This window comes from Malaciobacter marinus (assembly GCF_003544855.1).
Lineage (GTDB): Bacteria > Campylobacterota > Campylobacteria > Campylobacterales > Arcobacteraceae > Malaciobacter > Malaciobacter marinus.
In genome coordinates this window covers 1,326,444-1,384,114 of the sequence record NZ_CP032101.1, presented here as the reverse complement: position 1 = coordinate 1,384,114, position 57,671 = coordinate 1,326,444, and the positions used below count along the sequence as shown (strand labels likewise).

The following is a 57,671-nucleotide window of genomic DNA, read 5'->3' as shown; positions in this document are numbered from 1 at the left end:
GATTTTTTCTATTTTGTTTAAAAACATCACTCCACATTCTAGGACTTGACTTTGCAACCCTACTCATATCTTTAAATCCACCAGCAGCTAAGGCAATAATAGATTTTGGATCTTCATGTCCCATAACTGTATTTGCTAAAGAAAAAGAGATAGCATGTGGCAAATGAGACATAAAACAAGCATGAACATCATGTTCATCTGCATCCATTACTACTATTCTCATTCCAATTCCTTGGAATATTCTAAATGCTTTATTTACATGCATATTTCCATTTTTTTCTAAGTTACACAATACTACAGTTTTACCCTCATATAAATCATCAATTGAGGCTTTTGGTCCAGACTTTTCAGTACCTGTCATAGGGTGTGCTGGCACAAAGTTTTCTCTAATTTTTTCAGGAATATTTTCTACTATATACTCTTTTGTTGAACCCATATCAATAATAGTAGTCTTATCATCAATATCTAAAAAAGATGGAAACATCTTAATAATTCCATCAACTGGAATTGCTAGTATAATAACATCAGATTCTTTTTTTAAAGTTTCTAAATCTACAATTTCATCAACTAGTTTTAATTCTAGTACATCTTTTTTGTTTTTTTCACTATTTATGTATCCTAGAACCTTCTTTGCAATCCCATATCTTTTAACTGCTTTTGCTAAAGAACCTCCCATTAGTCCTAATCCTACTATACCTATATTCAAAATTTTCACCTTCTAAAATAATTATTTAAACAATTATATCTTAAACATGCTATAAAGTTTATTTAGATATATTAACCACTTTAATTATAAATGTAATAAGGATTAATGTGAAAAAGAGACTTACCTTACTATCTATGACGTTAGCTACACTACTTCATGCAGAACAGATAAATTCAATTGAATATGTAAATTTAACAAAAATTTCATCTAAAATAGCAAGTGAAACACTCAATTTAAAAGCTGGTGATGAGATAGATGTAAATAAGATAAATAAAGCAATTAAAGAGTTTTATAAATTTGGATATTTTGATGATATTTCTGTAAAAGAAGAGAATGGAAAGCTTCAGTTTCTTTTTAAAGAGAAACCATCAATTGCAAACTTAGATATATATGGATACAAAACTAGAGAAGAAGATATTGATAGTTTGAAAGTTTTAATGGGACTTAGAAAAGGTAGTATGTATTCTGCCCAAAGAGCAAAAAATGCAAAAGAGATACTATTAAAAGAGCTTGAAAAAGAAGGTTATATCAACTCAATTGTAGAAATCGAAGTTGAACCTATTACTGAGGGTTCTGTTTCACTTACATTTAATGTAAATAAAGGTGATGAAATCGTAATTAAAAATGTTAATTACGTAGGAGCTAAAAATCTTGATAATTCTAATTTTGAGAATGTAACGGCAAATAAAGAAAAAGATTATATTTCTTGGTGGTTTGGACAAAATGATGGAGAGTTAAAACTTGACCAGTTATCTTATGAAAGTCCAAGAATCAATGAATTATATTTTCAAAATGGATACTTAGATGCAAAAGTAAAAGATCCTTTCTTAAAAGTTGATTTTGCTTCAAATCAAGCAAGACTTGACTTTTTCATTGAAGAAGGACAACAATACACAACAAACTCTATTACTATTTATATAGATGAATCTATATTAAAATCAAAAGAGTTATATCCAGAATTAAAACTTAAAAAAGATAGAACATTTAATATTTCTAAATTAAGAGATGATGTAGAATATATAAAAACACAAGTTGCAAACTTAGGATATGCCTTTGCACAAGTTAAGTATGATATAAAAAAAGATGAAAAAAATGCAACAGCAGATATTATACTTAATGTTATTCCTGGTAAAAAAGTTTACATAAATGATGTTAAAATTTCAGGAAATTCAAGAACATTAGATAGAGTTATTAGAAGAAATGTATATTTAGCACCAGGGGATCAGTTTAATCTTACTGATTATAATGACTCTGTTTCTAAGTTAAAAAGAACTGGTTATTTTGATGATGTACAAGTTCAACAAAGAAGAGTTTCAGAAGATAAAATGGATTTAGTGGTTAAAGTTATTGAAGCAAGAACAGGTAATTTGATTCTTGGTGGTGGATATGGTTCATATGATAAGATGATGGTAAATGCTGCTATTAATGATAATAATATATTTGGGTCAGGTCTTAGCCTTGGTTTATCAACTGAACTTTCAGCAAAAAAATCAAAATTCCAATTTAGTTTAAGAAACCCTGCAATTGCAGATACTAAATACAATGGTGATGTTGAAATTCATAATACTGTTACAGAAATTGGAAGAGATGTTTATGACTTAGATAAAAAATCTACTGGATTTTCTATTGGTGCAGGAAAAGAGTTCTTTAGAAACTTTTATGCAGGTGCAAGATATAGACTTGATTTTATTAAAGAAGAGTATGATTATGAAGATGATTTCAAGAAAATCGAAGGAAAAAATTATTACAAAGATACTGATTATTTAACAAGTTCAATTACTCCTTATTTAAACTTTAATAATACAGATGATTTTTATTTACCAAAAAATGGTATAAAAACAGGTACATCATTAGAAATTGCAGGTTTAGGAGGAGATTCAAAATATGTTGAATCAAGTTCATATTTTAAATATTTTTATTCACTAGAAGATAAATTTGATTTAGATTGGATTTTTAGATATAAAACTAGCTTAAAATTTTTAATAGACAATGGTCAAATAAATCAAGGTGATTCACTATACCTTGGTGGTCCTAAAACATTAAGAGGGTTTAAATCTTATGCATTTGGTCCAGATAATGAAGATGGAGAAATACAAGATCCATATAAAAGAATGTTTGCAAACTCTATTGAATTAAGTTTCCCGCTTGTTGATAGTGCAAAAATGAGATGGGCAGTATTTTATGATTACGGGATGATTGGTGAAGAAAACTTTGATGATATCACAAGATCTTCAACAGGTGCAGTATTTGAGTGGGTATCACCAGTTGGTCCACTTCAATTAATATTTGCACGACCACTTGATGATGAATCTGGTGATGATACATCATCATTTGAATTTTCTTTAGGAAGTAGTTTTTAATGGTTAAACCAATAAATTTAGACAAAAGATTATCAAAAGAAGAGGCATTAGATTTAATACAAAATGCTTCTTTAAACGAATTAGGTAAACTTGCAAGTCAAAAAAAGACACAACTTCATCCAGATAAAATTACTACATTTGTAGTTGATAGAAATATCAATTATACAAATGTTTGCTGGGTTGATTGTAAGTTCTGTGCTTTTTATAGACACAAAAAAGACGATGAGTCATATGTTTTATCATATGAACAAATTGATGAAAAAATCGAAGAGTTACTTGCAATTGGTGGTACACAAATACTTATGCAAGGTGGAGTTCATCCAAATTTAAAAATTGATTATTATGAAGATTTAGTTGAACATATTCATACAAAATTTCCACAAATCACTCTTCATAGTTTTTCTGCGATTGAAATCACATATATAGCAAAAGTATCTAAAATATCAAAACTTGAAGTTTTAAAAAGACTTCAAGCAAAAGGTCTTAGTTCAATTCCAGGTGCAGGTGCTGAAATACTTAGTGATAAAGTAAGAGATGTAATTGCTCCAAAAAAAATTGATGTTAAAGATTGGATTGAAGTACATAAACTTGCACATTCAATTGGAATGAAAACAACTGCTACTATGATGTTTGGTACAATAGAAAGTGATGAAGATATAATTGAACACTGGGATTTAGTTAGAAGATTACAAGATGAAACACAAGGATTTAGAGCATTTATTATGTGGTCTTTCCAAAGTGCAAATACAAAACTAAAAGAAGAGATACCTGATTTGAAACCTCAATCTTCAAATAGATATCTAAGATTATTAGCAGTTTCAAGACTATTTTTAGATAATGTTCCAAATATTCAAAGTTCTTGGGTTACACAAGGATCATATATAGGTCAACTTGCTTTAAAATTTGGAGCAAATGATTTAGGAAGTACTATGATGGAAGAAAATGTTGTAGCAGCAGCAGGAGCTAGTAATTGCATGAATCAAGATGAAATGATTACTCTAATTAAAGACATAGGTGAAAAACCTGCTAAAAGAAATACAGCTTATGAGATCGTAGAGAGGTATTAAACCAAATTATGAAAGCAATAAAACTATTTAAAAGTGTTATTACACTACTTAGTTTACAAGGAATTTTAATGAGCGCACAAATAAAACATATAGAGATTAATAATACAAAAATTCCTGTAATATTTGAGAAACAAACAAGTCTGCCAATTTTAAATATGCAACTTGTTTTTCAAAATTCAGGTTCAATACAAGATGAGAATTTAAATGGTATTGCTTCATTTTCAGCTAAATTATTAAATGAAGGTACTAAAAAACTAGGTTCAACAAAATTTGCTTCAGAATTAGAAAGTAATGCAATTTCATTAAATGTTGCAAGTGGTTTTGAAACATTTGTTATTGAATTGTCTTCTCTAAAAGAAGTAAATGAAAAAGCATTTAAACTTCTAAAAAAATTATTAAAAGATCCAAACTATGATAAAAATGTAGTAGAAAAAATCAAAACTATTCATATTGGTTCTTTAAAGAGAAAACAAAATGATTATGATTATGTTGCAAAAAATCAATTAAAAGATATCTTATTTAAAGACACGGTATTGCAACACCCTACTTCTGGAACAATTGAATCTATTAATAATATAAAATTAACTGATGTCAAAAAGTTTATCGATAGTACATTCAATCTTTCAAACTTAATTATTGTTGTTGGTGGAGATATTGAGTTTAAAGAGCTTGAAAATAAAATCCAAACTTTATTAAAATCAATGCCTGCAAAAGGTAAAAAAGAGTTAAAGAAAGTTGAAATAACTGCAAAACCAATTATCAAAGAACTTAAAAAACCAACAGAACAAGCATATATATACTTTGGAAGTAAATTTAATGTAAAAGCACAAGATGAAGAAAACTACAAAGCAAAAGTTGCTTCATTTATTTTAGGTGGTTCTGGTTTTGGTTCAAGATTAATGGAAGAAATACGTGTAAAAAGAGGATTGGCATATAGTGCTTATGGATATGTATCAATAAATAAGTCACACTCATATTTTACTGGATACTTACAAACAAAATTAGAAAGTGCAAAAGAAGCACGAGAATTAGTTGCAGAAATTGTAAAAGATTTTGTACAAAAAGGTGTTACTCAAGAAGAACTTGATGCAGCTAAAAACTTTTTAACAGGAAGTGAGCCTTTAAGAACTGAAACATTATCACAAAGATTAAATAGAGCATTTAATCTTTATTATAAGGGATTAAAGCAAGATTATCCTCAAAAAGAGTTAGAAAAAATTCAAAGTTTGGAACTTGAAGATTTAAATAATTATATAAAATCTCATAAAGAAATTATAGATTTATCATTTTCAATTGTAAGGAAGTAAATTGTTAAGAATAGCGTTAAGCCCGACAAAAGATATTGATTTAGAAGATTTAAGAATTGCATTACTTAACTATATTATTTCAAAAAAAACAGATGAAGAACTTGTAATTAGAATAGATGATGCTAATAAAGATAAAAATATTGAAGGAAAAGATAAAGAGATATTAGAACTTTTAAATCTTTTTTCAATAGAGCACTCAAGAGTTATTTATCAAAGTGAAAATATTAAATATCATCAAAAATTAGCAATGCAACTAATGACTCAAAAAAAGGCTTTTTCTTGTTTTTGTAGTGATACAAAACTTAATGAGTTAAAAGAGAGTGCAAAAAAAGAAGGAAAGAATTACAATTATGATGATTTTTGTGCAAATCTTTCAGATGAAATAATATTAGAAGTAAATGCAGCTTTTACAGTAAGAATTAAAAGACCTATTGATAATATAAAACTTATTGATTCTTTTAATGGTGAATTTGATTATACACCAAATGATATTGATTCTTTTATAATTTTAAACCATGATAAAACTCCTACAACAGAGTATGCTTGTGCTGTTGATGATATGATTTATGATATTACTATGGTTATAAATAAAAAAGAGCATATATTAAGTGCATCTAGACAAATTCATATAAGAAACTCTTTAGGCTATAAAAAAGATATAAATTACATTCATCTGCCATCAATATTGAATGAAAAAGAAAATTCAAACTCTATAAAATGGCTAATTGAAGAAGGTTTTTTACCAGTAGCAATTGCTAATTATCTTGTTTTTTTAGGAAATGAAACTCCAAAAGAAATTTTTACATTAGAAGAAGCTATTCAATGGTTTGATATAAAAAATATATCAAATAAAAAAGTAATTTTTGATTTTGAGAAACTCAAAACTATTAATAAAAAACATTTAGAATTAATTGATGATTTAAGACTATCAAAACTTTTAGGTTTTGCAGATACTGATATTGGTAAATTGGGAAAATTATTTTTAAGTGAAACAAGCACTTTAAATGGAATCAAAGAAAAATTAAATCTAATATTTAGTAAAAAAAATCTTTGTAAAGATTTTGAAGATGAATCTAAACAAATTATCAAATGTCTAAAAGAAGCTCCGCATATTGATGACTTTAATAATTTCAAAAACTATATTACTCAAAATACTGGATTAAAAGATGATTCTTTATTAATGCCTTTAAGATATTTATTAACAAAAGAAGAAAATGGAGTTAATTTAAGTGATATTTATCCTTATATTAAAAACTATTTAGGAGAAATTATAAAATGATAGATGCATTATTAAGTTCTGTTTTTACAGTTATTCTAGGAATAATATTTTTATATAAGTGGGTGATTATTATATCTGCCATTTTATCATGGGTTAGACCAGATCCTTATAATCCAATTGTTCAAATGTTACATAGGTTAACTGAGCCTGCATATGCGTTTATAAGAAAATATATTCCAACAGTCTTTGGAGGAATGGATTTAGCACCAGTTATTGTTATTTTTATTCTAATTTTCCTAGAAACATTTTTAGGAAAGTTATTTACAGGAATGATGTAAAATGAAAAAAATTCTTTGTTTAGTTTTTATTACTACATTTATATATGCAAACAATATAGAAACTAACAAAGAATCAATTGGGAAAAAAACTATTGATAAACAACAAGGGTTTAATATAACTCTTGATTGGCTAGAACAAAAACCAAAAACCATAACAAAAGACTTTTATATACTACAATATTTAAAACAAGATATTACACCAGATGAGGCATCAAAAGCATTAAGTATGGTAAAATATGTTTCAAATCAAATTTTTTATGCTTTTGCTAAAAAATTTAATCATGATGAAACAACTGCAGTTGTTCAATGTATGCAAGCAAGTGCTAAAGAGCTTATAAATACTTATGATGATTGTATAAAAGCTGGATTATCTTTATATAAAGCTACAAAATTATCTCAAGTTGAATTAAATGAAGCTATTTTAAAAGTAAAAGATAAATACCCTACTTTTGCAAATAAACTTAAAATTTTAGCTTCATCAATACCTTTTACTAAAACTATCTCAACTTCAATTGACAATTTTTACGATATTTATTTAAAAACTGGTAGTCAATTTAAAATGGATTTTTTTAATTATAAACTTCCTAAAAGTACTTTAAATAAAATAAAAAAAGATAAAAGAGTAGAAACTTTAATAAAATACTCTATTACTAATCCACAATTAGATCTTTTAAGTAAATCTTTTTTAGGTATTGATGATACAAACTTTAAATCTTTAACATCTTTTTTTCTAGCACTTAATGAAATAAATAATGAAAATTTAAAACAAGCATTAATTTACTTATCTAACTCATATAAGAAAGCTTATAATGATTATGGAAAAAATAGAGCTATTTTTTGGAAATACTTAATCACTTATGATAAAAAGTTTTTAGAAGAGTTATCTTCTTCAAATAATCTTGATATATATTCTCTTTATGCAAAAGAACTTTTAAATAAGAAGCTTCATAACATAGTTTATGATATTTCGTTAAAACAAAATGAAGCTATTTCAACTTTCAATACTAATGATCCATTTTCATGGGTTGACTTGATAATTAATTCAAAAAATATCAATAAAGAAAAACTAAAAGAGTATAAAACAATTTTTTCAAAAGAAAAAACAAAACCATACTTAGTTTATATTTTAAATAAATATTATAAATATACTAAACATTATTTTATTACTCCATATAAAAATTATTTAAACGAGTATTCTATTGAAAGAAAAGCTTTGATTTATGCAATTGCAAGACAAGAAAGTGGTTTTGTACCAGCTTCAATTTCAACTGCATTTGCACAAGGTGTTATGCAAATAATGCCATTTTTAAGTAAGCACATTGCAAAAAAACTTGATGAGCCATATGATATTTATAAACTATTTGATGCGAAAACAAACTTAAAATATGCAAACTATCATCTTGATAATTTAGAAAAGAATTTAGATAATCCTTTGTTTATTGCATACTCATATAATGGTGGATATGGTTATTTTAAGTATCAAAAAAAGTTAGGATTGTTCACAAAAAACAACGATTTTGAACCATTTATGAGTATGGAGCTAATCTCTTATGATGAAACAAGAGAATATGGTAAAAAAGTATTGGCAAATTATTATATTTATAAAAATCATTTAGATAATAAAAATGAATTTAAATTATCTTCTATTTTTGAAAACTTAATTGAGTCTGACCAAAATTAGTTTTTTCAAGTTTTAATATCATACTACCCTCTTCTTGTTTTTCAAACTCAACTTTATAATATCTTCCCCAAGGATTTTTTATAGGTAATGACTTTATTAATTCAGATTTTTCATCAACTAGTATTTTATCCAAAGCTTCTTTACCATTTAAAGTAATTTGAAAACCCTCTTGTAAAAAATTTTGTGTTTTACTATTTATTAAATAAACACCAATTAAAAACTCTTCTTTATTATTATTTAAATCCCTATTGATTTTATTTAAATAACTTGCAAAAAATTGTACTTTAGGTTCATTTGATATTTTAATATCACTTTTTTTAGTAAATTGAAGTGCATTAGAATTTCTTATATTCTCTTTTTTAAAATTTAATAATGCATGATTTGTTGTACAAGCATTAAAAAGTAAACTAGAAACAAAAAGACTAGATATTAAAATTTTTTTCATATATTATCTCCATATTTATTTGAGAAAGTTATTTTACACTAAAGATACTTTAACCATCATTTGGATAAAATCCAGCCTATGAGTAATAAGAAATATAAAAAATTAGCTGTTGCTTTTTCTGGTCCGTCAAATAGTGGAAAAACAACTTTAATAGTAAAGGTATCAAACATACTTCAAGATAAAGGCAATAAAGTATGTATTGTAAAACATGACCCAAAAGATAAAGCTAGATTTGATACTCCAGGAAAAGATAGTGATAAGTTTTCTCAAACAGGTGCAAATGTTGCAGTTGTTTCACCAAATAGAACAACTTTATTTAAACAAGAATCTTCTTCAATTGATGAGTTAATTGAGCTTTTTGGTGACTTTGACTATTTATTAGTTGAGGGCTTAAAAACTCTTCCTCTTCCTAGAATATCAATATTTAGAAACTCTTTAGATGAAAAATATTTTGATGTTACAGATGCAATAGCTTTTGATAAGACAATCAATAGTAATGATATTCCTTCAAATATTGATAAACTTGACTTAAATAACCCAGAAGAGATTATACAATGGGTAGAAAAAAATTCAAAGAGAGTATAAAATGACAGAGATTTTTGATGCTATAAAAAAATCAGCAATAGATATAAAGAATTTAATTGAAACTGGTGATACTAGTAAAAGTACAAATGAGAATTCAACTGGTGATACTCAATTAAAATTAGATATTGCAAGTGATGAAATTATAGAGGCAATTTTTAAAAATGTTTCTTGTATTAAAGCTATTGTTAGTGAAGAACAAGAAAAAATTGTACCTTTAAATGAAAATGGAAAATACTTAATAGCTTATGATCCTTTAGATGGTTCATCACTTGTTGATGTAAATCTTTCAGTTGGTTCAATTTTTGGTATTTATGAAAATGATTTCACAGGTAATAATTTAGTTGCTGCTGTATATGTTGTTTATGGGCCAAGGGTTGAACTTGTAATTGCCACAGATGATGTTAAAATGTATAGACTAATAAATAATGAGTTTAAATTTATGCAAGAACTTAAACTTAATGAAAAAGGTAAATTAAATGCACCAGGTTCTACACAAAACTGCTGGGCTCCTTTTCATAAAAAAATGATTGATGAAATTTTTGAAGATGGATATAGACTAAGATATTCAGGAGGAATGGTTCCTGATTTACACCAAATTTTATTAAAAGGTGGTGGTCTTTTTTCATATCCAGGAACAACTGATAGACCAAAAGGAAAATTAAGACAACTTTTTGAGGTTTTCCCTTTTGCTTATATTTATGAAAAAGCAAATGGACAAGCAATTGATGGATTTAAAAGAGCTTTAGAAGTAGAAACTACTCATATTCATGATACTACTCCTTGTTTTTTTGGTTCAAATGAAGAGATAAAAAAAGTTTTAAAAGTATATAAAGAAAATGCAAAATAATAATCCTAACGAAATTATAATTGATGAATGGGACTTAAAGCTAGAAGAAGCTTTAAAAGGATTAAAACAGTGCCAAAATTCAAAAGAGCTTGAATCTTGTAAATCTTGCTCTTTATTTTTTGAGTGCGAATTAAGAAAAAAATATGTATTAGCTGTTTATGAGTCAATGAATAAAGGCTCTGGCGGTGGATTTGAATTTTAATTAAGAGGTAAAAAATGGAAGAAACTTGTAAAAATGTATATATCACAACACCAATTTATTACGTAAATGACGTGGCACACATAGGTCACGCTTATACTACTATTATCGCAGATATGCTAGCAAGATACTCTAGGCTTACTGGTCATAACACTTACTTTCTAACAGGTACAGATGAGCATGGTCAAAAAATTGCTCAAAGTGCTCAAGCTAGGGGTAAAACACCAAAAGAGTATGCAGATGAAGTATCTGGAAAATTTAAAAAATTATGGGATGACTTTGATATTACTTATGATAAGTTTATTAGAACAACAGATGAACAACATAAACTAGGTGCTCAAAAAGCATTTGAAAAGATGTATGAAAAAGGTGATATATATAAAGGTGAATATGAAGGATTTTATTGTGTATCTTGTGAAACATTTTTTACAGAAAAACAATTAATTGATGAACAATTTTGTCCTGACTGTGGTAAGCCAACTTCAATAGTAAAAGAAGAGAGTTTCTTTTTTAAACTATCAGCTTATGAAGATAAACTACTAAAATGGTATGAAGAGAACGAAGATTGTATTTTACCAAGATCTAAAAAGAATGAAATTATTAATTTTGTAAAAGGTGGTTTAAGAGATCTTTCTATTTCAAGAACATCTTTTGAATGGGGAGTAAAACTTCCTGATTCTATAAATGAGCCAAAACATGTAATGTATGTTTGGCTTGATGCACTAATTAATTATATTTCAGCACTTGGCTATGGAGGAGATGAAAAAGAGTTTGATTTTTGGCCAGCAAGTATTCATTTAGTTGGAAAAGATATTTTAAGATTTCACTCAATTTACTGGCCAGCATTTTTAATGAGTTTAGAACTTCCTTTACCAAAACATATTGCAGCACATGGTTGGTGGACAAGAGATGGTGAAAAAATGTCTAAATCAAAAGGAAATGTAGTTGATCCAAAAGAAGTAGCTGATGCTTACGGATTAGATGCTTTTAGATATTTTATATTAAGAGAAGTTCCTTTTGGTCAAGATGGTGATTTTTCACAAAAAGCACTAATTGACAGAATAAACTCTGATTTGGGAAATGATTTAGGAAATCTTTTAAATAGAATTTCTGGTATGAGTGGAAAATATTTTGATTTTAAAATTGATTCTGCAAATGTAGAGAAATATCATAAAAAAGAGTTAGATGAAGTTAACTCTATTTTAGAAAATGTAGAAGAGTTAATCTTCAATATGCAAATCAATAGATATCTTGAAGAAATATGGAAAGTTTTAACAATAGCAAACAAAGCAATTGGTGATTATGAACCATGGACAAAAATGAAAGAAGGTAAAACAGATGAAGCTATGGCACTTGTAGCATTAATTACAAATATTATGGCAAAATGTGCAATTTTACTTCAATCTGTTATGCCTGAAAAAATCTCTAAGATTGCTCAATCTTTAGGAATAAACGTAAATACAGAGCTATATAAAGAACTAATAGTAAATAAAGGTTTATTATCAACTACTACAATTACAAAAGTTGAACAACTTTTCCCTAGAATTGAAGAACCTATATTAAAAGGTGCTCCAGAAGTTAAAAAAGACAAGAATGAAGTTGAACAAAAAGAAGAAAAAGAAGAAATAGATAATCTAATTACTATTGATAAGTTTTTTGAAACTACAATAAAAGTTGGAACAATTATTGATGCAGTTGAAGTACCAAAATCTAAAAAACTTCTAAAACTACAAGTAGATGTAGGAGAAGAGAAAAACAGACAAGTGTTAGCAGGAATTAAAGAGTTTTATAAAGCTGAAGAATTAATTGGAACGCAAGCTTGTGTTGTAGCAAATTTAAAACCAGCAAAACTAATGGGTATGTTAAGTGAAGGTATGCTTTTAGCAGCAAAAGATGAAAATGGTTTATGTTTAATTAGACCTGAGAAAACAAAAATTTCTGGAACTAAAATAAGCTAGTGAAAGTTTCATCAATAATCGATATTATAGATGGAGAGACACTAAACTCTCCTTCTATTTCATTTATTTATAATATTAAACTTGAAGCTTTAAAAGTAAAAGAAGGTGATCTTTTTGTTGCAAAAAATTTAGATGATATCAATATAGCAATAAATAATGGTGCTTTTTTAATATTAGTTGATTCAAATGTAACAGTTACAGATTTTGAGATTGCATGGATTAAAGTTAATAATTTAGATGAAGCCTTAGTTAAACTTATAAGATTTAAACTATCAAATTATGATTTATATGCGTACAATTGCGAAAAAACTGTTTTCAATTTTATTCAATGTCTTAAAAATTCTCAAAATACACAATTAAAACTTATCAAAAATATTAATGATGCATTGAAGATTTTGGATTATATAGAAGATAAAGATAAACTTATTTTTTGTAATAATAAACTCATGAATAATTTATATCCAAAAAACCAACAAATACAATTTGTAAAAAAAGAAGATATTAAAAATATAATTGAACATACTATTTTTGAAACATCATTTACTTATAAAGATATATATTTTCAAAAAATAAAAGTTTCAACACTATATATAAAAGAGTTACTTACAGCATGGGAGTTTTTAAATGATGAAGTAGATTTTTCAAAACTAAAAAACTCAACTTTACTTAGACCACTTTTTGTTGATAAATTTATAAATCAAACTGAATTTGGTAAAAGTAATAAATTTCTAATAATTCAAGAAAATATTGACTTTATTGAAGAAGAAATTAATTATTTAAAGACAAATTACAAATTTGGAACAAAACTTTTTATTACAAATAAGTATATAAATAATTTTTTTGCTAAACAAATAATTCTTGAAGATGCTTATAAAGTAAAAGAATACTTAAAAGAAAATCAATTTAATGCTGCATATTTGATTGGATATAAATATGAAGATATATTGGAATTAATAAACCAAAAGCAAATGCAAACTACACTTGCTTTTTAATTAATACACCATTCCAAAAGATCCTACAACTTTTCCTAAAATATTAATATCATTTGCTTCTAATATTTGTTTTGGATAATCTTTATTATCAGAGATTATATCTAACTGACCATCTACTCTTTGTTGAATTCTTTTGACAAAGAGTCCATGAATTGTTGTAAAAGCATATATTCCTTCTCTTCTTGAATCAATTTTAGTTTTATCTAAAAAAATAATATTTCCAGAGTTTAATGTAGGTTCCATTGAATCACCTATAACATTTATAGCATCAATATTTTTTAAATTTTCTTGTCCACCAAGCATTCGTATAAAATATTCAGGCACTTCTAATAACTCTAAACTTTCATCATCTTCATAGGCACCACCACCAGCACTTACTCTAATGTCTGGATAATATTTTATCCAATATTTATCTGTAGAATCTAATAAAGAGTTGGGATTTTGATTATATAGTAACCAGTTAATAGAAATTCTTTTTTTTGCACAAAAATCAAGAATATTCTGAAAAGGAATTTTTCCTCTATTTTTCATAGTAGCAAAATTTGCTTGACTTAATTCAAGTTCATTTGCAACATCTTTATCAAAAACCTTTCCTATTTTACCATCTGCACTAATTACATCTTTTAATTTCTCAACAATTTCGCTAACAAACAACATAAAATCACTCCATACATAAATTTTAAATAATTATATTACAATTTGAAATATTTTTCAATAGTTTTAATAAAAAATATTATAATTTGGCATAAAATTTCACAAAGGATTAAAAATGGGAGAAAAATTTTTAAATTTTACTGATTTTGTAATAGAAATTGCATATAAAATTGATATAATTATATATAAACTTGGAGAAAAAATTCTTTAAATGTTAACTTATTGAAAAAAATCCAAAACTTTAGTAAAAAAGTGGTCATTTATAAATTTTAATAAAGCTACTTTAATATAAAATTGTACTTACAAATTACAGTGGTAACCACGGAGAGTAATATGGAAGAAAATATAATAATTGAAGCACTCAAGTTTATGGTTTTAGGAATGGGAGTTGTATTCTCATTTTTGATAATTTTAATTTTTGTGCTTAAAGGGCAAGCTGCCTTAATAAGTAAGTATTTTCCTGAGAAGGAAAAACAACCTGTAAAAAAACCGCAAGCACCTGTTGCTTCTAATTCTACAAAAATAGCTGCTATCATGGCTGCTGTTCAACATCATGAAAATCTTAAAGGTTAATATAAAATGGCGAAGAAATATATAGATGTCATGGATACTACTTTTAGAGATGGATTTCAATCTGTCTTTGGTGGTAGAGTTCTAATGGAGGATTTCTTTCCAGCTGTTGAAGCTGCGAAAGATGCTGGAATAACTCACTTTGAGTTTGGTGGAGGAGCGAGATTTCAATCTTTATTCTTTTATTTAAGAGAAAATGCTTTTGATATGATGGATAGATTCAGAGAAATAGTCGGTCCAGATGCAAATCTTCAAACTTTAGCAAGAGGAATAAATACAGTTATGCTTGATACAGGTTCAAGGGAACTTGTTGAAATGCATGCAAAAATGTTTGCAAAACATGGTGTTTCTACTATTAGAAACTTTGATGCATTAAATGATGTTCAAAACTTGGAATATTCTGCTGAATGTATTAAAAAATATAGTTTAAATCATGAAGTTGTTGTAACCTTAATGGATTTACCTCCTGGCTGTGTTGGAGCTCATGATGTCCCTTTTTATGAAAAAACTTTAAGAAATATTTTAGATAGCAATGTACCTTATGATTCAATATGTTTCAAAGATGCTTCAGGTACAAGTTCTCCTCAAAAAATTTATGAAACTATTAAAATGGCAAGAAAACTTGTTGGTGATGATACACATATAAGACTTCATACTCATGAAACTGCTGGTGTATCAATAGCTTGTTATTTAGCTGCATTAGAAGCAGGAGCTGATGGTATTGACTTAGCTGCAAGTCCAGTTAGTGGAGGTACATCTCAACCTGATATTTTAACAATGCTACATGCAGTAAAAGGGAAAAACTATGATCTTGGTGGACTTGATACTGAAAAAATATTAAAATACCAAGAAGTTTTAACTGATTGTTTAAAAGATTACTTTATCCCACCAGAAGCTACTCAAGTATCTCCTTTAATTCCTTTCTCACCAATGCCTGGTGGAGCTTTAACTGCAAATACACAAATGATGAGAGACAATGGAACTTTAGATAAATTTCCAGATGTAATTAAAGCAATGAGAGAAGTAGTAGAAAAAGGTGGATATGGAACATCTGTTACTCCTGTTTCACAATTTTATTGGCAACAAGCATATGCAAATGTGATGTTTGGACCATGGAAACAAATTGCTCCAGGTTATGGGAAAATGGTTCTTGGGTACTTTGGAAAAACTCCTACAAAACCAGATGAAGAAGTAGTAAAATTAGCTTCTGAAAAATTAAAACTAGAACCAACTTCTGAAAATCCTTTAGATATAGCAGATAGAGATGAAAAGAAAACTATGGCATATTGGGAAAAAAGATTAAATGAAGAAAACATTGAAGCTACAGAAGAAAATATTTTTATTGCAGCTGCTTGCGATGAAAAAGGAATTGCATTCTTAAAAGGTGATAGTCCTTTAAGTGTAAGAAAAAATGAAAAAGTTTGTAAACAAGGGGAAAGTAAAAATATGAATAATGCTAGTGGAAACTACACTGTAGTAGTAGATGGACAAAAATTTAATGTAACAGTTGCAGAAGGTGATGCTAATATTCAAATTACACCTGCAGAAACATCATCAACACCTGTAGAAACATCAGGAGATCAACAAGAAGTTCCAGCAGCAGTAAATGGTAATGTTTGGAAAGTTTTAGTTAAAGAAGGTGAAAAAGTTGAAAAAGATCAAAAAATAATGATCTTAGAGGCTATGAAAATGGAAATTGATATTAATGCACCACAAGCTGGTACAATTTCAAAAATTTTAGTATCTCAAAATGAAGCAGTTGATGAGGGACAATCTTTAGCTATTATTAGCTAATAAATGGAGTAATGATGAAGAAAAATCTAATTATATCAATTTTTGTTTTTTTGATGAGTATCTGCAGTGTTAATGCACTTGCAGCTACTACAAGTCATGAAACTACACAAACTGAAAAAGCAGAATATGAATCAAGAACTTTACCAGAATTAATTAAGTCATTTTATCATACTACAGGACTTAACGCAATTATTAATCCAAAAGAAGGAGTAAAAGATTCTCATGGAGAAGACATGACTCTTTTTGCTCAAAGCTTTGGTAGAGTACTTATGATTATTATCTGTTTTGTACTATTTTATTTAGCAATTAAAAAAGGTTTTGAACCCTTACTTTTAATTCCAATTGGTTTTGGAGGAATATTAGCTAATATACCCATTGCAAATATTGCCGGTGATCATGGTATGCTTGGTATTATTTACAATATGGGTATTGCAAATGAATTCTTCCCATTACTTATTTTCATGGGTGTGGGAGCTATGACTGACTTTGGTCCTCTTCTTGCAAATCCAAAAACAGCTCTATTGGGTGGAGCTGCACAATTTGGTATATTTGGTTCTTTAGTTGGTGCAGTTGTACTTTCACAATATGTTCCAGGTATTGAGTTTAGTTTACAACAAGCTGCTGCTATTTCTATTATTGGTGGAGCAGATGGTCCAACATCTATTTTTATAGCTTCTGCACTAGCTCCTGAATTATTAGGTGCAATTGCTGTTGCTGCTTACTCATATATGGCTTTAGTTCCTGTAATTCAGCCTCCAATAATGAGAGCACTTACAACTGATGCAGAAAGAAAAATTAAAATGAGATCAATGAGGAAAGTTTCTAAACTTGAAAAAATTGTTTTTCCTATTGTTGTATTAGTGCTTACTTTACTTATTTTACCAGATGCATCACCACTTATTGGGGCACTTTGTTTTGGTAATTTTGCAAAAGAATCAGGAGTTGTTGAGAGACTTTCTGATACAATGCAAAACGCTTTAATTAACATAGTTACAATTTTTCTAGGGCTAGGAGTTGGTTCAAAACTTGCTGCTGAACAATTTTTAGTTGCTGAAACTATGGGAATTATGGTAATTGGACTAGTTGCATTTGCTGCAGGTACTGCTGCAGGGCTTATAATGGCTAAAATAATGAATAAAGTTAGTTCAAAAGATAATCAAATAAACCCTTTAATTGGTGCAGCTGGAGTCTCAGCAGTTCCAATGGCTGCTAGAGTTGTAAGCAAAGAAGGACAAAAATATGACCCTTCAAATGTTATGCTTATGCATGCAATGGGTCCAAATGTTGCTGGAGTTATTGGTTCTGCCGTAGCTGCTGGTGTACTTTTATCGATTTTTAAATAATAATATAATAATAGTAGGAAAGAAGTATAAATGCCTGATATAGAAAACTCACTTGGACTTGAAAATGTAGGGAAAGTTTATAGAAATCTTGATGTAGACACCCTAATAAAACACGCTGTTGACAATGAAGGTGCTAAAGTTTCATCAACTGGTGCACTAATGATTGATACTGGTATCTTTACGGGAAGAAGCCCTAAAGATAAATTTTTTGTAAATCAAGACCCCTCAAATAAATATATTTCTTGGGGTGATATAAATCAAGCTGTTACAAAAGATGTATATGAAGACCTATTAACAAACTCAAAGAAACAATTAAGTAATAAAGATTTATACATAACAGATGTTTATTGTGGTGCTAGTTTAGATAGTAGAAAATCTGTTAGATTTATTACAGAAGTTGCTTGGCAAGCTCATTTTATTCAAAATATGTTTATTGTTCCACAAACAAAAGAAGAATTAGACAATTTTAAACCTGATTTTACAATATATAACTCTTGTAAAACAATTGATAAATCATATGTAAGTCATAACTTACACTCAGAAGTTTATGTAGTATTTAATGTTGAAGAAAACTGTGCAATTATCGGTGGTACTTGGTATGCTGGTGAGATGAAAAAAGGTGTTTTCTCAATGATGAACTATTGGCTTCCTTTAGAAGGTAAACTTTCAATGCATTGTTCTGCAAATATTGGGAAAGATGGTGACACTGCCCTATTCTTTGGTCTTTCAGGAACTGGAAAAACTACATTATCTACTGATCCAAATAGAGCATTAATTGGTGATGATGAGCATGGATGGGATGATAATGGAATTTTCAATTTTGAAGGTGGTTGCTATGCAAAAGTAATCAATCTTGATGAAAGCTCTGAACCAGAAATTTTTGGTGCCATTAAAAAAGGTGCGATTTTAGAAAATGTAATATATGATGAAAATGGTGTTGTTGACTATACTGATGGTAGTAAAACAGAAAATACTAGAGTTTCTTATCCTTTAGAACATATAGAAAATCACACTCCTGATATGAAAGGTGGACATCCACAAAATATTATTTTCTTATGTGCTGATGCATTTGGAGTTTTACCTCCTGTTTCAAAACTTACTAGAGATCAAGCTATGTATTACTTTTTAAGTGGTTATACTGCAAAAGTAGCAGGGACAGAAAGAGGTATTACTGAACCTGTTGCTACTTTCTCATCTTGTTTTGGTGAAGCATTTTTACCATTAAATCCTACTGTATATGCTGAACTTTTAGGTAAGAAAATTGATAAACATAATGTAAACGTATTTTTAGTAAATACAGGATGGACTGGTGGCCCTTATGGCATTGGTTCAAGAATGAGTATTAAGAATACAAGAGCTTGTATAAATGGGATTTTAGATGGTTCAATTAACTCTTCTGAATTTGAAATGCTTCCATATTTCAATTTATTAATTCCTAAAACTTTAAGTGGAGTAGATACAGAAGTATTAAATCCAAGAAATACATGGGAAGATAAAGAAGCATATGATGAAACTGCAAAAAAACTTGCAGGAATGTATATAGAAAACTTTAAAAAATATCTTACTTTAGAAAGTGAATTTGATTTTACAACAGCAGGTCCACAACTTTAATAAGAACAAACAATTAAAAGAAGTAGTTAAAAAACTACTTCTTTTAGATTCAAAAGCTATTAGCTTCTAATTAACCTTCAATTTGTATCTCTTCACAAATTTCTAATCCAAACCCTTGAAGCCCAACAAATGAATGTTTACCTCCACTTGTCATAAGTTTTATTTTTTTGATATTTAAACTATTTAAAATTTGTGCCCCAATACCATAATCTTTTTGTGATTCTTTATTTGTTCTTTTATCACTTAAAAAGATAAGTATTCCACCTTTTGCTTGTAAGAAATTAATTGTTTTTAATAATGAATGTACTTTTTCACCATTTAAGAATAGTTCAATATCTGGGATAATTGTATGAAACTTTACATGTGATATGTCATTTAATTCTTTAAAAATTATTGCTGTATGAATATTTCCTAAATGATCTTTAAACTCTTTTTTTATTGCTTTTGAACCAAAAAAGTCCACTTCATTACTTGATGTTTCTTCTACTAGTTTTTCATGAGATAATCTATACTCTACTAAATCTGAAATATAAATTTGTTTTAACTTGTGTTTTTGTGCAAAAATATCTAAATCATCTCTTCTTGCCATTGTTCCATCATCTTTCATTATTTCACAAATAACAGCTTCACCATTTAAACCTGCAAGTTTACATAAATCTACACTTCCTTCTGTATGCCCAGTTCTAACTAAAACTCCACCATCTTTTGCGATTAATGGAAAAATATGTCCAGGTCGCACAAGTTCTTGTGGTTTTGATACAGGGTTAGCTAAAATTTTAATAGTATCATCTCTTTCTCCTGCACTAATACCAGTTGCTGCATCAACTGCATCAACTGAAACTGTAAATGCAGTTTCATAAGATGAAGTATTTGATTCAACCATTGGATTTAAATCTAATTTATTTGCTGTTTCTTTTGTAACAGATACACAAATTAAACCCTTTGCATTTGATGCCATAAAGTTTACTTTATCTGCTGTACTTAAAGCTGCTGCATAAACTAAATCACCTTCATTCTCTCTATCCTCATCATCTAACATGATGACCATATTTCCTTTTTTTATTTCTTCAATTGCTTCTTTTACTCTTTTTATAGCTGACATAATAACTCTTTTTTTATTTAATTTCTTCAATATTATATCAAAAAATCCAAAAAAAATTATAAAATACTTGACAATTTATTTTTTTTTGACTATAATTTCGAGACTTAAATTTGGGGTATCGCCAAGTGGTAAGGCAACGGCTTTTGGTGCCGTCATTCGTAGGTTCGAATCCTACTACCCCATCCACTTAAAAGACGCGGAATAGAGCAGTCAGGTAGCTCGTCGGGCTCATAACCCGAAGGTCACAAGTTCAAATCTTGTTTCCGCAACCAATCAAAATTTTAATATGTCAAGGTAGCTCAGCTGGCTAGAGCGCTGGTCTCATAAGCCGGAGGTCGAGAGTTCAAGTCTCTCTCTTGACACCATATTAAAATTTAAAATTCATCATTAAAAGTTTATTTTTTAAGTTTATTTTAATTATAATTCAATATAATTCCGCCTATAATTTTAAGACATATTAAAATTATTATTTTGCTGGTGTAGCTCAGTTGGCTAGAGCAGCTGATTTGTAATCAGCAGGTCGTAGGTTCAAATCCTATCACCAGCTCCATTATTATTGGGGTATCGCCAAGTGGTAAGGCAACGGCTTTTGGTGCCGTCATTCGTAGGTTCGAATCCTACTACCCCATCCACTTTTATAGTAGTAAATTGTTATATTTTCTGCAATGGTAAGATAAAATTTCATCTAAATATTCATACAATTATATATTATACATTTAAATTCAAACAATTATTCATATTAAATTTTATCTTATCAATTATTTCATCATAGGAACATTGTTCTCCTTTATAAATTGTAATCATTCAACAATAAACCTACAATAATAATTTTTGTTCCTTTGATGAAATTTTATTAAATTAAACTACTCTGTAGCTTTATGAATTGTTTCTTTTGTCTCTTTGTAGATTTTTGAACTTCCATCTTTAGTTGCTTTCCAAGCATCATTACTATCTTTTTTAATACCCTTCCAAGTAGCACATCCATTGAAAGTAAAAATAAGTATTATTAATAAAAATAAATTCTTCATTTTAGTCCTTTATTTATTTGTTTGTTTTATAAACTTTAAATGATAATAATAGTGTAGTTTTTCACTCCTTAGAGTATTGTAAAATAAGTAAGGATTTCATCTTATATCCAAGCATATATTATATCTATTTAGTAAATAGGTGATATAATTATTATCTAAGAATTGATTTATAATAAGGATTATAATCATGAGAAAAATAACATCATTAAGTTTAGGTTTTTCATTTTTAATAATGAGTTATACAGGTATTATTTTATTTGTTGCACCTCATGGTAGAGTTTCAAGGTGGTTAGACTGGCATCTTTTTGGTCTGGATAAAGTACAATATCAAGAATTACATAATACTTCCATGATTACATTATTATTTTTTGGAATATTGCATATTTATTATAACTGGAAACCTATTGTTAATTATTTAAAAGACTCTACTAAAAAAATATCTTTTACTAAAAAAGAGTTTCTAATAGCTTTTATATTAAATGCATTTTTTGTTATTGGTACATTAACACATATTCAACCTTTTAAAGGATTTCTAGATTTAGGAGAAACTTTTAAAAGTAGTTGGAGTGAAAATATTACAAAAACATCTTCTAATAACAATACTAATGTTGAAGTTATAGCTATTAAACCACCACCTCAAAGATTAGGAAGAAAAACTTTACAAGAGTTAAGTGATATGGGAAATATAAACTTAGAGTATGCATTAAAAGCTTTAAAATCAAAAGGTATAAATAATATTAATTCAAATATTAAAATAAAAGATATAGCAAATGAATTAAATATAGAAAAGAGTGATGTTTATAAACTTATTACAGAATAGTATAAATAGAATCTTATTCTCTATTTAATGAATCAATTATTCTTAAATACTTTTTTGAAAATTTTAAGTGTAGAGTATACAAATCCCCATTTTGGAGATTTGTATTGTATTTAGATTATATAGTAATCTCTTTAATATCAGCAATATTTTTAAAAGCTTGATATACTAAAGCAATTAAGTTTTTTCTATTTGTTTTTATAGCTTCATCTTCATGATTTACAAATACATTATCAAAGAAATTATCTAATTGTGTTTTTAAACCAAATAATTCATCCAATTGAATTTCATAATCATCAAATTGTTTTGAACTTACTGCTTTATATGCTTCATATAATTCTTTTTCTTCATTATCTTCTAATAAAGAATCTTTTACTTCTAATGTTTTGTCTATATCCATATCTTTTATTATATTAGCAACTCTTTTAAATGTTGTAGATATCTCTTTAAAATCATCACTTTGAACAATTGGATTTAAAGCACAAAGTTTTAAAGATATTTCATACACATTTTTTTCACCACTTCCTAAAACAGCTTTTAAAACAGATGGATTTACTTCAAAAATTTTAAATAATCTTTCGTTAAAAAAATCTAAAAGTTGTGATTTATCTAAGCCTTTATAACTACTTGATAAATCTGTTATAATTTCATCTAAATTTATTGCTAGTTTATGTTCCATTGCAATTTTTACTATACCAGCAGCTGCACGTCTTAATCCAAATGGGTCTTTTGAACCAGTTGGAATTTTACCTACGCTAAATAGGCCCATTAAGTTATCAAGCTTGTATGATAATGCAACAATTGCAGAAAATTTACTTGATGGCAGGTTTGAGTCTTCTCCATCTGGCAAATATTGCTCTTTTAATGCCATACAAACTAAATCATCTTCATTTGCAATTTTTGTATAATAATATCCCATTAGTCCCTGTAATTCTGTAAATTCATAAACCATTTCAGACATTAAATCAGCTTTGCTTAACATAACTGCTTTTTGAAGTAGTTCTTTATTTGTTTCATCAAATTTATTTGCAAGATATGAAGCTATTTTTGCTTCTCTTTCGCATTTTTGATACATAGATCCAAGACCTTCAACAAAAACAAGATTTTTCAATCCCTCATTATTTAAACCATTTGAAATATCATTTTTATAAAAAAACATAGCATCCGATAATCTTGGTCTTAATACTTTTTCATTTCCAGCAATAATTGCACTAAAATCATCTGTTTTTGAGTTTGATACTACAATGAAATTATTTGATAATTCTCCATTTTTATAAACTGCAAAATATCTTTGATGTTCTTTCATAGATGTAACAATAACTTCTTCAGGCAGTTCTAAAAACTCTTTATCGAATTTTCCAATAAGTGCTGTGGGATATTCAGTAATTGCAACAATTTCTTCTAATAAATCTGCATCAATATCAATTTTCACATCATTTGAAACTTCTATCTCTTTCATTTGCTCTAAAATTATTTTTCTTCTTTCATCTGGATATAAAATAACTCCATTTTTATCTAATTTACAAAAATAATCTCCTGCAAAATCATATGTAAATGGCTCATATGAAACCATTCTATGGGCAAATGAAAAATTAGATGATTTTACTCCAAATAACTCTGCTTCAACTATTTCATTTTCTAAAAGAATAGATAAGCTTCTAATAGGTCTAATAAAACTATCAGTTCTACTTCCCCATCTCATTGATTTACCAAAATTTAAAGAGTTAATAAATTCATTTACCATTTCATTTAATAAAGTAGTGCTTTGCTTTCCTATTACTTCTTGTTTGAAATATAAAACAGGTCCTTTTCCTTTATCAATTTGCTCTAAATCTTCAACTTCTACACCACACTTTTTAGCAAAGCCAATTGCTGCATTTGTTGGTTTATTATCTTTATAAGCAATTTTAATAGGTGCACCAAACTGTTCTACCACGCTATTAGCTTGAGAAACAGGAAACTCTCTGTGCCATAAAACCAATCTTCTTGGTGTATAAAAGAAATCAAAACCACATAATAATTTGTTTTTTTCTAATATATCACTCCATTTTTTTTCAATGTTTGCTAACTCTTTTAAAAATGGAATTGCTGGTAATTCTTCAACACCAATCTCAATCAATAATGGTTTATTCATCTATCTTGTCCTTCTTTCTTTTCTCTTTTTCCTCGAGTTTATTTTTGTGTTTTTTGATTTGTTGTTTATTGAAGCCTATTATAAACATTGCTAACATAAATACAAATAACAATAAAACAATAATATCTAATATCTCTTTCACAATAGTCCTATCTTTAATATATTTATTTCTAAAAAGTAGATATTTTATCTAAAGCTGACTTATTCTTAAGTAAATTAATGAAGTAATATTTTTTTCAATTTAATGATTATTTATTTTAATAAATAATTATAAATAACCCCATCAATTTGTTGTTTTGTTATATCTTCAAACTCTTCATTTGATTCAATTATTGCTAAAACTTTTGAATCAAACATATAATTATCTGCTGTATTTTGAATACTTTGAGCTAATTGTTTATCACAAATTATATATTTTGCTTCTAAGGCATTTGAATAAATAGCTTCTTTTAAATCTTTTATAATAACACCATATGATAAATTATTTTTAAAACAATAATCAACTAAACTTTGTATATATTCAAAAACTACCATTGTATTTGCTTTAGTTTTCGCTAATTCTTCGATTGTAGAAACTTTTGTCAATGTTTCATATGGGATATTTTTATCGCCTATTAATATCATTATATTTTCCTTAACTATTTAAGCACTCTTTTGAACAAAAATATTTTCCATTACTTAAAATACCCTCTTTTTTAGAAACATAAGTTCCACAACTTGGGCACTCAACCATAACATCTTCAATATTTTCTTTTTTTTTGTTAGTTTTTATAACACCTTCTCTATCTTTTTTAAAAAAGATTATATAAACTAAAAATAAAACTATTACAACTGCTAATATTTTAAATATCATTATTTACCTTCATATATTAATTATTTTTGCAAATACAAATAATTTCTTTCTTTTCTACTTATTATTGTACAATTATCTAATTTTGCTTTTTTTATCTCATCTTCTAACATGCTACCTTTATAAAAAAGAAAACTACAATTATCTTTAGAGATATTTATTGTTAAATCTAACAATAAACTTGTATTAGTTACAGCTCTAGATGTTATTAAATCAACTTTAATATCTTTTACTTCTTCTACTCTTTTACAAATAACTTCAACATTTTGTAAACCTAAACTATTTTTAACAAAATTTAAAAAAGCAACTCTTTTTATCCTTGGTTCTATTAAGTAACATTTGATATTTGGTTTTGAAATTGCAAGTAAAAGACCAGGATACCCTGCCCCAGTCCCAATATCAGCAAAACTTTCAAAATTATTAATAAAAGATAAAGGATATACAGAATCAACTATATTTTCGATTATATCATTTTCATGTAAACTTCCACTAAGATTATGGACCTTACCCCACTTTTGAAGAAGTTTAATAAACTCATTGCATCTTTCATAAAACTTATCATCAAATTCTAAATTATTACTTTTTAAACTATTTTTTAAATTATTCATCTTATAAAAGGTGCCCCATTTTATCTTTTTTTGTATTTAAATAGTATTTATTATACTTATTTACTTTTGTAATTGAAGGAATTCTTTCTATTAATTCAACATTTAAAGATTTTACATAATCGATTTTTTTAGGATTATTTGTAATTAATTTTAATTTGTTTATCTTTAAATCATCAAAAATATATTTTATAACTTTATAATCTCTTTCATCTTCTTTAAATCCAAGTTCCAAGTTTGCTTCAATAGTATTTCTTCCTTGATCTTGCAAAGCATAGGCATTAACCTTATTTAATAAACCTATATTTCTTCCTTCTTGCCGGTGATATATTATCAAACCACCCTCTTTTGATATGAACTTTAGTGCCAATTCAAGCTGATTTTGACAATCACATTTTAAACTTCCTAATGTATCGCCTGTAAGACATTCAGAATGAATTCTTACATAAGGAACTTCTATTTGTTCAAAATCTAATGACATAATGGCTAAATGCTCTTGATTATTATCTTTATAAGCTTTTATTCTAAATTTTCCATATTTTGTAGGTAGGTTAGCAATATTTGATTGTTGTATATTCATTCGCCTTTAAACCTTATAGTGATAAAATAACCAAAATTATAACAAATACCAAATTAAAAAAGAACCTTTTGTAAAAAATAATTTAAATTCTTTTTTATTTTGGTAAAATTAAAGGTACAAAATGTTTAAAAGATTTAGAAGAACAAGAATAAATGAAAATTTAAGAAATATGCTACAAGAAACAACACTTTCTAAAAATGACTTTATGTATCCCCTTTTTGTAAAAGAGGGTTCAAATATAAAAAAAGAAGTTGAATCAATGCCAGGTGTATTTCAAATGAGTATTGATGAAATAATTAAAGAGTGTGAGTATATCTATTCTATTGGATTAAAATCAATTATGTTATTTGGTATTCCTGATGTTAAAGACTCAGTAGGAAGCGAATGTCTTTGTGAAGAGAGTATTATTGCAAGAACAATCAAAGCTATTAAACAAAAAGTTCCAGATATGTTCATTGCTACTGATTTATGCTTTTGTGAATACACTGATCATGGACATTGTGGAATACTTGATCCAAAAACAAAAACAGTTGATAATGATAAAACATTAGAACTTTCTGCACAACAAGCTTTAGTTCATGCAAAAGCAGGTGCAGATATGATTGCGCCAAGTGGTATGATGGATGGTATTATTGAAGTTTTAAGAACAACATTAGACTCAAATGGTTTTGAAAATCTTCCAATAATGGCATATTCAACTAAATTTGCAAGTGCATACTATGGACCTTTTAGAGATGTTGCTGAATCAACTCCTTCTTTTGGAGATAGAAGAACATATCAAATGAACTCTGCAAATAGATTAGAAGCTATTGAGGAATCACTTGAAGATGAAAAACAAGGTGCAGATATTTTAATGGTTAAACCAGCTCTTGCTTTTATGGATGTAATAAGAGATATAAGAAATAGCTCAAACCTTCCACTTTGCGCATATAATGTAAGTGGAGAGTACGCTATGCTTAAGCATGCGGGAAATGCTGGTCTAGTTGATTATGAAAAAGTAATGATTGAAACATTAATAGGCTTTAAAAGAGCAGGTGCTAATATGATAATTACTTATCATGCAAAAGAGGCTTGTGAATTTTTAAATAAGAATTAAAATGCCTAAAAATACTTATCAAGAAGCAATAGAAAATAGTAATATTGTATCAAAAACAGATATTGATGGAATAATTACTTTTGTAAATGATGAGTTTTGTAATATATTTGGCTACTCAAAAAAGGAATTATTAGGGAAAAATCACAATATTGTAAGACACCCTGATATTCCTAGTGAACACTTTAAAAACCTTTGGGAAACAATAAAATTTAATAAAAAAACTTATAAATCTACAGTTAAAAACTTAACCAAAGAAGGAAGAAGTGTTTACTTAAATACTACTATCACTCCTATTCTTGATAAAGATGGAAATATCAAAGAGTTTATTGCAATTCGTTATGATGTAACACAAGAAGTTGAATTAAAGAAAAACTTAGAAAAAAAAGATAAAGAGTTAAAACTTTTAAATAAAACTTTGGAGATGAGAGTTCAAGAACAAACAAAACAATTAAAAGAACTAAATCAAACATTAGAACAAAGAGTAAAAAACGAAATTGAAAAAAATAAACAAAAGCAAAAAATTCTTTTTTGGCAATCAAGAATGGCGAGTTTAGGACAAATGCTAGCAAATATTGCTCATCAGTGGAGACAACCTTTAACTGAATTAAATCTTGCTCTATTTAATGTAAAAAAATCTGCTTCTAATCAAGAGTTTGATGAACTTGAAAAATACTACAAAGATAGCAAAGAGATTATTTCAAATATGTCTCAAACTATAGATGATTTTTCGAATTTTTTTAATCCAAACAAAGAAAAAGAAAAATTTAATTTAAAAAATTCAATTGATGAAAGTTTAAATATAACAAGAAAACTTATTCAAAAGGAAAATATCAATATAAAAAAAGAGTATATTGATTTAGAAGTTTTTGGCGTATCAAATGAATTTTCTCAAGTTATTATTAACTTTTTACAAAATTCTGCACATGCATTTAATAAAAAAAATATTGAAAATAAAGAGATAATCATAAGTATCAAGCAAGTCACTATTGAGTCACAAGAATTTGCACAAGTTACATTTAGTGACAATGCAAGAGGAGTTGATGAAAATACTTTAGATAAAATATTTGAACCTTATTTTACAACAAAACATCAAAGTAATGGAACAGGACTTGGTCTTTTTATGTCTAAACTTATAATTGAAAAAAGTTTAAATGGAACAATGTTTGCGAAAAATAGTAATAAAGGACTTATATTTACAATTAATATTCCACTTTAAAATTATTTATTTATTATTGACACTTTCATGCTACCTTATAATAGTAAAATTAGACTATACAAGGAGGCTGTAATGAAAACTACAGTTTTGTTATTTTTAATGAGTTTATTTATTTTTGTAGGTTGTAGTCAAGATATATCAAAATTTAAAAAAGACGATTGCATAAAAAAAGGTTATGGATATAAAAAAGAGAAAGTATTAAATTATAGAACAGGAAAATATGAACTAAGAACTATTTGTGTAAAAAAGTAAGATTTAAAATCTTACTTTTTTCTAAGGTTTATTACAATATCACTTAATTTTGCTAAATCTATAATTGAAAGTCTTAATGTCCTTCGAACTAATTCAGAAATTGAGATATCTTTTTCAATTAATATTTGTGCTGCTTTTTCATAGTTTCTTTCATTTTTTATTGATTTTATAACTTCTGCAACACCAGAAGCTATTTCAATAAATTTTTGAGTATCTTGTGCATTCATAATAAATTACTCTCTTAATTCATTAAGTCTCTTAAGTAAATACTCTAATTCTGCCCTCTTCTCAATTTTTTCATCAACTTTTTCTTCTAAAAAGTCAACTACATTTTGATGTAGTTTTAATTTATTTAGTTTATTAATATTTGTTATTCCTCCAGGATTTAAAACATTTACTTCTAATATCTTATCCCCAATCATATCTAAGCCTACAAAAAACAGTCCATCTGCAAGTAAGCTTGTTCCAACTTTTCTACAAACTTTTTTTTGACTATCTGTTAGCTCATATTTATGCGCACTTCCTCCAGCTTGTATATTAGCTCTTATTTCTCCATCGGCTGGTTTTCTATTATATGCTCCAATAAATTTTCCATTTAGCATCAAAACTCGAACATCACCATTTTCAGCTCCTTTTATATACTCTTGTAAAATAACATATTTGTCACCTGATTTATCTATATAAAAGTCTAATAATGAATTTATATTTGACTTTGCATTTTTTTCTAATACAATCACACCTCTTCCACCTGAACCATCTAATGGTTTTAAAATAAACTTTTCATCAGGTGATTCTTCAATGATTTTATTTATATATTTTTTACTTCCAGAAACATGAGTTACTGGTAAAAAAGTATTATTTGGATCATGAAAAGTTGTTGTATATAATTTATTATTTGCTTTTCTTATACCATCTACATCATTTATAATAACTGTCTCATCTTTAATTGCATCTAAAAAATTTAAAACCAATGGATTAATAGGTGGGTCTTTTCTTAACATAATACAATCAAAAGCATGCAAAGCTGTTAGCTTTTTTTCAAATTCAACTTTTTTATAAAAAGAGACAATATTTTCTGGTATCTTTGGTATATCTATGATTGTTTGTATAAAACCATGAACTATATTATTTCTTACTGTTAAATTATTTGTATAAAGCACTGAAACCTTATGACCTCTTTTGAGGCACTCTTTTATGATTAGTAACGTAGAACTTTTTAAAGGTTCAATATTATCCCAATGTTCAATAATAAAACCTACGTGCATATTATCCTCTTTATGTAAAATTAATATCATATTATATTCTTTTTTCTATAATTATAATATAAAAGTTTCCTTAATTCATTTTAGCCTCCATTTTATAGCAATTTTTTAATATAATTTATACTTATTATTTTGCTTTTACCTAACTTTTAAAAAAAAATTCTATAATTTTAATTTAATTACTAATTAACCTAGGAGATATCTGTGCCAAAGAATGTACTAAAAGAGTTCAAAGTTTTACTAGTAGAGGATGAAGTAAACATTGCAAAATTACTAAAAGATGCCATAGGAGATTATTTTTTTAGCTTCACTTTAGCAAAAAATGGGCAAGAAGGCTTAGAAAAAATGAAAATTATAAAGCCTGATATAATTATCACAGATATTATGATGCCCAAACTTGATGGATTAGCTATGACTGAAAAAATAAAACAAATAGATGATTCTATTCCAGTAATTGTACTAAGTGCATTTTCAGAAAAAGAGAAACTTTTAAATGCGATTGATATTGGGATTACAAAATATTTTATAAAACCATTTGATCCAGATGAAGTTTTAGATTATCTTATATCCTTAGCTACTAAACTTGATAAAAAAAAGGTATTTAAACTTTCTGAAGATTTGTATTTTGATAGAAACAAAAACAATTTATTTGATAAAAATGATAAAATCATAAATTTGACTAAAAGAGAAAAAGATTTTTTATACTTATTAATTAAAAGCCATCCAAATAGTGTTTCAGTTGAAAAAATCAAAAAAACCTTATGGGAAAGAGAAGAGGCTACAGATGAAAGATTAAGAACTTTTATAAAAAGAATTAGAGCAAAAACCTCTAAAACTTTAATCAAAAATATTTCAGGACAAGGATATTTAATTTCTCCAGATAATATTTAATTTATTACTTAATAAATCTTTATTTAAAACTTTTTTAGATTCTTTAAGATTAGCAAAATTTTCTACATTTAAAAAATTTTGTATATAAAGGCTATTTTTGTAGCCTTTGCTTACTAAGGTATCAACTATTTTATTTATATCATTTTCATTTAATAACTCTTCATGTAAAGTTGTTCTTACTTCAAAATCAAAGTTTTTATCAATCAAAAAATTTAATGTATCAAGAAATTTATTATATTGATTTGTTTTAGTTATCTCTTCAAATTTATCTTTTGTAGCTTTAAAGTCTAAAGCAATATAATCAATATATTTTTCATCAATCAAAGTTTTTATTAATTTTGTATTTAATCCATTAGTATCAAGCTTTATTTTAAATCCCATTGCTTTAATTTTCTTACAAATTGGTTCTAAATTATGCATTGTAGCTTCACCACCACTTAATACAACAGCATCTAAAAGCCCTACTCTTTTTTCTAAAAAAGTAAATAAATCTTTAATTTCATAATTTCCTTCTTTTGACAAAACAATATTACTATTATAACAATATTGACATCTCATATTGCATGATATAAACCATACAATACAAGATAAATTATCTTTATAGTCTAAAGTTGTAAATCGAGTAATATCATATATTATTTTTTTCGATAAATTTAACTCTTTGTTTATGTTCACCTTTTTTCCCTATATTAAAACTTTCAACTGGTCTATGATAACCCATAACTCTAGTATAAACTACACATTTTGTTCTTTCACTTTCTAAGTGTTTTGGTATTTTGTAACTTTCCATTCTTCTAACTCCTTTTTTAAAATTTCTTCATCACATTTTGGACAATATTCAAACTCTCCACTTATATATCCATGAGTAGGACAAATAGAGAAAAGTGGAGTAACTGTAATATAAGGTAAAGTATAATTTGAAATTACACTTTTAATCAATTTTCTACAAGCTTCTGTTGAACTTACTCTTTCTCTCATATATAAATGAAGTACCGTTCCTCCTGTATATTTACCTTGCAAGTCATCTTGTAAATCTAATGCTTCGTAAATATCATCTGTAAAGTCTGCTGGAAGCTGAGATGAGTTTGTATAATATATATTTTTATCAAATCCAGCTTGTACAATATCTTTAAATCTTTTTTTATCTTCTTTTGCAAATCGGTAAGTTGTTCCTTCTGCTGGTGTTGCTTCAAGGTTATACAAATTTCCAGTCTCTTCTTGAAACTCAACCATTCTTTCTCTCATATGATCTAGTATCTCATGTGAAAACTCTATTCCCACATTAGTTGATATATCTTCTTTTAAATCAAAGAAGTTCTTAATCATTTCATTTATACCATTAATACCTATAGTTGAAAAATGATTATTAAAATGATGCAAATATCTTTTTGTATATGGAAATAATCCTCTATCATAAAGTGTTTGAATAAACTCTCTTTTTTTCTCTAAAGTCGATTTTGCAAGTAACATTAATTCGTCAAGTCTTTCAAATAATGCAGTTTTATCATTTTTGAAAATATATCCAAGTCTTGCCATATTAATTGTAACAACACCGATACTTCCAGTCATTTCTGCACTACCAAAAAGACCTCCACCTCTTTTAAGAAGTTCTCTTAAATCCAGTTGCAACCTACAACACATGCTTCTTACATGCCCTGGCTTATAAGCTTTTTCATTTGGAATTAAATTTCCATTTTCATCTTTTATATATTGACTTCCTATAAAGTTTTGAAAATATGATGAACCAATTTTTGCACTATTTTCAAATAAAATATCTGTATTTTCTCCATACCAATCAAAATCTTCTGTAATATTTACTGTAGGGATTGGGAAAGTAAAAGGTTGACCTGTTTTATCACCCTCTGTCATTACTTCATAAAAAGCTTTATTTATCATATTCATCTGTTTTTGAAAATCTTTATAAGTTAAATCTTTGAAACTTAAATATCCTTTTTCTTTAATAATCTCAAATAATTCATCATCATGAAAATCATTAAATAAATGTTCTTGTCTTTTTGTTGGTATTTGATCTTTTAAGTCCTCTGGCACTGTCCAATCAATAGTAACATTTGTAAAAGGACTTTGTCCCCAACGTGCAGGAACATTAAGATTATAAATAAAACTTCTAATATTTTTCTTCACTTCTAAATAAGATAATTTATCTTTAAAAACATATGGAGCTAAATAAGTATCAAAAGAAGAGAAAGCTTGAGCTCCAGCCCATTCACTTTGTAATATACCTAAAAAATTTGCCATTTGGCCTAATGCTTCTCTAAAATGATTAGGAGCACAACTTTCAACTCTTCCTCTTACGCCATTAAAACCTTCATCTAATAATACTCTTAGACTCCAACCTGCACAATATCCACTTAAACAATCCAAATCATGAATATGATAATCAGCATTTCTATGGGCATAGCCCTCTTCTTTTGAGTAAATTTTATCCAACCAATAATTTGCAATTACTTTTCCTGCACTATTATTAATTAAACCTGCATGAGAATAACCAGTATTTGAGTTAGCATTAATTCTCCAATCCGTTTTATTAATATACTCTTGAATCGTTTGTGTACAATTAATATAAGTCGTATCTTTGTCTAATCCTAATACATGTTCTCTTTGCATTTTATGCATATGTCTATAAAGCATGAAAGATTTCATTACTTCAAAATATCTTGCTTTATATAACTCTTTTTCAATAAAATCTTGTATATCTTCAACTGCAATTACTCTTTTTTGTTCTAAAAGTTCCAATACATTAAAGAAAATTGTTTTATCATATTTTGTATTTACGCTTTTAAAAGCTTTTTTTATTACATCTTCAATTTTAAAACTTTGAAACTCTTTGGTTGTTCCATTTCTTTTTAGTACTTCTTTTATCATTTCCATTCCTTTTGAATATGTGAAATTTTAAGACAGTATCTCTTAAATAGCGATAACATAAAAAGTCACTAAAATGTTATTTTAAGGGCTCTGTAGCGTTTTTATAGTGCTTTAGCAGAAGCTTTTTACTAAAAGAATTTAATATAAAAATTTAATTAAGAAACAAATAAAGACAACTTATATATAATAATCGCTTTACAATATAAAAGGTAAATAGTATGAGACATTTTTTAACATTAACAGATTATACAAAAGAAGAAATTCTAGAGATTCTTAATCTTGCAAAAAAAATAAAAAAAGAAACAAAAAATAGAGTTTTTAAAGATTATATGCCAAAACAAACTCTTGGAATGATTTTTGAAAAAAGTAGTACAAGAACAAGAGTTAGTTTTGAAACAGGTATTTATCAATTAGGTGGAATTGGTCTATTTTTATCATCAAATGATATTCAATTAGGTAGAGGTGAACCTATGAGTGATACTAGTAGAGTTATTTCAAGAATGGTAGATATGGTTATGATTAGAACATTTGAACAAAGCAAATTAGAAGAGTTTGCAAAATATTCTAAAGTTCCTGTAATTAATGGATTAACAAATGAATTTCATCCTGTTCAATTAATGGCTGATTATATGACTATACAAGAAGCAGGTTTAGATAAAGATTTGATTGTTGCGTATATTGGTGATGGTAATAATATGGCTCATTCATGGTTAAATATGGCTGCTAAATTAGGTTTTGAATTAAGAATTGCAACACCAAAGGATTATGAAGTAGATGATACAATTTTGAAAAATGCTTTAAATGAAGCTAAAAATTCTGGTGCAAAAATAGTTATTTCAAATGATCCAAAAGAAGCAGTAAAAGGTTCAACTGTTGTTACTACTGATACTTGGGTATCAATGGGACAAGAGGACGAAAAAGAGAAAAGAGTTAAAGATTTTGATGGATATATTGTAGATGATAATATGATGAACTTAGCCCATAAAAAAGCAATATTCCTTCACTGTTTACCAGCTTATAGAGATTATGAAGTAAGTCAAGAGGTAATTGAAGGACCACAAAGTCTAATTTTCCAAGAAGCAGAAAACAGACTACATGCACAAAAAGGTGTAATGGTTTGGCTAGACAAACAAAGAGATAAATAATATGATAGATTTTAAAAAATTTGAAAAGTATTCAAGACCTGGACCAAGATATACTTCATATCCAACGGCACCAGAATTCAGTGAAGAGTTTACTCATAAAGATTTAATAGAGTTTTACAAAAACCAAGATGATAATAGAAACTTATCTTTATATATACATCTTCCTTTTTGTAGAAGTGCCTGTTATTTTTGTGGATGTAATGTAATTTTTACATCTAAAGAGGATAAAAAAGTAAGATATATTCAATATCTTAAAAAAGAACTTGAAATATTAAAAAAACATTTAAATACTTCAAGAGTTGTAACACAAATGCACTTTGGAGGGGGAACTCCTACATTTTTCTCTCCTGAACAATTAAGAGAAGTTATCTCTATGCTAAAACAAACTTTTACAAATTTTAGTGATAATGCAGAAATTTCATGTGAAGTTGATCCAAGATTTTTTACAAAAGAGCATATGGATATATTAAAAGATGGTGGATTTAATAGGTTAAGCTTTGGAGTTCAAGATATTGACCCTCAAGTACAAAAAACAATTCATAGGATTCAACCATATGAAACTACACAAGAAGTAATGAAAATAGCAAGAGATGCAGGAATTAAATCAATAAATATTGATTTAATTTATGGTCTTCCACATCAAACTGCTAAATCATTTCATAATACTATTGAACAAGTAATAAAATTAAATCCTGATAGATTAGCAGTATTTAATTATGCTCATGTTCCTTGGCTTATGAAAACTATGAGAAAATTTGATGAATCTACATTTGCACCTGCAAGTGAAAAGTTAGTTATTTTAAAAGATACAATTGACTTTTTTACAAATAATGGATACAAAATGGTAGGAATGGATCACTTTGCAAAACCAGAAGATGAACTTTTTAAAGCAATACAAAAAGGTGAATTACATAGAAATTTCCAAGGCTATACAACTAAAGGTGGAGCTGATTTAATAGGAATTGGTCTTACATCTATTGGTAATGGTGTTGATTATTATGCACAAAATTACAAGGATTTAAAATCATATGAGCAAGCTTTGGATGAAGGAATTTTACCTACATTTAAAGGATATAAATTAAGTAAAGATGATGAAATTAGACAGTTTGTAATTATGGAAATAATGAGTAATTTCTCTTTAAATATTCCAAGAGTTGAAAAAAAATTCAATATTGACTTTAAAGAGTATTTTAAAAATGACCTTCCTCAACTTGAAGAGTTTATTCAAGCAGAACTTCTATCTATAAATGATGAGAAGATTCAAGTATCTCCTACAGGAACAATGCTTATTAGAAATATTTGTATGCCATTTGATGCATACCTTAAAAAAATACCTGAAAACAAAAGAAGATTTTCTAAGACTATTTAATAGTCTTAGAAATCTAAATTTCAAAGTTATACTTAATCCTTAATTCATCAAATATTAACATTTTTTTTAGTATATTAATCTCTTTTATATAATAATAATTTTTTAAAATAAAAGGTTTATAAAAAGTGAATAAATTTGATTATACAACAATAAGTGATGATTGCGTAAAATGTGGTAAATGTAAACCTGTATGTACAATTTTTAATATCAACCAAGATGAAACTACTAGCCCTAGAGGTTTTATTGATTTATTAGGTGCTTACAAAAGAGATGAGTTAGAACTAGATAAAACTGCAAAAGATATATTTGAAAGTTGTTTTTTATGTACTAACTGTGTTGAGGTTTGTCCAAATGATCTTCCAACAGATATGATAATAGAACAAGTAAGAAGTGATATTGCAAAAAAATATGGTATTACATGGTACAAAAAACTATTTTTCTTTCTTTTAAGACATAGAAAAACTATGGACTTTCTTTCTAAACTTGGATGGATGTTTCAAACATGTGCATTAAAACTTGATGAAAAAAAACAATCAGCACTTCCTAGATTCTCTCTACCTATTGTAAAAAAAGATAGAGCCTTACCTTTTGCAGATAGTAAGAGTTTTTTGAAAAAATATCCAGAAAATATCTATGCAAAAAATAAAAAAGATGAAGAAGGCAAAAAGAATAGAGTTGCAATCTTTATTGGATGTATGAGTAACTATACTTATACAAACACGGGGGATTCTTTAGTTAAAATATTGCAAAAGCTTGATTTAGATATTTTTATACCTAAAAAACAACTTTGCTGTGGAGCACCTGCTTATTTTACTGGTGATTTTGATACGGTAGATTATCTTGTAAAGAAAAATATTGAATATTTTGAAACATGGATTGATGAAGTTGATGCAATAGTTATTCCAGAAGCTACATGTAGTGCAATGATAAACCAAGATTGGGAACACTATTTACATAATCAACCCCAATGGAAAGAAAGAGCAAAAAAAATTGCAAAAAAAGTATATATGGCAACAAAATGGCTTGAAAACAATACAAAACTAAATGAATTACTTCAAAATTCAAATAAACAGTTTGATAAGCTTGTTACTTATCATGATCCTTGTCATGCTAAAAAGATGCAAGGAGTATGGAAAGAGCCAAGAAATTTACTTTCAAAAAATTACCAACTTAAAGAAATGAGCGATTCAAATAGATGCTGTGGATTTGGTGGGGTAACTATGCAAACAGAAAAGTATGAGTTTGCAAAAGCTGCTGGCCTTCCAAAAGCTGCAATGATAAAAGAGACACAAGCTCAAATAGTAAGTGCAGAGTGTTCTGCATGTAGAATGCAACTTACAAATGCTTTACATTTAGGAAAAGTTGATGAAGTTGAATTTAAGAATCCAATTGAATTAATAGCTGAGGCACTAGATTAATTTATGGAACAATGGCAAAATATTTATTCTAATTTTGAACCTATTGCATTTAGCATAGGTGACATTTCTGTACATTGGTATGGAATAATGTATGCATTAGCTTTATTAAGTGCTATAGTAGTTGCAAAATGGTTTATAAATCATGATAAAATACAAATAAATCAAGATATATTTGATTCTTATATTTGGTGGGCTGAAATAGGTGTAATATTAGGGGCTAGATTAGGATATATAATTTTTTATGATCCAAATACTACATACTATTTAACTCACCCTTGGCAAATATTTAATCCATTTATAAATGGTGAATTCACAGGTATTTCAGGAATGAGTTATCATGGTGCAGTTATTGGTTTTATTTTAGCTTCATACCTTTTTTGCAAAAAAAATAAAGTATCTTTTTTCTTCTTAGCTGATATTGCAGTACTTGGAGTTTCAGCAGGATATGTCTTTGGAAGAATAGGAAATTTCTTTAATCAAGAACTAGTAGGAAGAACTACTGATGTTCCTTGGGCGATTTATGTTGATGGGATATTAAGACATCCTTCACAACTATATGAAGCAATTTTAGAGGGTATTGTAATTTTTATAATATTAGTAAGTGTTAGAAAATATAAATCATTTGACGGACAATTAGCCTTGCTTTATGGGATTTTATACTCACTTGCAAGAATAATTGCAGAAGTATTCAGACAACCAGATATACAATTAGGTTTTTTATATAGTAACTGGCTAACAATGGGTATGCTTCAGTCTGGTTTTTTTGCCCTACTTTGTATGATTATATATTTTTTAAAAAAGAAAAATAAGCTTATTTCTTAGAAGCTTTTTTTTCTTCTTCTTTCTTCTTGTCATCTTCGTAAGACTTAATAACATCATTTAAATCATCAATTTTATGTCTATACTCTTCAATGTATTCTTGATATACTTTTATTGATTCTTGAGCTTTAGCTAACTTCTCTTTTAAACTTTCATTTAGTTTTTTAAATCTTTCATATCTTTCATAGCTAAACCTTGTAGTATCTCGCATTTTTGATAATTTTTCTAAGAAGTCATCATGATCTTTTTCAGCTTTTTTATTTGCATCAGAAACTTTATGTTCTAAATTTAAGATTCTACCCTTATCATCATTTATTCTAGAACGCAGCGTTTTAATCTCCCTTTGTAGTTCACTTACAAATGATGTTATACTCATCTCTTTTGCTTCTAAAGCCTCTTTTAACATATCGTTGTATCTATTTTCCAACTCTTGTTCAAATTTAACTTTTTGACTTTTTTGTTGTAAAATATATCTTTTTAAAGTCTGTTTTTCTTCTTCATCTTGTGTTACTAAAAATCTGCTTGAAACATATTTTTTTATATTTCCAGCTTCATCTAAAATAGGGAAAATAGTAGCTTTAACATAATATGAACTACCATCTTTAGCTTTATTTTTTATTTTACTTTTCCAAACTTTTCCTGCTTTTATAGTATCCCAAAGATTTTTAAAGATTTTTGAAGAATTATCAGGATGTCTTACTATATTATGTGGTTGTCCTAAAAGTTCTTCTTTTGTATAACCAGATACTTCACAAAAAATATCATTTGCATAAGTGATTATTCCATCAGGATCTGTTTCACTAACCAAATTTTCTTTATCTAAAATATCTTTATATAATTCTAATTCTCTTTTTTGAACTAATATAAGTTTTTTATTGTAGTTTTCTTCAATTATTTGATTTAAAATTTTTATAGTAGTTATATTCTTTATGGGTTTTAATATATAATTTGATATTTTTAAACATATCACTTTTTCTAAAACTTCTGTATTAGAGTTTTTAGTACTTAATACAATAGGAATATCAGAAGAGATGGCTCTAATATTAGTTAGGAATTCTAAACCATCTTGATTAGGAAGATCCAAATCAGTTAAAATAATATCGATTTTTGTTTTTTCTTTATTATAAAGTTCTAATGCACCTTGTTTACTTGAAGATGTTAAAACCTCTTTAAAATATGTTTTAAAAAATAGTGAGACTTCATTAAGTATTTCTTGATTATGTTCTACAAATAAAAGAGTACTTTCTTTTAATAATTCCAACTCCAAAGAGTCTTCAATTTTCTTTTCTATAGCCATAATCTATTGCTAATTCATCAATTTTATTCTTAAGAAGGTCTAGTCTCCAACCATGTCTATTAGCAAACTTTTCAATCTCTTTTTCTCTTTCTTCATGACTACAAAAAACAAAGATTCTCTTTAAAAAGGGTTTTGGCACTTGTATAGAAATAAGCTGAAAGTAATTTTCTTTGCAATTTCTAGAGCAAAAAGCTTTACTCATAGCAATTTTCTTCTTACAAAATGGACAGTGTGACATCAATTTCCTTTAATAATTAATTTATAAAGTTTTGCATTTGTTACATCTTGAAGGAATTTTGGATCTACATCATGAAGAGCTATTATTTCAACTTCTTTGTTGTCCATTAACCAGCCTTTTCCAGTATCAATTATTTTTTCTTCCTGGAAAAGTTTAATTAGTTCTTCTTTTGAAAGTATTTTTTCTTCCATATATTTTACTCAAAATTACTTTTGATTCTCCTCTAAAACATAACCTTTGTTAGAATGGTTTCTGATTATTTCATAATAAGTTTTTTGTCTTATTTTATTTACTATATTTCTCATTGTATAAATAGACATATTTTTACCTTTCCATACTACATCTTTTATAGTATCATAATCAGTAATCTCACCTCTTTTTTCAATAAGTAATTTTAAGAATGATTTTTCTAATCTTGTAAAGTCTATTAGTACTCCACCTGGTTTAAAGAATTGATCTCTATACTCATCAAAATAGATTCCATTTTGGAACTCTATTTTGTCACCTCTTTTAGTTTGATTTAAGCACATAATAATTGCAAGTTTTACATCTTTTACTCTTAAAGGTTTTGATATAAAAGTATATGCACTACAATTTATTGCAGTAACAATATCATCATTATTTTCTTCATCAGAAATTATAATTTTTGGTAAATTTGAAGCTTTATTAGATATTTCAGTACAAATTTCATCAAATGAATAATCTTTTATATTTGTATCAATTATTACTAAATCATAACTATTTGAAACAGCTAATTCAAGAGCTTCTAGTGAACCATTAACCAATTTTAATTCTTTAAAGTAATCATCAAATTCATTTTCAATAGTTACTTTAACATTGTCATCATTACTTATAATAAGTAGTTTTGCATTGTATAATTTTCTTATATTTTTTTCAGTTTTTAACATCTTTAACTCTTTGATATTAATTTTTATTTAAAATAATAGCAAATTTTATTACATTTGTCAAAGAAAAATTATTTATAAATAAATAAAATTTACATTTTTCTTTATTATTTTAACTCTTGCCAACTTTTACCGATATTTTTTGACACTTTCAATGGAACTTTTAATTTAACTATATTTTCCATTATGTTTACCAAATCTTCTAATATTTCTTCAATTTTATCATTTTTTATTTCAAAAATTAATTCATCATGAATTTGTAGAAGCATTTTTATATCATCATTATTCTTATACTTTTCCCAAATTTTCAGCATAGAAAGTTTAATTAAATCAGCAGCACTTCCTTGAAATTTTGTGTTAACACCCTCTCTTAAAAATGCAGCCTTTTGCATTCCATTTGCACTATTAAAATCAAATACTCTTCTTCTTTTAAGTAATGTCTCTATATATTCAGTTTCTAAAATCGTATCTTCAATTGATTTTAAATAATCCTTTACACTTTTAAAAGCTTGAAAATAAGACTCTATATAACTTTTTGCTTCTGCTGTTTTAATTCCTAATGTATCAGCAAGTTTTCTACTACCCATTCCATAAATAAGTCCAAAGTTTATAGATTTAGCTATTGATCTTTTTGAACTTGCTTCTTCTTCTCCAAAAATCTTTATTGCAGTTTGTTTATGAATATCTAAATTACTATTAAAAGCTTCTAGTAAAGCTTCATCTTCACTAAAATGTGCTAGTAATCGTAATTCAATTTGAGAATAATCTATTCCTACAAGAGAATAACCTTCTTTTGGTATGAATGCACTTCTTATTAATGCTCCAGCTTCACTTTTTACTGGAATATTTTGTAAATTAGGATTTTTACTACTTAATCTTCCTGTTGCCGTTCCAGTTTGTAAAAATGAAGTATAAACTCTATTATTATCTCTTTGTTTTGCAAGCTTTAATAGTGGCTCAATATATGTTGACTGCAACTTATGAGATTCTCTATAATCTAAAAGTAAAGGAATTATTTTATGTTCATCATGAAGTTTTTGTAAAACCATTTCATTCGTACTATATCCACTTTTAGTCTTTTTTGAAGCAGTTAAACCTAATTTATCAAATAGTACTTCTCCTAATTGCTTTGGAGAGTTTATATTAAATTCACTACCTGCTAACTCATAAATATTATTAGTTAGTTCACCTAGATGTTTTAAACTTTTTTCTTTTAACTCTTCAAGTATTTTAATATCAATTTTTATACCATTTTCTTGCATGTATGCTAATACTTTAGTAAATTCAAACTCTAAAGTCTGCCCTAGTTCAAATAGATATTCTAAATTTGAAGCTTTAAATTCTTCTTTTAACTTATAAAATAATTTTAAAGTAATAACAGCATCTTCACTAGCATATAAACAAGCTTTTTCAACTTCAACACTAGAAAAGTTTTCTCCTTTTTTAACAAGCTCTTTAAAAGCTAACATTGTATGGTCAAAATACTCTTTTGCTTTAGCATCAAGTCCTAATTTTGAACTTGGATTTAAAAGCCAAGACATTATCATCGTATCAGCATACAAATTCATTTCTAAATTAAAGTTTGTTTTTATTATTTCATAATCATATTTAAAGTTTTGTGCTACAAGTTTAAATTCATTTAGTTTTTCTAATGCCTTTTTTGCATCATCTAAGCCTATTTGATCAGGAACTCCTAGATAAAAATGCCCTATTGGAACATAATATCCTTTGTTTTCTTCAAAACTAAAAGAGAAGCCTACTATTTTTGCATCTTTTGTATCTAAACTCGTTGTTTCAGTATCAAAAGCAACTATACAATTTTTATCAATTGAGTTTAAAACATCAAATAATTTGTCTTTAGTATCAAGTAAAATAGAATCAAATAAAAAAACTTCTTCTTTTTTAGGAATTTTTGTTTTATAGTTTAAGCCATCTTTATTAACTCTTTCAATAATTCTGTTTAAATCATATTCAAGCAAGGTATCTGCAATTTTTAAAATTGGGTTTTCTTTTGGAAGAGTAAATTTATCTATTTCATCAAGTACATGACAATCTACTTTTAAAGTAACTAACTCTTTTGAAATAAATGCCATCTCTTTACTTGCTTCTAAAAGATTTTTCCATCTTGGTTTTTCTATACTTTCTAAATTTTCATAAATATTTTCTATTGTACTAAACTGGCTAATTAATGCTTGTGCAGTTTTTGCTCCCACACCTTTAACTCCAGGTACATTATCTGCACTATCACCTAAAAGTGCTTGATAATCAGTGAATTGTTTAGGTGTTACTCCATATTTTTCTGTACATTTATCTTCATTGATTATTACTTTTTTTATTGGATCGAATAAATAAATTGTATCATCATCAATTAATTGATATAAATCTTTATCATGACTTACTATTCTTACTTCTAAATCTTTTCTTTTTGCATCATGGGCTATTGAAGCTATAATATCATCTGCTTCAAATCCAACTCTTGAAGCTGTTTGAAAGCCCATTTTCTCTATCCAATCAATTGCAACAGGTAGTTGTGTTAAAAGATCTTCTGGCACATCTGGTCTATGTGCTTTATATTGACTATAAATTTCATTTCTAAAAGTATCGCCTTTAGAATCTAATGCAAATACTAAATAATCAGTTTGAAAATCTTTTCCAATATTTGAAATAAAATTCATAAAACCTGTTAATAAGCCAGTTGGAAATCCCTCTTTTGATTTTAAAGGAGGAAGTGCATAATAACTTCTAAATAAAAATCCGAATGTATCTATAACTGTTATTGTTTTCTTCATATTACCTACTTATAAATTTTTAAAGTTTTTATAATATAATATCAATACTAAAAATAAGGTTTTATATGTCAGAAGAGTACACTCTTACTAAACTCAAAAGAAGTAATGATGAACTAAAAGAGATAATAAATAATTCTTGGGATGGAATAGGAATTATTGATTTTACTGGGAAGTTTATATATTACAATAATGCATTCGTTCCTATTTTGGGTTTTTCAAAAGAAGAATTAAAAAACAAAAATTTTATATCATTTATACAAGAAGATTATAAAAAATCATTTATTGAATTAATGAAAAAAAATTTAAAAAATAGATATGAATCAGATATAAATATTGTTTGTATTAGAAAAGATAATCAAAAAGTTTACTTAAGAATAACATTATCAACTATGCTAAATAAAAAACTTTTTGTAATTAATACAAAAGATATAACAAAAGAGATTTCTGATGATCAAATTTTAGATAGTTATGTGGCTTCAACTCATGTAAATATAGATGGACTTATAACCCAAACTAGTCAAGCTTTTCGTACTCTTAGTGGTTATGAAGAGAATGAACTATTAAATAAGCACCATACTATTATAAAATCAGTTGACGAAGATGACAAGGTCTTTAGTGAGATTTTAAATCATATCAAAAATGCAAAAGAGTGGAATGGGAAAATCAAAGCTAAAAGAAAAAATGGAATAATTTTTTGGATTGATACAAAAGTAAAGCCTACTTATAATAAATATGGTGATATCACAGGTTATACTTCACTTATGTTTGATATTACAAATGAGATTAATCTTAATGTAGAAACAAAGTCTTTGCAACAAGAAGTGCTTCAAAAAGACAACTTATTAGTTCAACAATCAAAACTAGCAATAATGACAGAAACTTTGCAAATGCTTTCCCATGAATGGAGACAACCTTTAAATATAATATCAATTAGAGCTCAAAAACTTGAACTTGATTTAACAATGGGACTTGATTCAAATAAAGAGGTGTTTTCACAAAGCTTAAAAGAGATAAAAGATGATGCACAAAAGTTATCAGATACTATTGAAGAGTTTCAAAGTTTTGTACAATTAAAAAGTGAGAAAGAGAAAGTTATAGCAAAAGATGTTATTTTAAAAGCTGTAGAGATTTTCAAAAAAGATCCAGAGTCAAAAGATATAGATTTTATAAAAGATGTAACTGATATCCCTGCTTTTAATAGTTATAAAAGTGAACTTACAACTATTTTAGTAAATATTTTAGTAAATGCAAAAGAAGCAATATTTAGAAAAAAAATTAAAAATGGTGTAATAAAACTAACTTGTTATTGTTTAAATAATACAATATTCTTTGAGATAAGTGATAATGCAGGTGGAATTGATGAAGATATAATTGATAAAATTTTTGAACCTTATTTCTCAACAAAAAACTCAAAACATGGTGTAGGATTAGGATTATATACATGTAAAATAATCACAGAAATGCATTTAATGGGTGAAATTAGTGTAACAAACCATAATAGTGGTGCTACATTTAAAATAGCACTGCCAATTTAAAGGAAGAAAAATGATAGTTATTCCAGCAAGATTAAATTCAAGTAGATTTGAAAATAAAATATTAGTGGATATATTAGGTTTACCAATGGTAATAAAAACAGCTATGCAAGTTAGTGCACTAGATAAAGTAGTAATTGCAACGGACTCCTTAGAAGTTTTAGATTTAGCAAAAATACATGGATATGAAGCTGTACTTACATCAAACGTTCATCAAAGTGGAACAGATAGAATAAATGAAGCTGTAAATAAACTTGATTTACCAGATGATGAAATCATCATAAATGTACAAGCAGATGAACCTTTTATAGAGCCTGAAGTAGTTAAATCTGTAATAAATAGAGTAAAAGAAGTAAAAAAGAATAATGAAAATACAATGATTGTTAGTTGTTATAAAAAGATAACATCAGATTTAGCTGATGATCCTAATCATGTAAAAGTTATACTTGATGAAAATAGTAATGCTATATATTTTTCAAGAGCAAAAGTTCCATATCACAGAGATCACTATGAAAACTCTAGTTACAGCGGACATTTAGGGATTTATGGATTTACAAAAAAAAGCTTAAATGATTTTTGTTCTTTAAAACCTTCAAAATTAGAAAAAATAGAAAAGCTAGAACAATTAAGAGCCATTGATAATGGATATTCAATTGCGATGGTTGAAGTAAACTCTAAATCATTTGGAATTGATACTCAAGAGGATTTAGAAAATGCTCTTAAAATCTTCAAAAAATAAGTCTAAAATGGCTTATTTTTTGATTTAAATTTACCTAAAATAAATAAGTAAACTTGCATAAAATATAGATAATATAACTTTAAAGACTATTTTCATATAATAATATATAATAATTTAAATATAAGGTACTTAATGCACTTTGATGTTCTAATTGCAGATAGTGAAATAATACAAAATATACAACTAAAAGAAAAAACTATAAATGAACTCTCAAATATAAATATGCATTTTACTGCTAATGAAAAAGAGATTTTATCTAAAAAACTTGAATTAAATTTATTAATTATTGATATAAATATACAAAACTCTATAAAAATTGCAAAAGAGTGTTTAAGTAATGATATAGATGTTATATTTATCATAGATAATACTCAAAATCTTGATTTAGCTTATAGTATTGATGTTTTTGACTTTATTTACAAACCACTATTTTTTAATAAACTAGTATTTAAAATAAATCATTATGTAAAAATTAGAGAAAAAGAAAAAGAACTTCTAAAACAAAAAGAAGTTTCTTCTACTATATTAAATAATATTGCAACACCTATATTTTTAACAGATGGTAAAAAATTTCTTTTTGCAAATAAAAACTTTTTAAAAGTCTTGAAGTTAAAAAAATTAAGTGAATTAAATAAAAAATACAAACAAGTCTCTGATGTATTTGAAAAAAAAGAAGGTTATTTATTTGGTGAAAAAAATATTGATTGGCTAAAATACTTAAAAAAAGAAGATGATTTAAAAGTATTAATAAATATAGAAGATAAAAAATATATTTATAAGATTCAATCTAATTATCTAAAACAAAATAAAAACCATCTTATTTTTTTAGATGACATTACTCATGAAATCGAGTATAAACAAGAGCTCATTAATCTTTTATATACAGACAATCTTACAAAAAAACCAAATAGAGCAAAACTAATTGATCAACTACAACATGAAAAAATCAATATTAACTCTTTAGCAATTATTGATATAAACTCTTTTAAAGAAATAAATGATTTTTTTGGAAATAAAGTTGGTGACTGGGTTTTAATTCAAGTTGCTAATATTATGGAGAATATAATAAAAAACCATAATGGTATTAAGCTTTATAAGTTTCCATCTGATACTTATTGCGTAATAGCAGAAGAAGTAGAAAAGAATGACTTCTTAACTGTAATTAAAACTATTATTACTAAAATCTATAAAGAAGTATTTACTTATGAACAATATGAAATCGATACTCGGGTTAAAGCTGGTATATCATTTTCTACAAAAAACAATAAGTTAATTACAGCAGATTTGGCACTTCAAGCAGCAAAAAAAGACAATAAAGACTACTTAGTATTTTATGATAAATTAGATAATTTACAAGAGTATGAAAACAATATGAAATGGACAAAAAAATTAAAAAATGCTTTAAGTAAAGACCAAATTATTGTTTATTATCAACCATTAATCAATAATAAAACTCTAGAAATAGACAAGTATGAGTGTTTAGTAAGAATGATTGATGAAGATAAAGTAATATCTCCTTTTTTCTTTTTAGAAGTTTCAAAAAAATCAAATCAATATACTAAAATAACAAAAATAGTTATTGAAAAAGCTTTTAAAAAATTTGATAAATTAGATTATGAATTCTCTATTAATATATCATATGAAGATATCGAAGATCCAGATTTTTTAAATTTTGTAAGAAAAAAAATGAAAAAATATAATATAAAAGATAAAGTTGTTTTTGAAATTTTAGAAGATGAAAGTGTAAAAAATTACAATATATTAATAAATTTTATTGATGAAATTAAAAGCTTAGGGTGTAAAGTTGCTATTGATGATTTTGGATCTGGGTATTCAAACTTTGAGCATATTTTAAAGATGAATGTTGATTATTTAAAAATTGATGCTTCTATTATTAAAAATGTAGTAATTGATAAAAACTCTTACAAAATAACAAAAACAATAATAGAGTTTGCAAAAAATCTAGGATTAAAAACTATTGCAGAGTATGTTGAAAATGAAGATATTTTTAATACAGTAAAAGATTTAGGAGCAGACTACTCTCAAGGTTACTATTTTTCTCCTCCAAAAGAAAATCCAGAAATAAATAACTCAACTAAGGCTAGGGATGAATAAAGAAATATTAAAAAATATAAAAGTTTTATATGTTGAAGATGAAAATGATGTAAGAGAATTTACGGGAAAAACAATTAAAGCAATAGTAAAAGAGATAATAATTGCAGCTGATGGGAAAGAAGGATTAGAAAAATTCAATGAACATCTAGATGTTGATTTAATTGTTACAGATATAAATATGCCTAAAATGGGTGGCTTAGAAATGTGTGCACAAATAAAACAAATAAATCCAGCAATACCAATTGTTATTACAAGTGCACATAATGATCCAAACTTTTTGAAAAAAGCAATTGATGTGGGTGTTAGTGCATATGCTATGAAACCTATAGACTTATATCAATTAATAGAAAGTATGATAAAAGCTGTTGAACCAGTCTTTTTAAGAAAACAATTAGAAGAAGTAAACTTATCTTTGGAAGAAAAAGTTGAAGAAGGAATACAAAAAATAAAATCAATTTTGGATGCTCAAGATAATATAATATTTGTTAATAGTTCAAATATAATTACAAATGTAAATAAGAAATTTTTAGAATTTTTTGGAACTAATTCATTAGAGGAATTTCTAAATAATGTATCATGTGTATCAAAATTATTTAAGAATGAAAGAGGTTTTTTTAGTCTTGAAACTTTAAAAAATAGTGATAAAAATTGGATTGAGTATTTACAAAATTTAAATGAAGTTGATAGAGTAGTAAAAATAACTAATAAAGATGGTAAAGATAGAGTATTTACTGTTAATATTGATGATTATGAACAAGGACAACACTTTGTTATTTCATTAACTGATATTACAGAACTAAAAGAGAAATCAAATCTTTTAGAGTATCAAGCAAGTCATGATTTGCTAACAGGACTTTTTAATAGACAAAAGTTTCATGAAATTTTTGGGAAAGAGATAAGAAGAGATAAAAGATATCAAAATGATTTATCTTTAATTCTTTTTGATATAGATAATTTTAAAAAATTCAATGATGAATTTGGCCATAATATGGGAGATGAAGTCTTAAAATTTATAGCTGAAGTTGTAACAAGAAGTGTAAGAGAGCATGATACTGTTGTTAGGTGGGGAGGAGAAGAATTTTTAGTTTTACTTCCTGAAACAAATATTGATGGGGCTATGAAAGTAGCTGAAAAGATAAGAATTGCAATACAAGAGTTTAAATCAAAAAAAATCCCAAAACAGATAACAGCTAGTTTTGGAGTAACTACACTTTTTGAAGGTGATATTGAAGAAGAGTTTATAAAAAAAGCAGATATTGCATTGTATAAAGCAAAAAAAGAAGGAAGAAATAGAGTTGTTTCTTACACTACTTAGAAGTTAAAATCTTCTCCTAAGTAGTGTTGTCTAACACTTCCATCACTTTTTATATCTTCACTTTTACCAGAAGCTAATAAACTACCACTTTTCATTACATATGCTCTATGACAGATATGTAATGTCTCTCTTACATTGTGATCAGTTATTAAAACTCCAATTCCTATTAATGTAAGTTGATGAATAATCTCTTGAATATCTTTAACAGCAATTGGATCAACTCCAGCAAAAGGTTCATCTAAAAGCAAAAATTTTGGTTTAGAAACAAGTGCTCTTGCAATTTCAGTTCTTCTTCTTTCTCCCCCTGATAAAGAGATACCTTTTCTTTTTCTAATTGGTTCAATATTAAAAACTTCAAGTAGTTCTTCAACTCTTTTATGTTGTTCACTTTTATCACTTGTTACAACTTCAGCGGCTAAAAAAAGATTATCTTCTACACTTAAATCTTTAAAAATAGAAGATTCTTGAGGTAAATAACCTATTCCTTTTAAAGCTCTTTCATGTAAAGGAAGATTTGTAATATTCATCCCATCAAAAAAAACTTCTCCACTTGTTGGTTTAACAAGACCACATACAGTATAAAAAGTTGTAGTTTTTCCTGCACCATTTGGTCCTAATAAACCTACTATCTCACCACTTTTAATATCTAATGAAATACCATGTAATATTTGTGTTTTTTTTATTTTTTTTGTTATATCTTTTATTTGTAGTTTATGCATTTATTGTATATTGCCTTTTATTCTCTTTTTTCTCTATTTTTATGGTAATTACATTAAAACCATATGAATGAAGTAACTCTTCAAGTCTTTCATCGCCCCACTCTACAAAATGAATTCCTTCTTTTTCAAACTCCTCTAAAAGTCCCAAAGATATAAACTCTTCTAAACCTTTATTATATACATCATAGTGATAAATATTATTTGAGTAAATAGTTTGAATAGAAAATGTGGGAGAAGTAACCACATCTTCAATTGATTTACTTTTTACATAGTTTTTTACTAATGTTGTTTTTCCACTAGCTAAATCACCTTGCAATAAAATAACACAATCACCCTTTTGTTTAATATATTTATCTACTAGTTCTACTATTTTTTCTAATTGTTCTAAATTTAAATCTAGTTTTTCTTGCAAGTTTTTCCCTTATGCTAAAGCATTTGATACTTTAATTAATTGCTCTAATTTTTCTTTTGCTTTACCACTTTCAATAGTACTTCTTGCTATTTCAATTCCTTCTTTCATATCTCTTGCTTTATCATCTATAATTAAAGCTGCGGCTGAATTTAATAAAACAATATCAAGTCTTGAATCTTTTATTTCATTTGATAAAATACCTTTTGTAATAACTGCATTTTCCTTTGCATCTCCTCCAACAATCGATTCTTTTGGTGCAAGATTAAAACCTAATTCTTGAGGATCAATTATAAATTCACTAATTTTTTTATTTTCAAGTAAATTTGCAAAACTTATATCAGAAATTGATATTTCATCCATTCCATCATTTGAGCTAACTACCATTGCTTTTTGTGTTTCTAATATGTTTAAAGCCTCTGTAATTTTCCCAATTAACTCTTTAGGAAACACACCAAGTAATTGTTTTTTTACAAAAGCAGGATTAGATAAAGGACCTATTAAATTAAAAATTGTTCTATGATTAATTGATTTTCTAATTGGTGTAACATATTTCATAGCTGGGTGATGATTTGCTGCATGCATAAAAACAAAACCTGTATCTTCAAACATCTTTGCACTATCTTCTAAACTCAAATCTAAGTTAAACCCTAAAGCCTCTAGCATATCTGAACTTCCTGATTTACTTGTAACACTTCTATTACCATGTTTTGCTACATAAGAACCGCTTGCACATAAAAGAATTGATGTCGTACTTGAAATATTAAAACTAAAACTTTTATCTCCACCTGTTCCAACTATATCAATAGCTTTTTCGCGCAAAGCTTTATTTGCAGGTAAAGCAATCAAGTGATCTCTCATAGCACTTACTGCACCTGCTATTTCTTCAACTGTTTCCCCTCTTTCATAAAGTTCTATTAAATAATCACGTACTTCATCTTCAAGCAACCTATTTTCAAATATATCATCAAACTTCAATTTTGCTACATTAAACATTGCTATCCTTCATCACTTAGTTTTTCTACGTATTCATCCATTTTAGATTTTGGAGTTGATTTTGTAGTAGGAATTTGTAAGACCTTAAATTTATCACTTCTTTCAAGATATTTTATTTCTATAATATCTCCAACTTTTACTTCTTTGGCTTTTTTAGCAGCTACATCATTTATATATACTACCTTACAAGCTAGCATATCTTCGGCAACTGCTCTTCTTTTTGTTATATTTACTGCATTTAAAAATTTATCACATCTCATAATAGGGATTATAGCTAATTTTAGATAAAATATATCCAAATTAACATTTATATTTTATGGAGACGTTATGAATAAAAAAGAAGTAAAAAAAGTTGTTTTAGCTTACAGTGGAGGTTTAGACACGTCAATCATTTTAAAGTGGCTTCAAGATGAATACAATGCAGAAGTTATTACTTTTACTGCTGACTTAGGTCAAGGAGAAGAAGTAGAACCTGCAAGACAAAAAGCTTTAGATATGGGAATTAAACCAGAAAATATTTTTATTTTAGATATAAAAGAAGAGTTTGTAAAAGATTATGTATTTCCAATGTTTAGAGCAAATGCAATATATGAGGGTGAATACCTATTAGGAACATCTATTGCAAGACCTTTGATTTCTAAAAAACAGATTGAAATTGCAGAAAAAATGGGTGCAGATGCTGTTTCTCATGGTGCAACTGGAAAAGGAAATGATCAAGTAAGATTTGAGCTTGGTTATTTAGGACTTAATTCAGAAATTACAGTAATTGCACCTTGGAGAGAATGGGATTTAAATTCAAGAGAAAAACTTTTAGCTTATGCTAAAAAAAATGGAATTAATATTGATAAAAAGCATTTTGATGAAAATGGAAATCCTGCTGTAAGTCCATATTCAATGGATGCGAATCTTTTACATATTTCATATGAGGGATTAGTTTTAGAAGATCCAGCAAAACAACCAGATGAAAATATGTGGTTATGGACAAACTCTTTAGAAGAGGCTCCAAATGAAGCTGAATATATTACAATCTCATACAAAAATGGAGATCCATATGCAATTAATGGTGAGGAGTTATCACCTGCAACACTTCTAAAAAAACTAAATGACTATGGAAATAAACATGGTATTGGAAGAATTGATATTGTAGAGAATAGATATGTTGGTATGAAAGCAAGAGGTTGCTATGAAACTCCAGGTGGAACAATTATGCTAAAAGCCCATAGAGCAATTGAATCAATTACTTTAGATAGAGAAGCAGCACATTTAAAAGATGAATTAATGCCAAAATATGCAAAACTTATCTATAATGGATATTGGTTCTCTCCTGAAAGACAAATGCTTCAAGCATCAATTGATGAAACACAGAAAAAAGTAGAAGGAACAGTAAAACTAAAACTTTATAAAGGAAATGTTGTAGTAGTTGGAAGAGAATCAGAAAAATCACTATTCTCAGAAGCTCACTCTACATTTGAAGAAGATGAAGTTTATAATCAAAAAGATGCAGAAGGCTTTATTAAATTAAATGCATTAAGATTTATAATAGCTGGACAAACTCAAAATAAATAAATAAAAAAGCAGAGAAATCTCTGCTTTTTTCTACATAAACTCACACAAATAATAATACAAATATAATATTGTAGTTAAAATGTAACTATTCTTGATTAAAATTCTTCTTATCCTAAAAATAAGAAGTAAGCATGCACTATTTTAATGATTTAAAAACAATAGTAGATATAAACTCTTATACAAAAAATAAACAAGGTGTTGATAATGTAACAACACATATGCAACTTTGGCTTGAAGAACTAGGTTTTAATACAAAACTTTTTAAAAAAGAACATATAGGAAATCATGCACTTTTTACCACTAGTAAAAAAGATGGAATTAAAATCTTACTTTTAGGGCATAATGATACAGTTTTTCCTCCAAATAGTTTTGAAGGCTTTAAAGAGGATAAAACGTGGGTTTATGGTCCAGGCGTTTGTGATATGAAAGGTGGAAATATTGTTGCATTACAAGCTCTTAGAAATATTTATAAACAAAATAATAAAATCTTTAATATTGACTTTTTTTTAGTAAGCGATGAAGAATCAGGCAGCGATGATTCTAAGTTAATTAGTGCAAAAATTGCAAAAGATTATGATATATGTTTTGATTTTGAAGCTGCTGGGAAAAATCTTGAAGTTGTAACATCTAGAAAAGGTGTTGGAACTTTTACAATAACTTGTCAAGGAAAAGCTTCCCATGCAGGTACCTCTTATGAAAATGGCATTGATGCTAATCTTGAAGCTTCATATAAACTACAAAAACTTGTAAGCTTAACAAATCTAGAGCTTGGAACAACAGTCAATGTTGGAAAGTTTGAAGGTGGAATTGGAGCAAATATAATCTCTAGTAAAGCTACTCTTTTATTAGAAGTTCGTTTTAAAACTATTAATGAAAAGCAAAGAGTACTAAAAGAACTTAAAAATATAACAAATACTTCATATGTAAAAGGAACTAAATCTAAGCTTGAAGGTTTAATCCAAAGAGAAGTAATGCAAGAAAATGAAAAACAACATGAACTAATTAATCAATTAGAAATAATAAGTAATACAAAAATCTTAACAGAACACAGAGGTGGAGTAAGCGATGCAAATATATTTTCAAGTTGTAAGGTTACAACACTTGATGGTTTAGGACCATATGGTTTATATGACCACACAATAAATGAAAAAGCTTTAAAATCAAGTTTTAAAAAAAGAATTGACTTAATGACTAAAATACTTTTACACTATCAAAATATGGAGAGAAATAATGGCAAAGCGTAAAATTGGTATATGGTTATACCAAAATAGTGGTGGAGATGTAATCCAAAAAAAAATGATTAAAAAACTAAATGAAAGAGATATAGATGTAATCACAGATATTAATCTTAGAAATGCTATTGCAAAAAATGGTCATATACTATATAAAGATTTGAAGCTAGATAAACTTGATCTGTTTTTTTCATATAATGCAAGCGAACAAACACAATATCAAATGTACTTATATAAAGCATTAAATAGAGCAATTCCAATGATAAATAACTTTGATGCTTTTGAACTAACAGAAGATAAGTTTCAAACTTCTTTTTTATTAAGAAATAACAATATATCAACAGCAGATTATAAACTTTGTCATAGAAATGACACCCATCACTTAGAAGAAATAATGAAAAAATGGTCTAAGATGGTTTATAAACCAACTGATGGTTGGGGTGGAGTTGGACTTACAAAAATTGAAAATGAAGAAGCCTTAAATATGCTACTTCCTTTTTTGAATCAAATAAATGTTAGATATTTTTATGTAGAAAAATTCATAGATTATGATAATACAGATTATAGAGTAGATATTGTAAATGGCGAGTTTGTTGGATGTTATGGTAGGAAAGCAAGTAAAAAAGATTGGAGAACAAATGTTACTAGTGGAGGTACTGTTTTTAAAAGAGAGCCAAATGAACAAATAATAGATTTAGCAAAAAAAGCTGCAAAAATAACAAATCTTGAAATTGCTGGAATTGATATTATTTATGACAAAAAGAAAAAAGAGTATATCGTTTTAGAAGTAAATGGAATTCCTGCTTTTGCAACACCAGAACAAGAAAAAATTGGTATTGATTATAATGACAGAAAAATAGACATGATAGTTGATTTAATTAATAAAAAAACATTTAAAAAGAGAGGTAATAGATGAAAAAGCTACCAAAACTAGGATTTTTATATCTTGACTATGTATTGAGATTTTTTGATCATTCTAACTTTAAAGGATGGCCAAATAAGATTGAAGAACTTGTTTATCATTGGAAAGATGATAAAAAAAGGTTTATAAAAGAGATAAAAAGAAAAAAAATAGATATCTTAATTGGTAATATTCCTGCAACTGCATATGATACTTTTGTAGAAATTTCAAAAGAGTTACCTCATGTTAGATTTGTGCCATCATTACAATCACAATTTTCTAATAAATCAAAAGAGAATGTAACTCTCTTTTGTAAAAAACATAAACTCAATATTCCAAAAACAAAAATATTTTATGATAATCAAAAAGCAGTTAAATACTTAGAACAAAAAGCTAAATATCCTCAAATAATCAAAAGAAGTTATGGACCTTCAAACTATGGAGGTTATTATGTACATAAGGTAAATAGTTTTAAAGATGCTAAAGAGTTATTGAAAAAGAAAAAATATAATCCAGTTTATACCCAAGATGCAATTAAATTAAAAGATAGTGGGGATATTAGAGTTATGTTAATAGGACATAAACCTATTTGTGCTTTTTGGAGATATGCTGGAAAAAATGAGTGGATTACAAATACCTCACAAGGGGGTTCAATGTCTTATAATAATATTCCTGTGAATGCATTAGAATTAGCAGTTCAATCAAGTAAAGCGGCAAAGGCTGAATATTGGGCTTGTGATATTGCTATTTGTAAAGATACAGGCAAAGCTTATATTTTAGAATGTGCTACGGCATTTGCAGCTTTTCCTTATATAAGAGATTGGATTGGGCAATACTTGATGTGGGATTTTTCAAAAGGCAAATTTAAAATGCCACATGTACCTTTATTTTCATGGGAAGAACTTGGTAAGATAGACTCAAATTTGCTTAGAACATTAAGGCATATTGGTTTTTCTAAATATAAACCTAGTTTTGATGGTGAGTGCTATTTGAATGATGTAAATATTGGCTTTGATATGCAAGAAGTATATAAAAGTGATGACAGTGATTTTCCTAAGCCAATGAATATAAATAAAATAAAAAAATATTTTGACAAAGATAAAGAAAAAGCTGAGTTTGAATTAAAAAAATTAAACTTAAATAGTGCTTCTTTAACAGACATAATGACTCTATATGCAATGCAAGAAGAACTTGCTGTAGAGATACATGAGTATATTCAAGAAAATATAATTACAGATTCAACTGATTTGTTAGAACTTGAGTCAATTGATGAACAAATGTTAAAGTGCTGGGATAAAAACTTAGATGATATGAGAGTTGATATAAATAGTGTAGAAGAGTATGAACTTATTAAAATAAAAGGAATAGGTAAAAAACTTGCAAAACTTATAATAAAATATAAAAAACAATTAAATGGTTTTAAATCTATTGAAGATTTAGAGCAGATTGAAGGAATAGGCAAAAATAAACTTAAACAATTGAAATCAAGATTTAAAATAGGAGTTTAAATGAAAAAGCTCTATAGAACGTATGAAGAATCAACACAAATTTTTAAAAGTTTAAAAAAAGAGTATCCTGAAAATTTTAAACTTGAATCTATTGGTAAAACTTGGGAACAAAGAGATATATATTTAATTACTTTATCTTCTAATATAAAAGAAGCTCATTTGAAACCTGCTCTTTTTTATACAGGAACAATTCATGCAAGAGAGTGGATTGGGCATGAATTAAGTATAGAATTTGCTATTTATATTTTAGATAATATAAGTATCGAC

The 57,671-nt window shown here is 26.9% G+C and carries 58 protein-coding genes and 5 tRNA genes (2 of these 63 cut by a window edge); 38 read left to right on the top strand and 25 right to left on the bottom strand.

All coding sequences use genetic code 11. From position 1 onward, the window contains the following. A protein-coding gene (locus AMRN_RS06840) for a prephenate dehydrogenase (RefSeq protein ID WP_099310181.1) crosses the window boundary here: on the bottom strand, positions 1 to 706 show its 5' portion. Its footprint begins 125 nt before the window's first position; the window shows 706 of its 831 coding nt (coding positions 1-706); its start codon is at positions 704 to 706; its stop codon lies off the left edge, out of view. A 107-nt stretch (positions 707 to 813) separates the two neighbouring features. Here AMRN_RS06840 and bamA point away from each other — a divergent pair, with 107 nt between their 5' ends. The 6 genes from bamA to AMRN_RS06810 all read left to right on the top strand — a co-directional run bounded on the left by bamA (position 814) and on the right by AMRN_RS06810 (position 8,678). Beyond that, positions 814 to 3,066, top strand: a complete 2,253-nt coding sequence (bamA, locus tag AMRN_RS06835) for an outer membrane protein assembly factor BamA (protein ID WP_228150782.1) — start codon at positions 814 to 816, stop codon at positions 3,064 to 3,066. After that, the gene (locus tag AMRN_RS06830) at positions 3,066 to 4,133 is read left to right on the top strand and encodes a dehypoxanthine futalosine cyclase (RefSeq protein WP_099310179.1); all 1,068 of its coding nucleotides are present in this window, start codon (positions 3,066 to 3,068) and stop codon (positions 4,131 to 4,133) included. The genes bamA and AMRN_RS06830 overlap by 1 nt, the downstream gene beginning before the upstream one ends. 68 nt (positions 4,134 to 4,201) lie before the next feature. Further along, positions 4,202 to 5,440 (top strand): M16 family metallopeptidase, encoded by a 1,239-nt coding sequence (locus AMRN_RS06825; protein WP_099310209.1) that lies wholly within the window; start codon positions 4,202 to 4,204, stop codon positions 5,438 to 5,440. Between the two features lies 1 nt (position 5,441). Next, on the top strand, positions 5,442 to 6,719 hold the full coding sequence (locus AMRN_RS06820; protein ID WP_099310178.1) for a glutamate--tRNA ligase family protein: 1,278 nt from the start codon (positions 5,442 to 5,444) through the stop codon (positions 6,717 to 6,719). Then, positions 6,716 to 6,997, top strand: a complete 282-nt coding sequence (locus AMRN_RS06815) for a YggT family protein (RefSeq protein ID WP_099310177.1) — start codon at positions 6,716 to 6,718, stop codon at positions 6,995 to 6,997. Before AMRN_RS06820 ends, AMRN_RS06815 begins: the two co-directional genes overlap by 4 nt. 1 nt (position 6,998) lies before the next feature. Further along, positions 6,999 to 8,678 (top strand): lytic transglycosylase domain-containing protein, encoded by a 1,680-nt coding sequence (locus AMRN_RS06810; protein ID WP_099310176.1) that lies wholly within the window; start codon positions 6,999 to 7,001, stop codon positions 8,676 to 8,678. Here the strand turns inward: AMRN_RS06810 and AMRN_RS06805 are convergent. Continuing rightward, complete coding sequence (locus tag AMRN_RS06805; RefSeq protein WP_099310175.1) at positions 8,641 to 9,123, bottom strand: hypothetical protein; 483 nt, start codon at positions 9,121 to 9,123, stop codon at positions 8,641 to 8,643. The two genes, AMRN_RS06810 and AMRN_RS06805, sit on opposite strands and share 38 nt — an antisense overlap. A gap of 78 nt (positions 9,124 to 9,201) precedes the next feature. On the opposite strand from AMRN_RS06805, the gene mobB reads away from it, so the two are divergent. The 5 genes from mobB to AMRN_RS06780 are packed head-to-tail and all read left to right on the top strand — an operon-like array spanning position 9,202 to position 13,704. After that, complete coding sequence (gene mobB / locus AMRN_RS06800) at positions 9,202 to 9,708, top strand: molybdopterin-guanine dinucleotide biosynthesis protein B (RefSeq protein ID WP_099310174.1); 507 nt, start codon at positions 9,202 to 9,204, stop codon at positions 9,706 to 9,708. A 1-nt stretch (position 9,709) separates the two neighbouring features. Continuing rightward, complete coding sequence (locus AMRN_RS06795; RefSeq protein WP_099310173.1) at positions 9,710 to 10,555, top strand: class 1 fructose-bisphosphatase; 846 nt, start codon at positions 9,710 to 9,712, stop codon at positions 10,553 to 10,555. Beyond that, positions 10,545 to 10,757, top strand: coding sequence for a hypothetical protein (locus tag AMRN_RS06790; protein ID WP_079579843.1), 213 nt, complete (start codon positions 10,545 to 10,547; stop codon positions 10,755 to 10,757). Before AMRN_RS06795 ends, AMRN_RS06790 begins: the two co-directional genes overlap by 11 nt. A gap of 14 nt (positions 10,758 to 10,771) precedes the next feature. After that, positions 10,772 to 12,712 carry a methionine--tRNA ligase gene (metG, locus tag AMRN_RS06785; RefSeq protein ID WP_099310172.1) on the top strand — a complete coding sequence of 647 codons (1,941 nt, stop codon included), beginning with the start codon at positions 10,772 to 10,774 and terminating at the stop codon, positions 12,710 to 12,712. Beyond that, positions 12,712 to 13,704, top strand: a complete 993-nt coding sequence (locus AMRN_RS06780; protein WP_099310171.1) for a peptidoglycan synthetase — start codon at positions 12,712 to 12,714, stop codon at positions 13,702 to 13,704. Before metG ends, AMRN_RS06780 begins: the two co-directional genes overlap by 1 nt. On the opposite strand, the gene AMRN_RS06775 is transcribed toward AMRN_RS06780, so the two are convergent. Further along, positions 13,705 to 14,361 carry a S24 family peptidase gene (locus AMRN_RS06775; RefSeq protein WP_099310170.1) on the bottom strand — a complete coding sequence of 219 codons (657 nt, stop codon included), beginning with the start codon at positions 14,359 to 14,361 and terminating at the stop codon, positions 13,705 to 13,707. 330 nt (positions 14,362 to 14,691) lie between these two features. On the opposite strand from AMRN_RS06775, the gene AMRN_RS06770 reads away from it, so the two are divergent. From AMRN_RS06770 to pckA, 4 genes are read left to right on the top strand one after another with little or no spacing between them, the layout of a single operon-like run. Further along, positions 14,692 to 14,931, top strand: a complete 240-nt coding sequence (locus tag AMRN_RS06770) for an OadG family protein (RefSeq protein ID WP_099310169.1) — start codon at positions 14,692 to 14,694, stop codon at positions 14,929 to 14,931. 6 nt (positions 14,932 to 14,937) lie between these two features. Further along, on the top strand, positions 14,938 to 16,722 hold the full coding sequence (locus AMRN_RS06765) for a biotin/lipoyl-containing protein (protein WP_099310168.1): 1,785 nt from the start codon (positions 14,938 to 14,940) through the stop codon (positions 16,720 to 16,722). A gap of 14 nt (positions 16,723 to 16,736) precedes the next feature. Continuing rightward, a complete protein-coding gene (locus AMRN_RS06760) occupies positions 16,737 to 18,065 on the top strand; it encodes a sodium ion-translocating decarboxylase subunit beta (protein ID WP_099310167.1) in 1,329 nt (442 codons plus the stop codon). Between the two features lie 30 nt (positions 18,066 to 18,095). Further along, entirely contained in the window at positions 18,096 to 19,676 is a 1,581-nt protein-coding gene (gene pckA, locus AMRN_RS06755) for a phosphoenolpyruvate carboxykinase (ATP) (protein ID WP_099310166.1), read from the top strand. A gap of 70 nt (positions 19,677 to 19,746) precedes the next feature. Here pckA and AMRN_RS06750 read toward each other — a convergent pair whose 3' ends face one another. Further along, positions 19,747 to 20,778: a bifunctional 3,4-dihydroxy-2-butanone 4-phosphate synthase/GTP cyclohydrolase II gene (locus AMRN_RS06750; RefSeq protein WP_099310165.1), complete on the bottom strand. Its 1,032-nt coding sequence runs from the start codon at positions 20,776 to 20,778 to the stop codon at positions 19,747 to 19,749. Between the two features lie 111 nt (positions 20,779 to 20,889). Here AMRN_RS06750 and AMRN_RS06745 point away from each other — a divergent pair. The 5 genes from AMRN_RS06745 (at position 20,890) to AMRN_RS06725 (ending at position 21,410) form a co-directional block, all read left to right on the top strand. Next, positions 20,890 to 20,964: transfer RNA gene (locus AMRN_RS06745), tRNA-Gln, on the top strand. A 9-nt stretch (positions 20,965 to 20,973) separates the two neighbouring features. Next, a tRNA-Met gene (locus AMRN_RS06740) sits at positions 20,974 to 21,050 on the top strand. A 16-nt stretch (positions 21,051 to 21,066) separates the two neighbouring features. Then, a tRNA-Met gene (locus AMRN_RS06735) sits at positions 21,067 to 21,143 on the top strand. Positions 21,144 to 21,251: 108 nt separating this feature from the next. Next, a tRNA-Thr gene (locus tag AMRN_RS06730) sits at positions 21,252 to 21,328 on the top strand. Between the two features lie 7 nt (positions 21,329 to 21,335). After that, positions 21,336 to 21,410: transfer RNA gene (locus tag AMRN_RS06725), tRNA-Gln, on the top strand. Between the two features lie 231 nt (positions 21,411 to 21,641). On the opposite strand, the gene AMRN_RS14215 is transcribed toward AMRN_RS06725, so the two are convergent. Next, the gene (locus tag AMRN_RS14215; RefSeq protein WP_165772824.1) at positions 21,642 to 21,806 is read right to left on the bottom strand and encodes a hypothetical protein; all 165 of its coding nucleotides are present in this window, start codon (positions 21,804 to 21,806) and stop codon (positions 21,642 to 21,644) included. A gap of 187 nt (positions 21,807 to 21,993) precedes the next feature. Here AMRN_RS14215 and AMRN_RS06720 point away from each other — a divergent pair, with 187 nt between their 5' ends. Continuing rightward, positions 21,994 to 22,626, top strand: coding sequence for a DUF4405 domain-containing protein (locus tag AMRN_RS06720; protein WP_099310164.1), 633 nt, complete (start codon positions 21,994 to 21,996; stop codon positions 22,624 to 22,626). Between the two features lie 115 nt (positions 22,627 to 22,741). Here the strand turns inward: AMRN_RS06720 and glyS are convergent, their stop codons facing one another. The 6 genes from glyS to ribA form a co-directional block, all read right to left on the bottom strand. Next, complete coding sequence (gene glyS, locus AMRN_RS06715) at positions 22,742 to 24,757, bottom strand: glycine--tRNA ligase subunit beta (RefSeq protein WP_099310163.1); 2,016 nt, start codon at positions 24,755 to 24,757, stop codon at positions 22,742 to 22,744. Beyond that, on the bottom strand, positions 24,750 to 24,899 hold the full coding sequence (locus AMRN_RS14210) for a hypothetical protein (RefSeq protein WP_165375139.1): 150 nt from the start codon (positions 24,897 to 24,899) through the stop codon (positions 24,750 to 24,752). The genes glyS and AMRN_RS14210 overlap by 8 nt, the downstream gene beginning before the upstream one ends. Before the next feature lie 110 nt (positions 24,900 to 25,009). Next, positions 25,010 to 25,381, bottom strand: a complete 372-nt coding sequence (locus tag AMRN_RS06710) for a hypothetical protein (RefSeq protein WP_099310162.1) — start codon at positions 25,379 to 25,381, stop codon at positions 25,010 to 25,012. A 10-nt stretch (positions 25,382 to 25,391) separates the two neighbouring features. Further along, positions 25,392 to 25,610, bottom strand: a complete 219-nt coding sequence (locus tag AMRN_RS06705) for a PP0621 family protein (RefSeq protein ID WP_099310161.1) — start codon at positions 25,608 to 25,610, stop codon at positions 25,392 to 25,394. 20 nt (positions 25,611 to 25,630) lie between these two features. After that, positions 25,631 to 26,215 carry a 16S rRNA (guanine(527)-N(7))-methyltransferase RsmG gene (gene rsmG, locus AMRN_RS06700; protein WP_099310160.1) on the bottom strand — a complete coding sequence of 195 codons (585 nt, stop codon included), beginning with the start codon at positions 26,213 to 26,215 and terminating at the stop codon, positions 25,631 to 25,633. Between the two features lies 1 nt (position 26,216). Beyond that, positions 26,217 to 26,792, bottom strand: a complete 576-nt coding sequence (gene ribA, locus AMRN_RS06695) for a GTP cyclohydrolase II (RefSeq protein ID WP_099310159.1) — start codon at positions 26,790 to 26,792, stop codon at positions 26,217 to 26,219. A 121-nt stretch (positions 26,793 to 26,913) separates the two neighbouring features. Here ribA and hemB point away from each other — a divergent pair, with 121 nt between their 5' ends. From hemB to AMRN_RS06680, 3 genes are all read left to right on the top strand, one after another. Further along, positions 26,914 to 27,888, top strand: a complete 975-nt coding sequence (hemB, locus tag AMRN_RS06690; RefSeq protein ID WP_099310158.1) for a porphobilinogen synthase — start codon at positions 26,914 to 26,916, stop codon at positions 27,886 to 27,888. 1 nt (position 27,889) lies between these two features. Then, positions 27,890 to 29,104, top strand: coding sequence for a PAS domain-containing sensor histidine kinase (locus AMRN_RS06685; RefSeq protein ID WP_099310157.1), 1,215 nt, complete (start codon positions 27,890 to 27,892; stop codon positions 29,102 to 29,104). A gap of 72 nt (positions 29,105 to 29,176) precedes the next feature. After that, positions 29,177 to 29,356 (top strand): hypothetical protein, encoded by a 180-nt coding sequence (locus tag AMRN_RS06680; RefSeq protein ID WP_099310156.1) that lies wholly within the window; start codon positions 29,177 to 29,179, stop codon positions 29,354 to 29,356. An 11-nt stretch (positions 29,357 to 29,367) separates the two neighbouring features. Here AMRN_RS06680 and AMRN_RS06675 read toward each other — a convergent pair whose 3' ends face one another. Both AMRN_RS06675 and gshB read right to left on the bottom strand, forming a co-directional pair. Then, positions 29,368 to 29,583, bottom strand: coding sequence for a hypothetical protein (locus AMRN_RS06675; RefSeq protein WP_099310155.1), 216 nt, complete (start codon positions 29,581 to 29,583; stop codon positions 29,368 to 29,370). A 6-nt stretch (positions 29,584 to 29,589) separates the two neighbouring features. After that, on the bottom strand, positions 29,590 to 30,651 hold the full coding sequence (gene gshB, locus AMRN_RS06670; protein WP_228150781.1) for a glutathione synthase: 1,062 nt from the start codon (positions 30,649 to 30,651) through the stop codon (positions 29,590 to 29,592). A 171-nt stretch (positions 30,652 to 30,822) separates the two neighbouring features. Here gshB and AMRN_RS06665 point away from each other — a divergent pair, with 171 nt between their 5' ends. Continuing rightward, positions 30,823 to 31,509 carry a response regulator transcription factor gene (locus AMRN_RS06665; RefSeq protein ID WP_099310154.1) on the top strand — a complete coding sequence of 229 codons (687 nt, stop codon included), beginning with the start codon at positions 30,823 to 30,825 and terminating at the stop codon, positions 31,507 to 31,509. On the opposite strand, the gene AMRN_RS06660 is transcribed toward AMRN_RS06665, so the two are convergent. From AMRN_RS06660 to AMRN_RS06650, 3 genes are read right to left on the bottom strand one after another with little or no spacing between them, the layout of a single operon-like run. Then, positions 31,486 to 32,184, bottom strand: coding sequence for an anaerobic ribonucleoside-triphosphate reductase activating protein (locus AMRN_RS06660; protein WP_099310153.1), 699 nt, complete (start codon positions 32,182 to 32,184; stop codon positions 31,486 to 31,488). The genes AMRN_RS06665 and AMRN_RS06660 overlap by 24 nt on opposite strands. After that, positions 32,138 to 32,299, bottom strand: coding sequence for an anaerobic ribonucleoside-triphosphate reductase (nrdD, locus tag AMRN_RS14325; RefSeq protein WP_118897390.1), 162 nt, complete (start codon positions 32,297 to 32,299; stop codon positions 32,138 to 32,140). The genes AMRN_RS06660 and nrdD overlap by 47 nt, the downstream gene beginning before the upstream one ends. Beyond that, positions 32,269 to 34,392, bottom strand: coding sequence for a ribonucleoside triphosphate reductase (locus tag AMRN_RS06650; protein ID WP_099310152.1), 2,124 nt, complete (start codon positions 34,390 to 34,392; stop codon positions 32,269 to 32,271). Before AMRN_RS06650 ends, nrdD begins: the two co-directional genes overlap by 31 nt. 218 nt (positions 34,393 to 34,610) lie before the next feature. Here AMRN_RS06650 and argF point away from each other — a divergent pair, with 218 nt between their 5' ends. The 4 genes from argF (at position 34,611) to lgt (ending at position 39,146) form a co-directional block, all read left to right on the top strand. Continuing rightward, a complete protein-coding gene (argF, locus tag AMRN_RS06645; RefSeq protein ID WP_099310151.1) occupies positions 34,611 to 35,537 on the top strand; it encodes an ornithine carbamoyltransferase in 927 nt (308 codons plus the stop codon). A gap of 1 nt (position 35,538) precedes the next feature. Beyond that, a complete protein-coding gene (gene hemN / locus AMRN_RS06640; RefSeq protein WP_099310150.1) occupies positions 35,539 to 36,906 on the top strand; it encodes an oxygen-independent coproporphyrinogen III oxidase in 1,368 nt (455 codons plus the stop codon). 125 nt (positions 36,907 to 37,031) lie between these two features. Continuing rightward, the gene (locus AMRN_RS06635; RefSeq protein ID WP_099310149.1) at positions 37,032 to 38,324 is read left to right on the top strand and encodes a (Fe-S)-binding protein; all 1,293 of its coding nucleotides are present in this window, start codon (positions 37,032 to 37,034) and stop codon (positions 38,322 to 38,324) included. A 3-nt stretch (positions 38,325 to 38,327) separates the two neighbouring features. Next, the gene (gene lgt, locus AMRN_RS06630) at positions 38,328 to 39,146 is read left to right on the top strand and encodes a prolipoprotein diacylglyceryl transferase (protein ID WP_099310148.1); all 819 of its coding nucleotides are present in this window, start codon (positions 38,328 to 38,330) and stop codon (positions 39,144 to 39,146) included. On the opposite strand, the gene AMRN_RS06625 is transcribed toward lgt, so the two are convergent. The 5 genes from AMRN_RS06625 to polA form a co-directional block, all read right to left on the bottom strand. Beyond that, the gene (locus tag AMRN_RS06625; RefSeq protein ID WP_099310147.1) at positions 39,136 to 40,440 is read right to left on the bottom strand and encodes a PAS domain-containing protein; all 1,305 of its coding nucleotides are present in this window, start codon (positions 40,438 to 40,440) and stop codon (positions 39,136 to 39,138) included. The genes lgt and AMRN_RS06625 overlap by 11 nt on opposite strands. After that, complete coding sequence (locus tag AMRN_RS06620) at positions 40,418 to 40,678, bottom strand: DUF2116 family Zn-ribbon domain-containing protein (RefSeq protein WP_099310146.1); 261 nt, start codon at positions 40,676 to 40,678, stop codon at positions 40,418 to 40,420. Before AMRN_RS06620 ends, AMRN_RS06625 begins: the two co-directional genes overlap by 23 nt. Then, complete coding sequence (locus tag AMRN_RS06615) at positions 40,678 to 40,869, bottom strand: hypothetical protein (RefSeq protein WP_099310145.1); 192 nt, start codon at positions 40,867 to 40,869, stop codon at positions 40,678 to 40,680. Before AMRN_RS06615 ends, AMRN_RS06620 begins: the two co-directional genes overlap by 1 nt. A gap of 15 nt (positions 40,870 to 40,884) precedes the next feature. After that, entirely contained in the window at positions 40,885 to 41,586 is a 702-nt protein-coding gene (locus AMRN_RS06610) for a response regulator transcription factor (RefSeq protein ID WP_099310144.1), read from the bottom strand. A gap of 104 nt (positions 41,587 to 41,690) precedes the next feature. Next, positions 41,691 to 44,372, bottom strand: a complete 2,682-nt coding sequence (polA, locus tag AMRN_RS06605; protein WP_099310143.1) for a DNA polymerase I — start codon at positions 44,370 to 44,372, stop codon at positions 41,691 to 41,693. A gap of 65 nt (positions 44,373 to 44,437) precedes the next feature. On the opposite strand from polA, the gene AMRN_RS06600 reads away from it, so the two are divergent. From AMRN_RS06600 to AMRN_RS06585, 4 genes are all read left to right on the top strand, one after another. Continuing rightward, positions 44,438 to 45,907, top strand: coding sequence for a PAS domain-containing sensor histidine kinase (locus tag AMRN_RS06600; protein ID WP_099310142.1), 1,470 nt, complete (start codon positions 44,438 to 44,440; stop codon positions 45,905 to 45,907). Between the two features lie 10 nt (positions 45,908 to 45,917). Further along, positions 45,918 to 46,643, top strand: coding sequence for a 3-deoxy-manno-octulosonate cytidylyltransferase (gene kdsB / locus AMRN_RS06595; RefSeq protein ID WP_099310141.1), 726 nt, complete (start codon positions 45,918 to 45,920; stop codon positions 46,641 to 46,643). A 132-nt stretch (positions 46,644 to 46,775) separates the two neighbouring features. Further along, positions 46,776 to 48,758 carry a bifunctional diguanylate cyclase/phosphodiesterase gene (locus AMRN_RS06590; protein ID WP_099345225.1) on the top strand — a complete coding sequence of 661 codons (1,983 nt, stop codon included), beginning with the start codon at positions 46,776 to 46,778 and terminating at the stop codon, positions 48,756 to 48,758. Then, entirely contained in the window at positions 48,751 to 50,073 is a 1,323-nt protein-coding gene (locus tag AMRN_RS06585; protein ID WP_099311229.1) for a GGDEF domain-containing response regulator, read from the top strand. Before AMRN_RS06590 ends, AMRN_RS06585 begins: the two co-directional genes overlap by 8 nt. On the opposite strand, the gene lptB is transcribed toward AMRN_RS06585, so the two are convergent. Genes lptB through AMRN_RS06565 form a run of 4 tightly spaced genes read right to left on the bottom strand, consistent with a single transcriptional unit; the run spans position 50,070 to position 52,457 of the window. After that, positions 50,070 to 50,792 (bottom strand): LPS export ABC transporter ATP-binding protein, encoded by a 723-nt coding sequence (lptB, locus tag AMRN_RS06580; protein WP_099311230.1) that lies wholly within the window; start codon positions 50,790 to 50,792, stop codon positions 50,070 to 50,072. The two genes, AMRN_RS06585 and lptB, sit on opposite strands and share 4 nt — an antisense overlap. Continuing rightward, positions 50,785 to 51,204 carry a tRNA (adenosine(37)-N6)-threonylcarbamoyltransferase complex ATPase subunit type 1 TsaE gene (gene tsaE / locus AMRN_RS06575; RefSeq protein ID WP_099311231.1) on the bottom strand — a complete coding sequence of 140 codons (420 nt, stop codon included), beginning with the start codon at positions 51,202 to 51,204 and terminating at the stop codon, positions 50,785 to 50,787. Before tsaE ends, lptB begins: the two co-directional genes overlap by 8 nt. A 9-nt stretch (positions 51,205 to 51,213) precedes the next feature. Continuing rightward, positions 51,214 to 52,197, bottom strand: coding sequence for an anthranilate phosphoribosyltransferase (trpD, locus tag AMRN_RS06570; RefSeq protein WP_099311232.1), 984 nt, complete (start codon positions 52,195 to 52,197; stop codon positions 51,214 to 51,216). A gap of 2 nt (positions 52,198 to 52,199) precedes the next feature. After that, positions 52,200 to 52,457 carry a hypothetical protein gene (locus AMRN_RS06565; protein WP_099311233.1) on the bottom strand — a complete coding sequence of 86 codons (258 nt, stop codon included), beginning with the start codon at positions 52,455 to 52,457 and terminating at the stop codon, positions 52,200 to 52,202. Between the two features lie 67 nt (positions 52,458 to 52,524). Between AMRN_RS06565 and AMRN_RS06560 the strand changes: the two genes are divergently transcribed. From AMRN_RS06560 to AMRN_RS06540, 5 genes are all read left to right on the top strand, one after another. Beyond that, a complete protein-coding gene (locus AMRN_RS06560; RefSeq protein ID WP_099311234.1) occupies positions 52,525 to 53,763 on the top strand; it encodes an argininosuccinate synthase in 1,239 nt (412 codons plus the stop codon). Between the two features lie 131 nt (positions 53,764 to 53,894). Then, a complete protein-coding gene (locus AMRN_RS06555) occupies positions 53,895 to 55,007 on the top strand; it encodes a M20 family metallopeptidase (protein ID WP_099311235.1) in 1,113 nt (370 codons plus the stop codon). After that, positions 54,994 to 55,911 (top strand): ATP-grasp domain-containing protein, encoded by a 918-nt coding sequence (locus AMRN_RS06550; RefSeq protein ID WP_099311236.1) that lies wholly within the window; start codon positions 54,994 to 54,996, stop codon positions 55,909 to 55,911. The genes AMRN_RS06555 and AMRN_RS06550 overlap by 14 nt, the downstream gene beginning before the upstream one ends. Further along, positions 55,908 to 57,404: a helix-hairpin-helix domain-containing protein gene (locus AMRN_RS06545; protein WP_099311237.1), complete on the top strand. Its 1,497-nt coding sequence runs from the start codon at positions 55,908 to 55,910 to the stop codon at positions 57,402 to 57,404. Before AMRN_RS06550 ends, AMRN_RS06545 begins: the two co-directional genes overlap by 4 nt. After that, positions 57,405 to 57,671: the beginning of a M14 family zinc carboxypeptidase gene (locus AMRN_RS06540; RefSeq protein ID WP_099311238.1), read on the top strand. The gene runs 2,322 nt beyond the window's last position; only the first 267 of its 2,589 coding nucleotides appear in the window; the start codon lies at positions 57,405 to 57,407; its stop codon lies off the right edge, out of view.

Excerpts from the sequence above, each read along its gene's own strand:
- AMRN_RS06830 (WP_099310179.1), top strand. The coding sequence starts at position 3,066 with ATGGTTAAACCAATAAATTTAGACAAAAGATTATCAAAAGAAGAGGCA.
- AMRN_RS06825 (WP_099310209.1), top strand. The coding sequence starts at position 4,202 with ATGAGCGCACAAATAAAACATATAGAGATTAATAATACAAAAATTCCT.
- AMRN_RS06815 (WP_099310177.1), top strand. The coding sequence starts at position 6,716 with ATGATAGATGCATTATTAAGTTCTGTTTTTACAGTTATTCTAGGAATA.
- AMRN_RS06810 (WP_099310176.1), top strand. The coding sequence starts at position 6,999 with ATGAAAAAAATTCTTTGTTTAGTTTTTATTACTACATTTATATATGCA.
- AMRN_RS06805 (WP_099310175.1), bottom strand. The coding sequence starts at position 9,123 with ATGAAAAAAATTTTAATATCTAGTCTTTTTGTTTCTAGTTTACTTTTT.
- mobB (WP_099310174.1), top strand. The coding sequence starts at position 9,202 with ATGAGTAATAAGAAATATAAAAAATTAGCTGTTGCTTTTTCTGGTCCG.
- AMRN_RS06795 (WP_099310173.1), top strand. The coding sequence starts at position 9,710 with ATGACAGAGATTTTTGATGCTATAAAAAAATCAGCAATAGATATAAAG.
- AMRN_RS06790 (WP_079579843.1), top strand. The coding sequence starts at position 10,545 with ATGCAAAATAATAATCCTAACGAAATTATAATTGATGAATGGGACTTA.
- metG (WP_099310172.1), top strand. The coding sequence starts at position 10,772 with ATGGAAGAAACTTGTAAAAATGTATATATCACAACACCAATTTATTAC.
- AMRN_RS06775 (WP_099310170.1), bottom strand. The coding sequence starts at position 14,361 with ATGTTGTTTGTTAGCGAAATTGTTGAGAAATTAAAAGATGTAATTAGT.
- AMRN_RS06770 (WP_099310169.1), top strand. The coding sequence starts at position 14,692 with ATGGAAGAAAATATAATAATTGAAGCACTCAAGTTTATGGTTTTAGGA.
- AMRN_RS06765 (WP_099310168.1), top strand. The coding sequence starts at position 14,938 with ATGGCGAAGAAATATATAGATGTCATGGATACTACTTTTAGAGATGGA.
- AMRN_RS06760 (WP_099310167.1), top strand. The coding sequence starts at position 16,737 with ATGAAGAAAAATCTAATTATATCAATTTTTGTTTTTTTGATGAGTATC.
- pckA (WP_099310166.1), top strand. The coding sequence starts at position 18,096 with ATGCCTGATATAGAAAACTCACTTGGACTTGAAAATGTAGGGAAAGTT.
- AMRN_RS06750 (WP_099310165.1), bottom strand. The coding sequence starts at position 20,778 with ATGTCAGCTATAAAAAGAGTAAAAGAAGCAATTGAAGAAATAAAAAAA.
- AMRN_RS14215 (WP_165772824.1), bottom strand. The coding sequence starts at position 21,806 with ATGAAGAATTTATTTTTATTAATAATACTTATTTTTACTTTCAATGGA.
- AMRN_RS06720 (WP_099310164.1), top strand. The coding sequence starts at position 21,994 with ATGAGAAAAATAACATCATTAAGTTTAGGTTTTTCATTTTTAATAATG.
- glyS (WP_099310163.1), bottom strand. The coding sequence starts at position 24,757 with ATGAATAAACCATTATTGATTGAGATTGGTGTTGAAGAATTACCAGCA.
- AMRN_RS06710 (WP_099310162.1), bottom strand. The coding sequence starts at position 25,381 with ATGATATTAATAGGCGATAAAAATATCCCATATGAAACATTGACAAAA.
- AMRN_RS06705 (WP_099310161.1), bottom strand. The coding sequence starts at position 25,610 with ATGATATTTAAAATATTAGCAGTTGTAATAGTTTTATTTTTAGTTTAT.
- rsmG (WP_099310160.1), bottom strand. The coding sequence starts at position 26,215 with ATGAATAATTTAAAAAATAGTTTAAAAAGTAATAATTTAGAATTTGAT.
- ribA (WP_099310159.1), bottom strand. The coding sequence starts at position 26,792 with ATGAATATACAACAATCAAATATTGCTAACCTACCTACAAAATATGGA.
- hemB (WP_099310158.1), top strand. The coding sequence starts at position 26,914 with ATGTTTAAAAGATTTAGAAGAACAAGAATAAATGAAAATTTAAGAAAT.
- AMRN_RS06685 (WP_099310157.1), top strand. The coding sequence starts at position 27,890 with ATGCCTAAAAATACTTATCAAGAAGCAATAGAAAATAGTAATATTGTA.
- AMRN_RS06680 (WP_099310156.1), top strand. The coding sequence starts at position 29,177 with ATGAAAACTACAGTTTTGTTATTTTTAATGAGTTTATTTATTTTTGTA.
- AMRN_RS06675 (WP_099310155.1), bottom strand. The coding sequence starts at position 29,583 with ATGAATGCACAAGATACTCAAAAATTTATTGAAATAGCTTCTGGTGTT.
- gshB (WP_228150781.1), bottom strand. The coding sequence starts at position 30,651 with ATGATATTAATTTTACATAAAGAGGATAATATGCACGTAGGTTTTATT.
- nrdD (WP_118897390.1), bottom strand. The coding sequence starts at position 32,299 with ATGGAAAGTTACAAAATACCAAAACACTTAGAAAGTGAAAGAACAAAA.
- AMRN_RS06650 (WP_099310152.1), bottom strand. The coding sequence starts at position 34,392 with ATGATAAAAGAAGTACTAAAAAGAAATGGAACAACCAAAGAGTTTCAA.
- argF (WP_099310151.1), top strand. The coding sequence starts at position 34,611 with ATGAGACATTTTTTAACATTAACAGATTATACAAAAGAAGAAATTCTA.
- hemN (WP_099310150.1), top strand. The coding sequence starts at position 35,539 with ATGATAGATTTTAAAAAATTTGAAAAGTATTCAAGACCTGGACCAAGA.
- lgt (WP_099310148.1), top strand. The coding sequence starts at position 38,328 with ATGGAACAATGGCAAAATATTTATTCTAATTTTGAACCTATTGCATTT.
- AMRN_RS06625 (WP_099310147.1), bottom strand. The coding sequence starts at position 40,440 with ATGGCTATAGAAAAGAAAATTGAAGACTCTTTGGAGTTGGAATTATTA.
- AMRN_RS06620 (WP_099310146.1), bottom strand. The coding sequence starts at position 40,678 with ATGTCACACTGTCCATTTTGTAAGAAGAAAATTGCTATGAGTAAAGCT.
- AMRN_RS06615 (WP_099310145.1), bottom strand. The coding sequence starts at position 40,869 with ATGGAAGAAAAAATACTTTCAAAAGAAGAACTAATTAAACTTTTCCAG.
- AMRN_RS06610 (WP_099310144.1), bottom strand. The coding sequence starts at position 41,586 with ATGTTAAAAACTGAAAAAAATATAAGAAAATTATACAATGCAAAACTA.
- polA (WP_099310143.1), bottom strand. The coding sequence starts at position 44,372 with ATGAAGAAAACAATAACAGTTATAGATACATTCGGATTTTTATTTAGA.
- AMRN_RS06600 (WP_099310142.1), top strand. The coding sequence starts at position 44,438 with ATGTCAGAAGAGTACACTCTTACTAAACTCAAAAGAAGTAATGATGAA.
- kdsB (WP_099310141.1), top strand. The coding sequence starts at position 45,918 with ATGATAGTTATTCCAGCAAGATTAAATTCAAGTAGATTTGAAAATAAA.
- AMRN_RS06590 (WP_099345225.1), top strand. The coding sequence starts at position 46,776 with ATGCACTTTGATGTTCTAATTGCAGATAGTGAAATAATACAAAATATA.
- AMRN_RS06585 (WP_099311229.1), top strand. The coding sequence starts at position 48,751 with ATGAATAAAGAAATATTAAAAAATATAAAAGTTTTATATGTTGAAGAT.
- lptB (WP_099311230.1), bottom strand. The coding sequence starts at position 50,792 with ATGCATAAACTACAAATAAAAGATATAACAAAAAAAATAAAAAAAACA.
- trpD (WP_099311232.1), bottom strand. The coding sequence starts at position 52,197 with ATGTTTAATGTAGCAAAATTGAAGTTTGATGATATATTTGAAAATAGG.
- AMRN_RS06565 (WP_099311233.1), bottom strand. The coding sequence starts at position 52,457 with ATGAGATGTGATAAATTTTTAAATGCAGTAAATATAACAAAAAGAAGA.
- AMRN_RS06560 (WP_099311234.1), top strand. The coding sequence starts at position 52,525 with ATGAATAAAAAAGAAGTAAAAAAAGTTGTTTTAGCTTACAGTGGAGGT.
- AMRN_RS06555 (WP_099311235.1), top strand. The coding sequence starts at position 53,895 with ATGCACTATTTTAATGATTTAAAAACAATAGTAGATATAAACTCTTAT.
- AMRN_RS06550 (WP_099311236.1), top strand. The coding sequence starts at position 54,994 with ATGGCAAAGCGTAAAATTGGTATATGGTTATACCAAAATAGTGGTGGA.
- AMRN_RS06545 (WP_099311237.1), top strand. The coding sequence starts at position 55,908 with ATGAAAAAGCTACCAAAACTAGGATTTTTATATCTTGACTATGTATTG.